The 56384-nt window shown below is 68.0% G+C and carries 48 protein-coding genes (2 of these 48 only partly in view); 20 read left to right on the top strand and 28 right to left on the bottom strand.

The annotated features are described in order from the left end of the window. The 3 genes in view from ASC95_RS31035 to dapC are tightly spaced (at most 2 nt apart) and all read right to left on the bottom strand, a layout consistent with a single transcriptional unit that may run on beyond the window. Positions 1–367, bottom strand: the start of a protein-coding gene (locus ASC95_RS31035; RefSeq protein WP_235538085.1) for a PilT/PilU family type 4a pilus ATPase. The gene continues 803 nt to the left of window position 1, outside the view; only the first 367 of its 1170 coding nucleotides appear in the window; it begins with the start codon at positions 365–367; its stop codon lies off the left edge, out of view. A gap of 2 nt (positions 368–369) precedes the next feature. Then, positions 370–1194: a 2,3,4,5-tetrahydropyridine-2,6-dicarboxylate N-succinyltransferase gene (dapD, locus tag ASC95_RS29130; protein ID WP_057301204.1), complete on the bottom strand. Its 825-nt coding sequence runs from the start codon at positions 1192–1194 to the stop codon at positions 370–372. Continuing rightward, positions 1191–2396: a succinyldiaminopimelate transaminase gene (gene dapC / locus ASC95_RS29125; RefSeq protein WP_057301203.1), complete on the bottom strand. Its 1206-nt coding sequence runs from the start codon at positions 2394–2396 to the stop codon at positions 1191–1193. The genes dapD and dapC overlap by 4 nt, the downstream gene beginning before the upstream one ends. 50 nt (positions 2397–2446) lie before the next feature. Between dapC and ASC95_RS29120 the strand changes: the two genes are divergently transcribed. Then, positions 2447–3226, top strand: coding sequence for an ABC transporter substrate-binding protein (locus ASC95_RS29120; RefSeq protein ID WP_057301202.1), 780 nt, complete (start codon positions 2447–2449; stop codon positions 3224–3226). Here ASC95_RS29120 and queF read toward each other — a convergent pair whose 3' ends face one another. Beyond that, entirely contained in the window at positions 3227–3667 is a 441-nt protein-coding gene (gene queF / locus ASC95_RS29115) for a preQ(1) synthase (RefSeq protein WP_057301237.1), read from the bottom strand. A gap of 158 nt (positions 3668–3825) precedes the next feature. Between queF and smc the strand changes: the two genes are divergently transcribed. The 4 genes from smc to ASC95_RS29095 all read left to right on the top strand — a co-directional run bounded on the left by smc (position 3826) and on the right by ASC95_RS29095 (position 12593). Continuing rightward, complete coding sequence (smc, locus tag ASC95_RS29110) at positions 3826–7341, top strand: chromosome segregation protein SMC (RefSeq protein WP_057301201.1); 3516 nt, start codon at positions 3826–3828, stop codon at positions 7339–7341. After that, positions 7338–8384, top strand: coding sequence for a cell division protein ZipA C-terminal FtsZ-binding domain-containing protein (locus ASC95_RS29105; protein WP_057301200.1), 1047 nt, complete (start codon positions 7338–7340; stop codon positions 8382–8384). The genes smc and ASC95_RS29105 overlap by 4 nt, the downstream gene beginning before the upstream one ends. 165 nt (positions 8385–8549) lie before the next feature. Further along, positions 8550–11264 (top strand): bifunctional diguanylate cyclase/phosphodiesterase, encoded by a 2715-nt coding sequence (locus ASC95_RS29100; RefSeq protein ID WP_162250880.1) that lies wholly within the window; start codon positions 8550–8552, stop codon positions 11262–11264. A gap of 33 nt (positions 11265–11297) precedes the next feature. Next, entirely contained in the window at positions 11298–12593 is a 1296-nt protein-coding gene (locus ASC95_RS29095; RefSeq protein ID WP_057301198.1) for a hemolysin family protein, read from the top strand. On the opposite strand, the gene ASC95_RS29090 is transcribed toward ASC95_RS29095, so the two are convergent. From ASC95_RS29090 to ASC95_RS29080, 3 genes are all read right to left on the bottom strand, one after another. Beyond that, positions 12594–14699, bottom strand: a complete 2106-nt coding sequence (locus tag ASC95_RS29090; RefSeq protein WP_057301197.1) for an alpha-L-arabinofuranosidase — start codon at positions 14697–14699, stop codon at positions 12594–12596. Positions 14700–14863: 164 nt separating this feature from the next. Further along, positions 14864–15382, bottom strand: a complete 519-nt coding sequence (locus ASC95_RS29085) for a hemerythrin domain-containing protein (RefSeq protein ID WP_057301196.1) — start codon at positions 15380–15382, stop codon at positions 14864–14866. Between the two features lie 61 nt (positions 15383–15443). After that, positions 15444–15713, bottom strand: a complete 270-nt coding sequence (locus ASC95_RS29080; RefSeq protein ID WP_057301195.1) for a hypothetical protein — start codon at positions 15711–15713, stop codon at positions 15444–15446. Between the two features lie 131 nt (positions 15714–15844). Between ASC95_RS29080 and ligA the strand changes: the two genes are divergently transcribed. Continuing rightward, positions 15845–17887 (top strand): NAD-dependent DNA ligase LigA, encoded by a 2043-nt coding sequence (gene ligA, locus ASC95_RS29075; protein ID WP_057301194.1) that lies wholly within the window; start codon positions 15845–15847, stop codon positions 17885–17887. 15 nt (positions 17888–17902) lie between these two features. Here the strand turns inward: ligA and ASC95_RS29070 are convergent, their stop codons facing one another. Continuing rightward, positions 17903–18688: a carbonic anhydrase gene (locus ASC95_RS29070; protein WP_082568216.1), complete on the bottom strand. Its 786-nt coding sequence runs from the start codon at positions 18686–18688 to the stop codon at positions 17903–17905. A 208-nt stretch (positions 18689–18896) separates the two neighbouring features. On the opposite strand from ASC95_RS29070, the gene ASC95_RS29065 reads away from it, so the two are divergent. Both ASC95_RS29065 and ASC95_RS29060 read left to right on the top strand, forming a co-directional pair. Then, complete coding sequence (locus tag ASC95_RS29065; protein ID WP_057301193.1) at positions 18897–20033, top strand: epoxide hydrolase family protein; 1137 nt, start codon at positions 18897–18899, stop codon at positions 20031–20033. A 16-nt stretch (positions 20034–20049) separates the two neighbouring features. Beyond that, positions 20050–20733 carry a helix-turn-helix domain-containing protein gene (locus tag ASC95_RS29060; RefSeq protein ID WP_057301192.1) on the top strand — a complete coding sequence of 228 codons (684 nt, stop codon included), beginning with the start codon at positions 20050–20052 and terminating at the stop codon, positions 20731–20733. On the opposite strand, the gene ASC95_RS29055 is transcribed toward ASC95_RS29060, so the two are convergent. Further along, positions 20730–21662: a LysR family transcriptional regulator gene (locus ASC95_RS29055; protein ID WP_057301191.1), complete on the bottom strand. Its 933-nt coding sequence runs from the start codon at positions 21660–21662 to the stop codon at positions 20730–20732. The two genes, ASC95_RS29060 and ASC95_RS29055, sit on opposite strands and share 4 nt — an antisense overlap. Positions 21663–21763: 101 nt before the next feature. On the opposite strand from ASC95_RS29055, the gene ASC95_RS29050 reads away from it, so the two are divergent. The 4 genes from ASC95_RS29050 to ASC95_RS29035 are packed head-to-tail and all read left to right on the top strand — an operon-like array spanning position 21764 to position 26734. Next, entirely contained in the window at positions 21764–22615 is an 852-nt protein-coding gene (locus ASC95_RS29050; RefSeq protein ID WP_057301190.1) for a pirin family protein, read from the top strand. After that, the gene (locus ASC95_RS29045; RefSeq protein WP_057301189.1) at positions 22612–23712 is read left to right on the top strand and encodes an HlyD family secretion protein; all 1101 of its coding nucleotides are present in this window, start codon (positions 22612–22614) and stop codon (positions 23710–23712) included. Before ASC95_RS29050 ends, ASC95_RS29045 begins: the two co-directional genes overlap by 4 nt. A 7-nt stretch (positions 23713–23719) precedes the next feature. Next, entirely contained in the window at positions 23720–25303 is a 1584-nt protein-coding gene (locus ASC95_RS29040; RefSeq protein WP_057301188.1) for a DHA2 family efflux MFS transporter permease subunit, read from the top strand. 18 nt (positions 25304–25321) lie between these two features. Continuing rightward, on the top strand, positions 25322–26734 hold the full coding sequence (locus ASC95_RS29035) for an efflux transporter outer membrane subunit (RefSeq protein WP_057301187.1): 1413 nt from the start codon (positions 25322–25324) through the stop codon (positions 26732–26734). Between the two features lie 6 nt (positions 26735–26740). Here ASC95_RS29035 and ASC95_RS29030 read toward each other — a convergent pair whose 3' ends face one another. The 4 genes from ASC95_RS29030 to ASC95_RS29015 all read right to left on the bottom strand — a co-directional run bounded on the left by ASC95_RS29030 (position 26741) and on the right by ASC95_RS29015 (position 30739). Beyond that, on the bottom strand, positions 26741–27115 hold the full coding sequence (locus ASC95_RS29030; protein WP_057301186.1) for a GFA family protein: 375 nt from the start codon (positions 27113–27115) through the stop codon (positions 26741–26743). A gap of 5 nt (positions 27116–27120) precedes the next feature. Then, the gene (locus tag ASC95_RS29025) at positions 27121–28392 is read right to left on the bottom strand and encodes a 3-deoxy-D-manno-octulosonic acid transferase (protein WP_057301185.1); all 1272 of its coding nucleotides are present in this window, start codon (positions 28390–28392) and stop codon (positions 27121–27123) included. After that, positions 28392–29147 carry a tetratricopeptide repeat protein gene (locus ASC95_RS29020; RefSeq protein ID WP_057301184.1) on the bottom strand — a complete coding sequence of 252 codons (756 nt, stop codon included), beginning with the start codon at positions 29145–29147 and terminating at the stop codon, positions 28392–28394. Before ASC95_RS29020 ends, ASC95_RS29025 begins: the two co-directional genes overlap by 1 nt. A gap of 194 nt (positions 29148–29341) precedes the next feature. After that, the gene (locus ASC95_RS29015) at positions 29342–30739 is read right to left on the bottom strand and encodes a phosphomannomutase/phosphoglucomutase (protein ID WP_057301183.1); all 1398 of its coding nucleotides are present in this window, start codon (positions 30737–30739) and stop codon (positions 29342–29344) included. A gap of 135 nt (positions 30740–30874) precedes the next feature. Between ASC95_RS29015 and ASC95_RS29010 the strand changes: the two genes are divergently transcribed. The 7 genes from ASC95_RS29010 to ASC95_RS28980 all read left to right on the top strand — a co-directional run bounded on the left by ASC95_RS29010 (position 30875) and on the right by ASC95_RS28980 (position 38331). After that, positions 30875–32020 (top strand): sensor histidine kinase, encoded by a 1146-nt coding sequence (locus ASC95_RS29010; protein ID WP_057301182.1) that lies wholly within the window; start codon positions 30875–30877, stop codon positions 32018–32020. Further along, positions 32017–32766, top strand: a complete 750-nt coding sequence (locus ASC95_RS29005; RefSeq protein ID WP_057301181.1) for a LytTR family DNA-binding domain-containing protein — start codon at positions 32017–32019, stop codon at positions 32764–32766. The genes ASC95_RS29010 and ASC95_RS29005 overlap by 4 nt, the downstream gene beginning before the upstream one ends. 30 nt (positions 32767–32796) lie before the next feature. Beyond that, entirely contained in the window at positions 32797–33519 is a 723-nt protein-coding gene (locus ASC95_RS29000; RefSeq protein WP_057301180.1) for an ABC transporter substrate-binding protein, read from the top strand. Positions 33520–33580: 61 nt separating this feature from the next. After that, on the top strand, positions 33581–35023 hold the full coding sequence (locus ASC95_RS28995; protein WP_057301179.1) for an Ada metal-binding domain-containing protein: 1443 nt from the start codon (positions 33581–33583) through the stop codon (positions 35021–35023). Next, positions 35020–35511, top strand: a complete 492-nt coding sequence (locus ASC95_RS28990) for a methylated-DNA--[protein]-cysteine S-methyltransferase (protein ID WP_057301178.1) — start codon at positions 35020–35022, stop codon at positions 35509–35511. Before ASC95_RS28995 ends, ASC95_RS28990 begins: the two co-directional genes overlap by 4 nt. Further along, positions 35508–36389: a DMT family transporter gene (locus tag ASC95_RS28985; protein WP_057301177.1), complete on the top strand. Its 882-nt coding sequence runs from the start codon at positions 35508–35510 to the stop codon at positions 36387–36389. Before ASC95_RS28990 ends, ASC95_RS28985 begins: the two co-directional genes overlap by 4 nt. Before the next feature lie 103 nt (positions 36390–36492). Beyond that, a complete protein-coding gene (locus tag ASC95_RS28980) occupies positions 36493–38331 on the top strand; it encodes a right-handed parallel beta-helix repeat-containing protein (protein WP_057301176.1) in 1839 nt (612 codons plus the stop codon). Between the two features lie 21 nt (positions 38332–38352). Here ASC95_RS28980 and ASC95_RS28975 read toward each other — a convergent pair whose 3' ends face one another. The 15 genes from ASC95_RS28975 to ASC95_RS28905 form a co-directional block, all read right to left on the bottom strand. Beyond that, complete coding sequence (locus ASC95_RS28975) at positions 38353–39084, bottom strand: hypothetical protein (RefSeq protein ID WP_157256566.1); 732 nt, start codon at positions 39082–39084, stop codon at positions 38353–38355. 237 nt (positions 39085–39321) lie between these two features. Then, complete coding sequence (locus ASC95_RS28970; RefSeq protein WP_057301174.1) at positions 39322–41115, bottom strand: pilus (MSHA type) biogenesis protein MshL; 1794 nt, start codon at positions 41113–41115, stop codon at positions 39322–39324. Next, complete coding sequence (locus ASC95_RS28965) at positions 41112–41507, bottom strand: hypothetical protein (protein ID WP_057301173.1); 396 nt, start codon at positions 41505–41507, stop codon at positions 41112–41114. Before ASC95_RS28965 ends, ASC95_RS28970 begins: the two co-directional genes overlap by 4 nt. After that, entirely contained in the window at positions 41504–42223 is a 720-nt protein-coding gene (locus tag ASC95_RS28960; protein WP_057301172.1) for a hypothetical protein, read from the bottom strand. Before ASC95_RS28960 ends, ASC95_RS28965 begins: the two co-directional genes overlap by 4 nt. After that, the gene (locus ASC95_RS28955; RefSeq protein WP_057301171.1) at positions 42220–42897 is read right to left on the bottom strand and encodes a hypothetical protein; all 678 of its coding nucleotides are present in this window, start codon (positions 42895–42897) and stop codon (positions 42220–42222) included. The genes ASC95_RS28960 and ASC95_RS28955 overlap by 4 nt, the downstream gene beginning before the upstream one ends. Further along, positions 42897–43889: a hypothetical protein gene (locus ASC95_RS28950; RefSeq protein WP_057301170.1), complete on the bottom strand. Its 993-nt coding sequence runs from the start codon at positions 43887–43889 to the stop codon at positions 42897–42899. Before ASC95_RS28950 ends, ASC95_RS28955 begins: the two co-directional genes overlap by 1 nt. Continuing rightward, positions 43889–47512 carry a DUF6701 domain-containing protein gene (locus ASC95_RS28945; RefSeq protein ID WP_057301169.1) on the bottom strand — a complete coding sequence of 1208 codons (3624 nt, stop codon included), beginning with the start codon at positions 47510–47512 and terminating at the stop codon, positions 43889–43891. The genes ASC95_RS28950 and ASC95_RS28945 overlap by 1 nt, the downstream gene beginning before the upstream one ends. Further along, the gene (locus ASC95_RS28940; RefSeq protein WP_057301168.1) at positions 47485–47955 is read right to left on the bottom strand and encodes a hypothetical protein; all 471 of its coding nucleotides are present in this window, start codon (positions 47953–47955) and stop codon (positions 47485–47487) included. Before ASC95_RS28940 ends, ASC95_RS28945 begins: the two co-directional genes overlap by 28 nt. Further along, positions 47952–48755 (bottom strand): type II secretion system protein, encoded by an 804-nt coding sequence (locus ASC95_RS28935; protein WP_162250879.1) that lies wholly within the window; start codon positions 48753–48755, stop codon positions 47952–47954. Before ASC95_RS28935 ends, ASC95_RS28940 begins: the two co-directional genes overlap by 4 nt. Then, positions 48745–49314 carry a prepilin-type N-terminal cleavage/methylation domain-containing protein gene (locus ASC95_RS28930; protein ID WP_057301166.1) on the bottom strand — a complete coding sequence of 190 codons (570 nt, stop codon included), beginning with the start codon at positions 49312–49314 and terminating at the stop codon, positions 48745–48747. The genes ASC95_RS28935 and ASC95_RS28930 overlap by 11 nt, the downstream gene beginning before the upstream one ends. A 37-nt stretch (positions 49315–49351) precedes the next feature. Then, on the bottom strand, positions 49352–49876 hold the full coding sequence (locus tag ASC95_RS28925) for a type II secretion system protein (RefSeq protein ID WP_057301165.1): 525 nt from the start codon (positions 49874–49876) through the stop codon (positions 49352–49354). Positions 49877–49880: 4 nt separating this feature from the next. Next, positions 49881–50258 carry a type II secretion system protein gene (locus ASC95_RS28920; RefSeq protein WP_057301164.1) on the bottom strand — a complete coding sequence of 126 codons (378 nt, stop codon included), beginning with the start codon at positions 50256–50258 and terminating at the stop codon, positions 49881–49883. Positions 50259–50409: 151 nt separating this feature from the next. Next, the gene (locus ASC95_RS28915) at positions 50410–51642 is read right to left on the bottom strand and encodes a type II secretion system F family protein (RefSeq protein ID WP_057301163.1); all 1233 of its coding nucleotides are present in this window, start codon (positions 51640–51642) and stop codon (positions 50410–50412) included. Then, on the bottom strand, positions 51639–53375 hold the full coding sequence (locus tag ASC95_RS28910) for a GspE/PulE family protein (protein ID WP_057301162.1): 1737 nt from the start codon (positions 53373–53375) through the stop codon (positions 51639–51641). The genes ASC95_RS28915 and ASC95_RS28910 overlap by 4 nt, the downstream gene beginning before the upstream one ends. A 105-nt stretch (positions 53376–53480) precedes the next feature. Then, the gene (locus ASC95_RS28905) at positions 53481–56012 is read right to left on the bottom strand and encodes a GspE/PulE family protein (RefSeq protein ID WP_082568214.1); all 2532 of its coding nucleotides are present in this window, start codon (positions 56010–56012) and stop codon (positions 53481–53483) included. A 138-nt stretch (positions 56013–56150) separates the two neighbouring features. Here ASC95_RS28905 and pcp point away from each other — a divergent pair, with 138 nt between their 5' ends. Further along, a protein-coding gene (pcp, locus tag ASC95_RS28900) for a pyroglutamyl-peptidase I (protein ID WP_057301161.1) crosses the window boundary here: on the top strand, positions 56151–56384 show its 5' portion. Its footprint extends 420 nt past the window's final position; only the first 234 of its 654 coding nucleotides appear in the window; its start codon is at positions 56151–56153; its stop codon lies beyond the right edge, outside the window.

Genomic DNA, 56384 nt, shown 5'->3' with positions numbered 1-56384 from the left:
TGCCCAACACGCCGGGCAGCTGCAGGCTTTCCAGCGTCGGGATGTCGTGCGGGATGTGGCGGAAAACGCCGGCAATCGAGCCGCGCTGGCGAAAGCCCGACAACCGGAAGCTCCCCACGCCGCGCACCGACACCGCCATGTTGAGCTCGCCGGTGTTGTCCAGCTCGGCCAGCGAGGTCGGGTCGATGACCTCGGCGATGAGCTGGCGCGGCTGGGGCGGCGTCAGCAGCTGGTCCGACAGCTGCACGGTCTGGCCGTTGATCCGGATCAGCACCGGCATGTTGGCTGACAGATAGCAGTCCGAAGCACCCTTGTCGGCCATCAGCCGCAGGATGCGTTCCATGTTGCCGGCGCCGGGGCTGCTCATGATCAGGCCCGCAGAAGTTCGTTGATGCTGGTCTTGGAGCGCGTTTGCGCGTCGACCCGCTTGACGATGATGGCCGCGTACAGCGAGTAGCGGCCGCCGTCCTTGGGCAGCGACCCAGAGATGACGACGGAGCCGGCCGGGATGCGGCCATAGCTGACGGTGTCGGTCGCGCGGTCGTAGATCGGCGTGCTCTGGCCGATGTAGACGCCCATCGAGATGACCGAGTTCTCCTCGACGATGACGCCTTCGACGACCTCGGAGCGGGCGCCGATGAAGCAGTTGTCTTCGATGATGGTCGGGTTGGCCTGCAAGGGCTCCAGCACGCCGCCGATGCCGACGCCGCCGCTCAGGTGCACGTTCTTGCCGATCTGCGCGCAGGAGCCGACGGTGGCCCAGGTGTCGACCATGGCGCCTTCATCCACGTAGGCGCCGATGTTCACGTAGCTGGGCATCAGCACGACATTCTTCGCCTGGAAACTGCCACGGCGCGCGACGGCCGGGGGCACGATGCGCACGCCGCTCGCGCGCAGCTGGTCGTCGTTCCAGCCCGCGTATTTGGTGGGCACCTTGTCGAAGAAGGTCAGCTCCTTGTCGCCCATGATGCGGTTGTCGTTCAGCCGGAAAGACAGCAGCACGGCCTTCTTGACCCACTGGTGCACCGTCCACTGGCCAACGCTCTCGCGGGTGGCTACGCGCAGCCGGCCGGCATCCAGCTCGGCGATGACGTGCTCGACCGCCTGACGCAGCTCGGGCGCGTTGGTGGGGTCCAGCGCCGCTCGGTTGTCCCAGGCGAGGTCGATCAGGCTTTGCAGTTCAGCGGTGTTCATGGGAGAGATTTCGTGAAGGAGACGATGCGGCGGGCGGCTTCGAGGCATTCGGCCTCGTCGGCCACGAGAGCCAGGCGGATGCGCCCGGCGCCGGGGTTGCAGCCATTGGCTTCGCGCGCCAGCAGGCTGCCCGGCAGGACGGCGAGATTGTATTGAGCGAGCAGCGCCTGGGCGAAGCGCACGTCGTTACCGCCTGGAACAGCCGCCCAGAGGTAGAAGCCGGCGTCGGGCAGAGCCACGTCCAGCACGTCTGCCAGCAGCGGCGTGACTTCGGCGAACTTGTGGCGGTAGCGGGCCCGGTTTTCGACCACATGGGCCTCGTCGCCCCAGGCCGCGATGCTGGCGGCCTGCACGATGGGGCTCATCGCGCTGCCGTGATAGGTGCGGTAGAGCAGGAACTTCTTCAGCAGCGCCGCGTCGCCGGCCACGAAGCCCGAGCGCAGGCCCGGCACGTTGGAGCGCTTGGACAGCGAAGTGAAGGCGATCAGGTTGCGGAAGTCGTGCCGGCCTAGTTTGGCCGCAGCCTCCAGGCCACCGAGCGGAGCTTCGTCGCGGAAATAGATCTCCGAATAGCACTCGTCGGACGCAATCACGAAGCCGTGGCGGTCGCTCAGCTCGAACAGGGCTTGCCATTCCGACAGCGGCATCACGGCGCCGCTAGGGTTGCCGGGCGAGCAGACATAAAGCAGCTGCGTTCGGGCCCAGGTGGCCTCATCAATCTGGCGCCAGTCGACGGCGAAGTTCCGGGTCGGGTCGGAATTGGCGTAGGCCACCTCGGCACCGGCCAGCAACGCGGCGCCCTCGTAGATTTGATAGAAGGGATTGGGGCAGACGACCGTGGCGCTGGGGCGGCTCGAGTCGATGACGGTCTGGGCAATGGCAAACAGCGCCTCGCGGGAGCCATTCACCGGCAGGACCTGCGTGGCCGGATCCAGCGTCAAACCGTAGCGGCGCGCGATCCAGCCAGCGATGGCCTCGCGCAGGGCCGGCGTGCCCGCAGTGGCCGGGTAGCCCGCCAGGCTCTTCATCGAGCTGTTGATGGCCTCAGCGATCAGGGCCGGTGCGGCATGGCGCGGTTCGCCGATGCCCAGCGAGATGGGCGCGAGGTCGGGATTGGGCGTGATGCCGGCGGTCAGCTCGCGCAGGCGCTCGAAAGGATAGGGGTGCAGCCGGTCGAGCCGCGGATTGACGGGGAAACTCATGCAGGCATGATAGGGCGCGGCCCGTGATCTGCAGCCTGGGGAGGCATGTGATGAAACGCTGTTGGCTGATCTGCGCGCTGCTCGCTGCAAATGGCGCAGCCCTGGGCCAGACGGCCTGCCAGAAGGTCGTCGTGACGGCCGATCCGGAGTACCCTCCCTATGCCTGGCATGACGGCCAGACGCTGCGCGGCGCCAGCGTCGACGTTGTCCTGGCGGTGCTGCAAGCGATCAAGTTGCCCTATGAACTGCGCTATGTCGGGCCGTTTGTGCGCGTCTTGCAAAACGCGCGTGTCGGCGAGGTGGACATCGTCACCGAACTCAAGCGCAACACCGAGCGCGAGCAATACCTGGCTTTCACCGACACGTCCATCTTCACCAACCCTTCGTCGGTGTTCGTGCGAGCCGGGCAAAACCTGAAGTTCACCAAACGCGAAGACCTGCGCGGGTTGCGCGGTGGCGTCACGCATGGCACGCGCTTCGGTGACGGGCTGGACGAGTACATCGAGGCCAACCTCAGCGTCGAGGCGGGGCCGGGCATCAAGGAGAACTTCCTGAAGCTCGACGCCGGTCGCATCGATTACTTCATCTCGCCGCATTACCCGGCGCTGTCTCATCTGATCACCAGCGGCAACGAGGGCAAATACGTTGCGCTCAAGCCCCATGTGGCCGAGGCGCTGAACTATGTAGGCTGGTCACGCCGCAGCGCCTGCCTGGGGCGGTTGCCGGAGTTCGACGCCATGCTCAAGCGCTATCTGTCGACGCTGAACGCTGGTCGCATCGTCGACGACAACCAGGATGCCTGGCGCCGCAACCCTGTCATGAAACGCTGATCAGCCCAGCATCCCCGACTCGAAGCCATGGGCCGGCAGGTCCACGCGCGGTGCGGGCATCCAGCCCCGCTTGCGGTGCTCGGCCACCACGTTGGTGTAGATGCCGCCGCGCACATACCACTTGGCCGTGATGCGGATGAAACGCGGGTCGGTGACCTTCACGATGTCGTCGAGGATGGTGTTGGTGACCTTCTCGTGGAAGGCGCCTTCGTTGCGGTAGCTCCAGAAGTACATCTTCAGGCTCTTGAGCTCCACGCAGAGTTCGTCCGCAATCATGTCGATCGTGAAGTGGGCGAAGTCGGGCTGGCCGGTCAGCGGGCAGTGGCAGGTGAACTCGGGCACCTGGAACTGGATCACGTAGTCGCGCTCCGGGTTCGGGTTCGGAAAGACCAGGATGTCCTTGCTGGGCTTGGTCGGCGGGTTCTTGGGCACCTCGCGCATCTTGGGCTTCTTCTTGGCGGCGGGGGCGGGGGCGGACTTCTTGGTAGCCATGGTGCTGGGTCAATCTCAGAGGGGGCGAATGCTATCATCCGACCCCGTCGAAGCGCCCCTGAAAGGCGCTTTTCTTTAGCCAAATCAAGGGCTTACGCGCAAGCTACATGCGGCTGAACTCGATCAAGCTGGCCGGCTTCAAATCCTTTGCTGAACCCACGACCTTCCAGTTGCCCGGGCAGCTCGTCGGCGTCGTCGGCCCCAACGGCTGCGGCAAGTCCAACATCATGGACGCGGTGCGCTGGGTGCTGGGCGAGAGCAAGGCCAGCGAGCTGCGTGGCGAGTCCATGCAGGACGTCATCTTCAACGGCAGCGGCAACCGCAAGCCGGCGGGGCGCTCCAGCGTGGAACTGGTGTTCGACAACCAATCGGCCCGCGCCGGCGGCCCGTGGAACCAGTTCACCGAGATCGCCGTCAAGCGCGTGCTGACGCGTGACGGCACGAGCAGCTACTTCATCAACAACCAGCCGGTGCGCCGCCGAGACGTGCAGGACGTGTTCCTGGGCACGGGCCTCGGGCCGCGTGCCTACGCCATCATCGGCCAGGGCACCATCTCGCGCATCATCGAGAGCAAGCCGGAAGAGCTGCGCCTGTTCCTGGAAGAAGCGGCAGGCGTGTCCAAGTACAAGGAACGCCGCCGCGAGACCGAGAACCGGCTCAAGGACACCCGCGAGAACCTGACCCGCGTCGACGACATCCTGCGCGAGCTCAACAGCAACCTCGAGAAACTCGAGCGCCAGGCCGAGGTGGCGGCCAGCTATCGCAGTTTGCAGGACAGCGGCACGCTGAAGCTGCACCAGCTGTGGTTCCTGAAGCTGCGCGATGCCGGCAACGAGGCGACGCGCGTGAAGGCGGCGCATGCCGAGGCGCTGAACGCGCTGGAGTCGCGCACTGCCGAGCTGCGCGCCGTCGAGGCCACGCTGGAAGAAGTTCGCCAGGCCCACTACGCGGCGGGCGACGAGTTGCACGCGTCACAAGGCCGCTACGCCGAGGCCCAGCTCGAAGTGAGCCGGCTGGAGGAGCGCATCCGCTTTGTCGTCGAGAGCCGCAACCGCGCGCAAGCCCGCCTGGCCGAGTTGCACACGCAGGACGGCCAGTGGCGCGAGCGCGTCGAACAGGCCAAGGCGGAGCTGGAAGGCATTGCCGAGCAGATCGCCGGCGCTGACGAACAAAGCGAGATCCTGGCCGCCCAGGCCGAGGAACAGCAGGCCCAGTTGCCGCAGAGCGAGGACGCTGTGCGTGCCGCCCAGGCCCGTGCCAACGAGCAGCGCGCCCTGGTTGCGCAGGTGCAGCAGCAGATCCAGGTGCTGGCCGCCGAGAGCCGCAGCGTGGATGAGCAGGCGAGGGCGCTACGCCAGCGAGAGGACAAGCTGACGGCCGAGTCCCGTGCCCTCGGTGCGCCGGATCACGAGGCGCTTGAAGCCCTTCGCGGGCGCAGTGCCGAGGCCGACGAGGCCCGTGACCTGTCCGATGCGCGCCTGCAGGAACTGGCTGAACAAGTCCCGCAGCTGGAGGAGCAGCGCCGCAACGCACAGCAGGACACCAACGCCCAGCTCGCCCGGCAGTCCGAGCTGACGGCCCGCCTCGAAGCGCTGAAGGCGCTGCAGGAAAAGGTCCAGACCGAAGGCAAGCTCAAGCCCTGGCTGGCCAAGCATGGCCTCGATGGCCTGCAAGGCCTGTGGACCAAGCTGCACATCGCCCAAGGCTGGGAGAACGCGCTGGAAGCCGCGCTGCGCGAGCGCATGGGCGCCCTGAGCGTGGGTCGGCTGGACACGGTGCGCGCCTTCGAAGCCGACTCGCCGCCAGCCCGCCTGGCTTTTTATTCGACGCCGAGTGGCTCCATCGCCAACACGCACGAGACGCTGCCCAAGCTCAGCGAGCTGCTGCGCCTGAACGACGCCGGCCTGTCCGCGCTGCTGAACGACTGGCTCGAAGGCGTCTACACCGCGCCGACACTCGACGAGGCACTGGCTGCCCGCGGCAAGCTGACGCACGGCGAGCTGATCCTGACGCCGGCCGGCCACGCGGTCGGCCAGTTCTCGGTGACCTTCTACGCGCCCGACTCCGAGCAGGCTGGGCTTCTCGCTCGCGCCCAGGAGATCGAGCAGCTGACGACGGCCCAGCGCGCCCAGAACCTGATCGCCGACGAGGCGCGCCTGTCGCTGAGCCGCATCGAGCACCAGTTCAACGATGCCAACGGCCGCCTGACCACGCTGCGCCGCGAGGCCAGCGAGGCGCAGACCCGCGCTCACCAGATCCACGTCGAGCTGCTGCGCCTGTCCCAACAGGCCGAAGCCAGCCAACAACGCCGCAGCGCACTGGACGCCGAGCTGGCCGAGATTGCCGGCCAGCAGGAAGCGCTGCAGGAACGCCGCGCCGTCGGCGAGGCCCGCTTCGAGGAGCTCGACATCCAGCTCGGCGACGCGCAGCAGCGCCATGCCGAACTGGAGGACGGCACCATTGCCGCCGAGCGCAGGCTGGCCGATGCCCGCGAGCAGTTGCGCGCGCTCGAGCGCCGCTCTCAGGAGGCGCGCTTTGCAACCCAGACGCTGGCGGCCCGCCGCGGCGAATTGCAGCGCGGCATCGAGACTGCCGAGGCGCAGATCGCCAGCGTCGCGGCCTCGGCCGCCAGCCTGCAGGGCGAGCTGGACACGCTGAACGACGCCGCGGCGCAAGCCGGACTGCAGGACGCGCTGGCCGTAAAGGTGGAACGCGAGCAGGCCTTGGCCGCCGTGCGTGCGAACTACGACGACCTTTCGCAGCGCCTGCGCAAGGCCGACGAGCAGCGCATGGGTTTCGAGCGCAGCCTGGACCCGCTGCGCGAGGCCATCACCAAGCTGCAGCTCGAGGAGCAGGCCGCCCAGCTCGGCGGCGCGCAATACCGCGAGCAGCTCGAAGCGGCCGCGGTCGACCTGGAAGTGTTGGCCAAGTCCATCGAGGACGGCGCCGTCAAGCTTTACGGCCTGCAGGGCGAGATCGACCGCATCAACCGCGAGATCGCCGCGCTCGGTGCCGTCAACCTCGCCGCACTCGACGAACTGACGGCCGCGCGCGAACGCAAGACCTTCCTCGACTCGCAGTGCGCCGACCTGAACTCGGCCATCAAGACGTTGGAAGACGCCATCCACAAGATCGACCTGGAGACGCGCGACCTGCTGGGCTCGACCTTCAACCAGGTCAATGACCATTTCGGCCGCATGTTCCCCGAGCTGTTTGGCGGCGGCGAGGCGCGCCTGGTCATGACCGGCGACGAGATCCTGGACGCCGGCGTTCAGGTCCTGGCCCAGCCGCCGGGCAAGAAGAACAGCACCATCCACCTGCTGTCGGGCGGCGAGAAGGCGCTGACGGCCATCGCGCTGGTGTTCGCGATCTTCCAGCTCAACCCGGCGCCCTTCTGCCTGCTGGACGAAGTGGACGCGCCGCTGGACGACGCCAACACGGAGCGTTATGCGCGCCTCGTCACCAAGATGAGCGCCGGCACGCAATTCCTCTTCATCTCGCACAACAAGATTGCGATGGAAATGGCTGAACAACTGATTGGCGTGACCATGCAGGAGCAGGGTGTGTCGCGCATCGTCGCAGTCGACATGGACAAGGCGCTGGCGATGGCGGAGGCGGCATGAACGTTTCGTTGACCGAACTTCTGGCCATCACGGGTGGCGTGGTGCTGATCGGCGTCATCGCCCAGGGCGCCTGGGCCGCCCGCAAGGCGGGACCGAAGCGCGCGGTGCCGTCGTTGGAGGAGCCGCATTTCGACGCGCCGCCCGTGACGGCGGAGGCGACTGCCGAGGCCGAGGCGCTGGAAGCGACGCTGCCCGCCGTGGCCCGCCCGCTGCGCCGGCCGTCGGCGCGGATCGACGCGCTGATTGACGCCATCGCGACCATCACCGTCGAGGCTCCCATCTCTGGCGAAATGGCCCTGCAGCACCAGCCCGGCAGTCGCCGCGCCGGCACCAAGCCGCTGCAAATCGAAGGTCTGAATGCCGCAACCGGCGACTGGGAACTGCCCGCGCCCGGCCAGCGCTACAGCGAATTCCAGGCCGGGCTGAAGATGGCCAACCGCAGCGGCGCCCTCAACGAGATCGAGTACTCGGAGTTCGTGCAGAAGATCCAGGCCTTTGCCGACGGCGTGGGCGGCTTCGTGCAGTTCCCAGACATGCTGGACGTCGTCGCCCGCGCCCGCGAGCTGGATCAGTTCGCGGCCAGCCATGACGCCCAGCTTGCCCTGCTGCTGCGTGCCAAGGCCGCGGCCTGGACGCCTGGCTTTGTGCAGCAGGCCGCTGGTCGCCATGGCTTCGTCGCCGGTGCGCTGCCAGGCCGCTTGGTCATGCCGTCGGCAGAAGAGGGCGCGCCGCCGGTGCTAACCCTGCAATTCGACGCCCAGGCCGCCCTGGCCGAGGACCCCGAGGCCTTGTCCTTGCGCGAGCTGACATTGGCTCTTGACGTGCCACAGACGTCGGCCGATCAGGAGCCGTTCGCACTCTGGCAGGAGTCGGCCCGCGCACTGGCCCGCGATCTGGAGGCCGAGGTTTGCGACGACCGTGGCCAGGTGCTGGGCCTGCATGCCTTCGCTGCCATCGATGTCGAGCTGAAGAAGCTGTACGAGGCCCTGGCCGAGCGCGACCTGGCCGCGGGTTCGCCGGCCGCGCGGCGGCTGTTCAGCTGATCGCACTCCGGCGTGATATTGGCCGCGCAAACGCGGCGGTCTGACTGACCGCCGGGCGGGCGAAGCTTCTACAGTCTGTGCGTCCACGGCTCGACAAGCCCGATGCACAGCGGCACCCCTCAGGTTCTTAGGCACCTCCGATTCCCGGCCGACCGGTTCTGGCTGTTGGGATTGCTGTTGTCGCTGTCGCTGTTCGCTGGGCCAAGCCTCGCCGCCCCCACGCTCGCCCAGCAGATCGAAGCCATCGAAGCCAGCCATGGCAGCGAGCCGCCCGAGGTGGTCGCGCGCCTGCGGCCGCTGGAAGCGCAGGCCCGCGCCCTGGGCGGCGACAACCTGCGCGTCTTTCTCGCCGCCTGGGGCTATGCCCACGGCATGATGGACCAGTTCACGGTGGTCGATGCAGCGACGGCCGAGCTCATCGACCTGGGAGAACGCGAAGGCAATGCCGCGGCCATGGCTTCGGCGTTGGCGCTGCGCGCGACCGTCCTGCAACTGTCCGGTCGCCTGAGCGTCGCCTATGACTGGGTGAACGCGTCGCTGCCCTGGGTGGAAAAGACCCAGGACGAGCCCTTGCGCTACTGGGTGTTCATGACGGCGGGCAATCTGAGCCTGGCGACGGGGCATTTGCAGGAAGGCCTGCGCAGTTACGCGGCGGCGAGCCGGTCGGCGCAGGCCCAGTCCAACCCGCGGCGCGGGGCGCAGGCCCATATGGCGCTGGCGCCCATACGCCTGGTCCTGCACGACATCGACGGTGCCCGTGCTGATGCGCAGCAGGCCTTTCGCCTGGCCGAGTCCGCGGGCAGCCTGCCGTTGCAACTGGCGGCCAAGTTGATCGAGTCATTGGCCGAGGAAGAGGCCGGCCGTGGCCCGGCACGTGATCAGGCCCGCGAGCAGGCTCGTCGATTGGCCGCCCAGATCGAGCCCACGCTGGCCGCCAGCGCTGCCGCCGTGAATCCGGCCTCGGGTAGCGCGACCTGGTTCAACACCCAGGCGGAGGTCGTGCAGGAGCTGGCCGACCTGCACCTGAGCGCACGCAACTTTGTAGCGGCCCAGCGCTACGCCGAGACCGCGCTTAAGCTCGCCCGGCAGGAAGGCGACGACGACGCCGTGGCCGTGGCCACGATCAGTTCGGGGCTGGCGCGACTCGGCTTGCGCCAGAAGGCCCCCGGCGACCAGTTGGTGAACGAGGGCCTGGCGTCATTGGAGAAGCAGGGCCGCAAGGTGCGCTTGCTGGAGCAGTTGAACCGGTATGCCGGCCTGCTGGACGCCCTGGGCGATGCGGCGGGCGCGCTGCGCCAATCGCGCAAGGCACTGGGGCTGGAGGCCGAGCTGGTGCGCAACGACCGCGTCAGCACGGTGCTGGAGTTGCAGCGCCGCTCCAGCTTCGAGCAGAACCAGCGCGCCCTGGAGAGCCTCAAGCATGACAACGAGCTGCAGGCCAGCCAGTTGGAGCGCCACCGCAGCGAAAGGCGGCTGACCCTCGGCCTGGCCCTGGCCCTGCTCATCGTCGTGCTGCTGACGGTTGCCCTGTACCGCCGCGCCCGCAAGGCCAACCGCACGCTGCAGGCCCACAACGCCGAGCTGGCTTACGTCGGTCTGCATGACCGCGTGACCGGCCTGCCCAACCGGCGCGCGCTGGAGCGCCGGGCCCGGGAGCTCGGCAATGAGAGCTTCATTGGCTTGGGGATAGCCATCAATCGCTTCAGCCGCATCATGGGCAGCCTGGGCCATGCCGCCGGTGACGACTTGCTGTGCCAGGTGGCCGGTCGGCTGAAGTCCGTCGTGGAGGCCGCTGGTGGCCGGCTCTACCGGATGGATGGGCTTTCCTTCGGCGCCATCGTGCCCGCCCTGGGCGACGACGCCGCCCTGCGTGGCCTGCTGGACCGGTTGCTGCTGGTGATGCAGCCGGTCTTCGAGGTGCAGCGCCAGCAGCTCGCCGTGACGTTGAGCATCGGTGCCGCGGAATACCCACGGCACGGCGCGCAGACCTCCGACGTCGCCAAGGCCATCCAGCTCGCCATGCGGCAGGCGCAGGGCCAGCCGGGCAACAGCGCCGTGGTCTTCACGCAAGGCCTGCTGGCCGACCAACAGGACCGGCTGCAACTGGAGGCGCGCCTGTCGCAGGCCCTGGAGCGCGGCGAGCTCGAACTCTTCTACCAGGCCCAGTGCGATCTGCGCACGCGCCGCCTGTCGGGCTTCGAGGCCCTGCTGCGCTGGCGCAGCCCCGACGGCCTGATCCCACCGGACCGCTTCATTCCGCTGGCCGAGGAATCCGGCCTCATCGTGCCCATCGGCCGCTGGGTGCTGCAGCAGGCCTGCCGACAGGCCAAGGTCTGGCATGACAGTGGCCTGGGCCGGCCCCTAATGGCCATCAACATCTCGCCGCGGCAGTTCCAGCATCCCGAGTTCATGGCCACGGTGCGCGAGGCGCTGGAGAGTGCCGGTATCGACCCGCACTTCATCGAGCTGGAGATCACCGAGGGCGCCATGATGGACGACGCGGAGTCCACCATCGCCAAGATGGCCGAGCTGCGCGCACTGGGCCTGCACCTGGCCATCGATGACTTCGGCACCGGCTATTCGAGCCTGGCCTATCTGAAGCGCTTCCCCATCAACCGCCTGAAGATCGACCGCGCCTTCGTGCGCGACCTCGGCCAGGATGAGGGCGGTGCGGCCATCGTGCAGGCCATGATCCAGCTGTCGCACAGCCTGGGCATGACGGTGGTAGCGGAGGGCGTCGAGGACGCCGCTCAGGAGGCCTGCCTGCGCGGCTGGCAATGCGATGTGATGCAGGGGTTTGGCTATGCGCGCCCGGTGCCGGTGGCGGACGCGACGGCCTTCCTGCAGAAGTGCCACGGCGAGGCTGGCGTCGCGGCATAAACTGACTGTCCGTTCTGATCCCGGACCCGGCGTTTGACCACCAGCCTCCTGCTGATTGCCCTCCTCATCGCCGCCAGCGCCTTCTTCTCGATGGCCGAGCTGTCACTGGCGGCCTCGCGGCGGCTGAACCTGCAGCAGCGTGCCGACTCCGGCGACGCCCGCGCGGCGAAGGTGCTGGCGGTGCAGGAGCATCCGGGCGACTACTTCACCGTCGTGCAGATCGGCGTCAACACCGTCGCCATCCTCGCCGGCATTGTTGGCGAGGGTGCGTTCACGCCGCATTTCGAAGCCGCACTTCGTCTCGTCGTTTCACCCGAGTTGGCCGCGACATTGGGTTTTGCCGCCTCCTTCATCAGCATCACGTCGCTGTTCATCGTGCTGGCCGACCTGGTGCCCAAGCGCCTGTCGATGAACGAGCCCGAGCGCGTCGCCATGACGCTGGTGGGCCCCATGCTGGCCCTGTCTCGCGCGCTGAAACCGCTGTCCTGGTTGTTCAGCGGCATCACCGAGGGCCTGATCCGCGTGCTGGGCCTGCCGGCCAAACGCGACGAGACCATCAGCTACCGCGACATCCTGGCGCTGACCGAGGCGGGCTACCAGGCCGGCGTCGTCGCCGACGAAGAGCAGCAGGTCATCGCCAATGTGTTCGAGCTGGACACCCGCACCGTCGAGACGGTGATGACCGAGCGCGAACGCATCGTCTTCTTCTCGCGCGACGACGATGACGTGCTGATCCGCAACCGCATTGCCGACACACCCCACTCGACCTATGTCGTCTGCGACGGTGACGTCGATCAGGTCGTCGGCTATGTGGACGCCACCGACCTCTTCCAGCGCGTGCTGCGCGACGAGAAGCTGTCGCTGCGCGAGGACGGCGGCGTGCTCGTCAAGAAGGTGCTCATCGTGCCGGACCGGCTGACGCTGTCGGAGATGCTGACGCAGTTCCGCGAGGCGCATGAGGACTTCGCCGTCGTCGTCAACGAGTACAGCCGCGTGGTGGGTGTCATCACGCTCAACGACGTGATGAATACGGTGATGGGCAGCCTGGTCGCGCCGCACGACGAGGAGCAGATCGTGCGCCGCGAGGACGGTTCCTTCCTGGCCGATGGCATCACGCCCATCCCCGATGTCGAGCGGTCGCTGGGCATCGAGGGCTGGCCGCATGCCGGCACCTACGACACGTTGGCCGGCTTCCTGATGGTCATGCTGCGCCGCATTCCGCGGCGCACCGATGTCGTCGAGTGGGAAGGCTGGCGCTTCGAGGTCGTGGACGTGGACAGCTACCGGGTCGACCAGGTCATGATCACCGCGGCATCGCGGGCCTCGTAGTCACATCTTCCGCGGGAAGTGCAGGATCTGCACGCTGGCTGGCGCGATGTCGATGCGCCGGGCGCGGGCGTCGAAGCGGGTCTCCTGAATGACGACGTCGGGCGGGGCGCCGGCAACGTTGGTGGCGGCGAGGTCCTTGCCCACCAGCGTCCAGCACCTGCCCACTGATCCGGCGTCAAAGCCGTTGAAGGTGAGTTCGAGGCTTTGCGCCACCTCGGTCGGGTTCACGACCGCGACGGTCAGCACGGTCTCATCCGCCGTCAGCGCGGCCATCACGTCCAGCGGGTAGGTGGCGCTGCCGGTGTTGACGCGCGGCTGGTCGCCGCCGGCCGGGTATTGCGGCGCGGGCTGGGGCGAGTTGCCGCCGACGGCCACGGGAATGCGGCCAAAGCGCTGGTTGTAGAGCTGGAACACACGTCCCCGGGCGCTGATGGCGGAGGCGGTCGGGCTCACATTCATCCACGCGGTGGCCATGGTGTAGCCGGCCATGTCGATGAAGTCGGTGTGCTTGAAGAACTCGTGGAAGGCAATCGCGATGGGCAGCGTGCCCTTCATGCTGTCGCGGAAGCTGTAGGCCCATTCGTCGAAGAACACCTTGACACGGCCATCGGCCAGTTCCGGGAAGAGCTTCTTGTAGTCCTCCCAGGCGTCCACCATCGTGGCGATGCGGTTGGCGGGTTGCCGGGCCCATTCGACGGGCGACTGCTTCACGTCGAACAGCTTGCCGCTCTTCAGGTCGAAGCGCTTGTTCTCCGGTGGGTAGGCATGCGTAGCCAGCGCGTCGAACCTGCCCTTGCAGAACTTCAGCATGCCGTAGGCCCAGTCGCGCTCCGAGCCCACCTGCACCTGCGGCTGGCCCGCCACGAAGATGCCCTGGCCGGTCGTCATCTCGTCGACAAAGCCACCGGGCGCGACGATGTAGATCCACGGATCCACCTTGCGCATCGCGTCGGCGAACAGGTTGTGCTTGATGACGTACTGGTCCCGCGACATGTGGCCGAACTGCCAGTGGCCATACATTTCATTGCCGATGTTCCAGTACCTGACCTTGTAGGGCTGCACGCGGCCGTTGGCGGCGCGTTTGGCGCCCCAGAAGGTGTTGGCGGCGCCGTTGACGTACTCGACGATCTCGGCGCCGGAGCGCGGCTCACCGAAGCCCGTGTTGACGCACCAGTAGGGCTCGCACTGGATGAGCTCGCACATCTGCAGCAGTTCGTCGAGCCCGGCGTCGTTGGGCTGGAGCGCCTTCCAGACGGGGTCGAAGACGGGCGGGCGCTTGTCGGGGTCGCCGATGGTGTCCTTCCAGTCATAGGCGGAGATGAAGTTGCCGCCGGGCATTCGCAGGATCTTGCAATCCATCTCCTTCATCAGCGCGATGGTGTCCGCCCGGAAGCCCTTGATGTTGTCGGCCGGCATCAGCGAGACGGCGCCGATGCGCAGCGTGCCGGCGCCTGTCGCGGTGACGGAGAAGCGCGCTTCGGCCGTGTCGCTCACGGCGGTGAACTTGAAGTGCACCGTCGACCAGTCCCTGCCGGCCCTGACCTTGACCGTCTGTGCGCCTTGGGCGCCCTCGTCGAGGTGGATCGCGACCTCGGTATCCTGCGTCGCCTTCAGCACGATGCGGCCGGTGTAGGCCTTGCGGCCGACGACCGCGACGTGGGACTGCACGATGCCGCGTGGCGTCGTCGGGGCCAGTTCGATGGCAGGGCTGTGGGCGCCGACATAGGCGTCGGTGATGTCCAGTGCGATGTGGGCGACCGGCCCGACGGCCGTCCACTTGTGGATGTAGGCCATCGACGCGCGGAAGTCCGCCGGGTCCGGCCTGGGCTCTTCGGCCGCCAGCATGCCGTAGTAGAACTTCCGGTCGTGCAGCATCTCGGCCCACATCGTGTGGTTGATGATGTTGGCGCCGTGTTCCAGGAAGCCGCCGTAGATGAAGGGATTGATGGGCTTGGACCGCTGGTGGGTGTCCACCGTGCCCTGGATGGTGGTCGCGCGCGCAGCGCCGGTCTGCGCGGCGGCGCTCCAGGCGCCGGCGAGGCCGGCCGTGGCGAACAGCGCATCGCGCCTGGTGAGGGTGGCCGGCAGGTTCACTGGAGGTTTCATGAGAAGCGGAATGCATCGATCCGCGATGCGCCTCGTGGGATCGAAGGGTCTTTCGGATCGGCGCTGGGGCGCGATGCTAGCAACGGCCTTGCCACATTGGTAGCGCAATCACGCCGATTTAACCAAGTGAAGTGTCCCTCGACGAGGCGACACCGCCGTGAGCGCTACCGGCTGCGCCTCGCCGCCATCTCCTGTCCCATGGCGGCGCAGTCCGCAGCATCCGCGCGCTGCCGGGCCACGACGAACGCCTGTTCATCCTCGACGGCAAGATGGTCGGCATAGAGGTCGACGTAGCGTTGCAGCACTGTCGCGTCCAACGCAGCATCGCCGCCGTTCGCCCACGCGGCGAGTCCGACGCGGAGCTGGCTCCACAGCCGCGTCATCTCGGCATGGTCAGCCTGCAGCCGGTCAGCCAACCGGGACTGCCCGGCATCCCGCAGCCGCGGCAGCACATGGCGCTCCTCGTCCTCGTGGTGGGCCGGGCCGGCGATGTCGAAATAGCGCAGCACGTCGCGCGCCGCATCGCTGGCCTGGGCGTCCACGCCGTGCTGGGCGACATGGGCATGCAGTCGCTGCAGCAGATCCAAGCTGCAGCGCACCCGGTCATGGCAGGCGGCCAGCATCTCGAAGGGCTCGTCGAAGCCGGCCGCAGGACCGGCATGCAGCACCACGCGTGAACTCATAGGCCGGATTGTCCCGCCGCGAAGGAGCGCCATGCCGTTGCACCCGGTTCGCCTGAACGAGCTATTTCCATAGCTTGCGAACGACGAACGCTGCGGCGATGCCCAATGGGACCGACAGGAGGAATAAGCGCTCCCACTGCTCGAACGCTTCAAAGTCCGCCTTTGCGCGCGGCTGGCCGGACTTGTCGCAATATTCCTGCGTGCCGCATGGCTTGTAAGGCGCCATCGGGAAGTTGGCAAAACCATAGACAAAGAGAGCGGCATACCAGGCGACAAGCAGGACGCAAAGCCCCAGCAGCAGTCTTTTCACCTTCGGTCGTCTGTCCAGCATGGAGCTTCTCCTTGCGTGCTTATGGAGGCGATGCTCACAGTAGATCGCGTCGGGCCAGCCAAGACAACTCGGTAATGCGGTGGCTGACGGCCCGACGCTGAGACTGCACTGGCTGACGAGACAATGGCTGCATGACCGCCTCACCCGCCCAGCGCGCCGCCGAGCTGCGCGCCCAGCTGAACCACCACGCCCACCAGTACTACGTGCTCGACGCGCCCGAGCTGCCGGACGCCGAGTACGACAAGCTCTTCGCCGAACTGCAAACCATCGAGGCCGCCCACCCCGAATTGCAGACGCCGGACTCGCCCACGCAACGTGTCATCGGCGCCGTTCTGCCCGGCCTGACGCCGGTGCGCCATGTCGTGCCCATGCTGTCGATCACGACCGAGACCGACACGACCGAGGGCGGCGCCATTGCCTTCGACGCCCGCGTGCGCCGCGAGCTGGGGCTGAAGGAGGGCGACCCACCGGTCGATTACAACGCCGAGCTGAAGTTCGACGGCCTGGCCATCAACCTGCGCTACGAGGACGGGGTGCTGGTGCAGGCCGCCACGCGCGGCGACGGCGAAACGGGCGAGGACGTCACGCACAACGTGCGCACCATCGGCCAGATCCCGCTGCGCTTGAAGGGTGCTGATGCAGACCTGCCGCCAGTGCTGGAGGTGCGCGGCGAGGTCTATATGCGCCGCGACGCCTTCGAAGCGCTGAACGAGCGTCAGCGCGCCAAGGGCGACAAGACCTTCGTCAACCCACGCAACACGGCCGCCGGCGCCATCCGCCAGCTCGACTCGCGCCAGGCGCGCGACAAGCCGCTGAGTTTCTACGCCTATGGCATCGGCGACGTGCAGGGCTGGGCGCTGCCAGCCACGCAGTCGGGCCTGCTGGATGCGCTGGCCAAGTTCGGCGTGCCCGTGAACAAGCTGCGCACGGTTGCGGCCGGTACGGCTGGCCTGGTCGAATTCCACCAGCGTGTGGCGGCTGCGCGTGACGACCTGCCCTTCGACATCGACGGTGTCGTCTACAAGGTCAACTCTCGCGAGCTGCAGCTCAAGCTCGGCTTCAAGACCCGCGAGCCGCGCTGGGCCGTGGCCCACAAATACCCGGCCCAGGAGCAGGTGACGACGCTGCTGGCCATCGACGTGCAGGTGGGCCGCACCGGCAAGCTGACGCCGGTGGCGCGGTTGGACCCGGTATTCGTCGGAGGCACGACCGTCAGCAACGCGACGCTGCACAACGTCTTCGAGATGCGCCGCAAGGGCGTGCGCGTCGGCGACAAGGTCATCATCCGCCGCGCCGGCGACGTGATCCCCGAGGTCGTCGGCCGCGTGCCGGGTGAGCGCGCCAGCTATGTGCCCAACTTCCATATGCCGCGCGCCTGCCCGGTGTGCAAGAGCGAGGTCGTGCGCGAACGCGGCGGCATGGACCACCGCTGCTCGGGCGGCGTCTTCTGCCCCGCCCAGCGAAAGCAGGCCATGCTTCACTTCGCCGGCCGCCGCGCGATGGACATCGAGGGCCTGGGCGACAAGCTGGTCGAGCAGCTCATCGACGCCGGCATCGTGCAGAGCCTGCCAGGCCTCTACAAGCTCGGTATCGCCAAGCTGGCCGCGCTGGACCGCATGGCCGAGAAGAGCGCGCAGAACATCGTCGATGCGCTGGAAAAGAGCAAGACGCCCACGTTGGCGCGCTTCCTGTTTTCGCTCGGCATCCGCCAGGTCGGCGAGACGACGGCCAAGGAGCTGGCGCGCCACTTCGGCACGCTGGACAAGCTGATGAACGCGAGCGTCGAGCAGTTGCTGGAAGTGCCCGATGTCGGCCCCATCGTCGCGGCCAGCATTCACACCTTCTTTGCGCAGCCGCACAACCGCGAGGTCGTCGAGCAACTGCTGGCGGCCGGCGTGCAGCCGAAGGAAAGCGCCGGCGAGGCCGACGACCGCCCGCGGCCGCTGCTGGGCAAGACGCTGGTGCTCACGGGCACGCTGCCGACGCTCTCGCGCGACGAGGCCCAGGCCTTGATCGAGGAGGCGGGCGGCAAGGTCAGCGGCTCGGTGTCAAAGAAGACGACCTACGTCATCGCCGGCGAGGAGGCGGGCAGCAAGCTGGAGAAGGCCCGCAGCCTCGGCGTCCCCGTGCTCGACGAGGCTGGCCTGCGGGCCTTGTTGGAGACGGGCGCCTGAGCGGCGCCCGCCGACTCACTGGCTGACCTGGATGACCCGGCCGTTGAGCGGCTGCACGGGTCGGGCGTTCATTGCATAGACGTGGCCAAAGCGGGCGATCTGCTCGGCCGAAACCTGCACCGGCGTCTTCAGCACGAACCAGCTCACACCTTCGCTGCAGGGCGGCGTCGTCAGCGAGCCGGTGAAGCTGTAGTAGGCGCGGTTGTCGGGCAGCAGGGCGTTCAGGTCAATGCCAATGCCGGCGACGCTGGCCTCCTGCTCCTTGGCCTTGGGCAGGTTGTCGAACACGGCCTGGATCAGCGGCAGCCTGGCGCCCTTGTCCATCAACACCGCCACGACGGCCAGCTTGCCGTCCTCGCTCTTGTGAACGAGATGAGCCACGAGCGGATAGGCTTTGCCGTTCACCCTTTCCTCGCTGGGCTTGTGGAAGTGGAACTGCAGCAACTCGTAGCGCTTGTCGCCGACGGTGATCGAGCTGCCCGGCGCGATGTTGACCTGCACGGTGTGGCCGTTGTCGATGATCTTCAGCGGCGCGGGCTTGTAGTCGAAGCTGATCGCGGGCAGAGCAGCCGACTGGACGTCGGTGGTGCGGATGTCGATGGGCGACTGGGTCTGCCCCATCGCGCAGGTGCCGAACTTCTCGTCGACGCTGGCCCATTTGGCCGGCCCGGTCACGCCGCTGTAGGTCCAATGGGCCGGGTGCTTGCCCGGATGTGCGGCTGCCGTTTCGGCGCAGAAGCCGGCGGCCGGCAGCAAGGCAGCCGTGAGCGCGATGGCGTTGAGCTGGGAAATCCTTTTCATGTGCGGCTCCTCGGGTCTTGGAAGTACGCCGCCACGCGGAAGGCGGCACCGGTCATTGTGTGACGGGAGCCGTCGCTGTGGCGACAGTTTTGTGGGACCCGCAGCCCGGGTTCACGGCGCCAATCGGGTTGTGGCGGGTTTTTACAAGACCCAAAACCGACCGCTGCGGACACTGGGTTCCATCGATTCACCCCACCTGGAGCCCACCATGACCGCTGCCATCCGCCCATTCCGCATCGACATCCCGCAAGCCGCCATCGACGACCTCGAGCAGCGCCTGCGCCAGACCCGCTGGCCGCATGCCGTCGCCGCGGATTGGAGTCACGGCCAGCCAGTCGCCTTCATCCGCGAGCTGGCCGAGCAGTGGCTGAACGGCTTCGACTGGCGCCAGCAGGAAGCCGCTCTGAACCGCCACCCGCAGTTCACCACCGAGATCGACGGCCAGACCATTCACTTCCTGCACGTGCGCTCGCCCGAGCCGCATGCGCTGCCGCTGATCCTCACCCACGGCTGGCCGGGCACGGTGGCCGAATTCCTCGATGTCATCGGGCCGCTGAGCGACCCGCGCGCCCACGGTCTCGATCCCGCAACCGCCTTCCACCTCGTCATCCCGTCGCTGCCCGGCTTCGCGTTCTCGTCACCGCTGGCCGGGCCCGGCTGGGACGCAGCCTGTACCGCCGCCGCCTGGGACAGGCTGATGAAGCGCCTCGGCTACGAGCGCTACGGCGCGCAGGGTGGCGATGTTGGAGCCCTGGTCACGCGCGAGCTGGGCATCCTGAACCCGCAAGGCCTGGTGGGTGTGCACCTGCAACAGGTCTTCGCCTTCCCGAGCGGCGCACCGGGCGAGATGGAGAAGCTTTCGCCCTTCGAGCAGGCCGGCCTGGCCGGCCTGGCGCGCTTCCAGAAATACAACGGCTATGCCGAGATCCAGTCCAAGCGGCCGGCCACGCTGGGTTTCGGGCTGGTCGATTCGCCCGTCGCGCAACTGGCGTGGAACGCCGAACTCTTCTTCGGCTTCGAAGGCGAAGCCGCCGGCAGCATGGACCGCGAGCGCTTCCTGACGCATGTGTCGCTGTACTGGTTCACGGCCACCGGCGGCCAGGCGGCGGAGTCTTACCTCGAGAACGCCAAGACGGGCGCCGGCTACCGCGAGCTGCCCAACGCAGCGCCGACGGCCGTGGCGTCCTTCCCCAACGACTTCCGCTCCGTGCGCGCCTTCGCCGAGCGTTCGCACAGCAATATCGTGCAGTGGACGGAGATGCCTGAGGGCGGCCACTTCGCCGCGACAGACGCGCCTCAGTTGCTGATCGATGACATCCGCAGCTTCTTTGCCCAAGTGAGCTGATGGCTACGATGGGCGGATGCCCGCCGACATTCGCCGCGAGACGCGCGAGGCCGACACCCCGTCGGCCGCGCGCTTCATCGCTCGCATCGAGCAGGTCGAGTACACCGCCGCGGCGGCGGAGGTGGCGCGGCCGGACGGCACCTGGGACCTGGTGTTCAGCCAGGGCCGCAACGGCCTGATGGTGCTGCAGACCGGCCAGACCGACCGCGTCGTGCAACTGCCCGGCGAGGCCGGTGACCGCTACTTCAACATCGCTTTCCGGCCCGAGGTCTATATGCCGCGCCGGCCCGGCGCCACCATGACCAACCTGGGTCACGTCCACGCGCTGGCCGGCCAGAAAGGCTGCCTCATCGACGGCGAGAAGTTGGAGCTGCCGAACTTCGGGAATGCCGAGCAGTTCGTCATGGCGCTGGCGAGCCGGGGTTTGATCGAGGTGGACCGCCTCGTGCTGCGCGCCGGGCAGGCCGGCTGGCAGGGCGTGGACGACCGCAGCCTGCAGCGCCACAGCGCGCACGTGACCGGGCTCAGCCCCAAGAAGCTGCAACAGATCATCCGGGCCGATGCCGCGGCCACGCAGTTGCAGCAGGGGCTGCGGCCGGCGGACGTGGCGGCCGAGCTAGGCTATAGCGACCAAGCCCATCTGACGAATTCGCTGCGCCGCATCCTGGACGTGACGCCCAGCCAGCTCAAGCCGGGCTAGCTTTTTCGGCGAGGCACCGCGTCGGGCCCGAGTACCCCCTTCACATGGCCCCACTCGGGCACGGTCTCGAACAGGTGGTCGATGAAGGCCCGGGTCTTGGCCGGCATCAGGCGGCGGCTGGCCGTCAGCAACGTCACCGGCAAGGGCTCGTAGCTCCATTCGGGCAGCACCGGCACCAGTGTGCCGGCTGCGATGTCCGACGCCACCATACCGAACGGGAAGCTGCCAATGCCGCCGCCGGCGCGCGTCAACGACAGCACCAAGCCGATGGAGTTGGCCTCCAGCGGCCCCTTCAACTGCACCTCGGCCGTCTGCTTGCCGTTGAGCAGCGTGCGGTACATGCCCTTGGCCTGACTGAGCACGACGAAGTCATGCTCGGCCAGATCAGCCGGCGTCTGCGGTGCCGGCCGGGCCTGCAGGTAGACGGGACTGGCGTACAGGCCGCGCTCCAGCAGCATGTACTGCCGGGCGATCAGATCTGGCTCGTCCACGGGGCCCATGCGTACGGCGACGTCATAGGGTTCGTTGAAGAGGTCGACGCGGCGCGGCGTGGTGTCGACCTCCAGCTCCACCTTGGGGTAGCGACGCACGAAGCGCGCAAAGCTCTCCGCCAGCACCAGCATCGCAAACTCGGCGGGCACGGACACGCGCAGCCGCCCCGCGGGCGTGGCGTCGCGCGAGGCCAGCCAATCGCGCGTCTCGGTGATGTCCTCGTCGTGCCGCGCGGCGCGCTCGGCGAGCTGCTCACCCAGCTCGGTCAGCGTCATGCGGCTGGCACCGGGCACGAAGAGGCGGGCGCCGACCGAGGTCTCCAGCGCCGTGAGGCGTCGGCTCAGCGTGGCCTTTGGCAGGTCTAACTGGCGGGCCGCTTCGGAGAGCGACCCGGCCTTGTGGACCTGGGCGAGCAAGAGCAGGTCGTCGATCTTCATGGCGTCGTTTATCTCTTTTTATTTCGTTTCGTTTCCGGAACGGTGAGTTTGAGTTTTGTGGCTATTCGCCATAAATGGAACTCTCTACAGTCGCGGCCATCATGTCAACCGCCCGTCTTCTCCAGCCCCAAAGGCACCGCATCGGCGCCGGCTTCCAGGCCGAGGGTTGGCGCGAGCCGTTGGCGTTGCTGGACCCTTTCATCATGGTCGACCACTTCCGCATGAGCGAGCCGGTGTTTGCGCCGCACCCGCATGCCGGCTTCTCGGCGGTGACCTACCTCTTCGACGATTCGGCCAGCGGCATGGTCAGCCGCGACTCCCTGGGCGGCGAGCACGAAATCCTGCCCGGTGGCCTGCACTGGACGCTGGCCGGCCGGGGCGTCATGCACGACGAATTCCCCGTCGAGGCGGGCCGCGAAGCGCATGGCCTGCAGATCTTCGTCAACCTGCCCGCCGAGCAGAAGCTGCGCGCGCCGACCGTCATGCGGCTTGCTGCGGAGCAGATGCCACGCCGCGTGGGCGAGGGCTGGCGCGCCACCCAGGTCTTTGGCGCGGACACCGGGCTCACTCTGCCTTGGTCAACCTCGCTGGTGCTGGTCGACATCGACGCCGGCGCCGGCTTCGATCTCGTGCTGCCGGAGGGCGAGCAGGGATTTGCCATCGTCATCCAGGGTGGCGGCCACACCGGCGAATTGCCGCTGACCACCGGCCGTGCCCTGAGCGTGTCTGTCGGTGGCACGGCACGCATCGTCGCCGACGAGGCCCTGCGCCTGGCCTGCTTCTGCGGCCGGCCGCTTCATGAACCCGTCGTGCGCCACGGCCCCTTCGTCATGAGCGACGAAGGTCAGGTCGTGGCCGCGCTGCAGCGATTCCAGTCGGGCGGCATGGGCCGCCTGAGCCCCCGATCCATTTCAAGAACAAACCCAAGCAACAACAAGGAAACCCTGTCATGAATGCACCGCAAGACAACGCCGTTGCCCCGAAGCCTGCCGAGAACGCCAAGAAGAGCGGCCCGCCCGTGCCTCTGCTCATCGTCGGCGCGATCCTGCTGATCGGCGGCATCGGCCTGGGCGGCCGCATGTGGTGGCGCGCCCAGCATCTCGTCGAGACCGACAACGCCTTCGTCGCAGGTCGCCTGCACCCAGTGGCCACCCGCGTGGCCGGCGTCGTCACCGAGATGCGCATGCAGGACAACGCGGTCGTCAAGGCCGGCGACCTGCTGCTGCGCCTGGACCCGGCCGATGCGGCCGTGCAGATCGAGCGGCTGAAGGCCCAGGTCGCCCAGGCCGATGCGGCAATAGCGACCACGGCCGCGCAGATCGCCCAGGCCAAGGCCCAGGCGGCCGTGACCAACTCCCAGGTCGCCCAGGCCGAGGCCGTGCTGGCCCGCACCGAGCTGGAGGCCAAGCGCAGCCAGGCCCTGTTCGGCGCCGAACTGCGCGCCACCAGCAAGCAAGAGCTTGACGCGGCGCTGGCCGCCCGCGACGTGGCCCGCGCCGACCTGGCCGCACGCAAGGCCGGCGCCTCGGCCGCCAAGGAAGCCGTCGTGGCCGCCGAGAGTGCCCGCCAATCGGCCAACGCGCAGAAGGGCGCCACGCAGGCCCAGTTGAAGGACGCGCAGAACCAACTCGGCTATGTGGAATTACGCGCCGCCAGCGACGGCCGCATCGGCAAGCGCACGGTCGAAGTCGGCCAGCGCGTGCAGCCCGGCCAGCAGCTCGCGGCCATCGTCGAGCCCGAGGTCTGGATCACCGCCAACTTCAAGGAAACCCAGCTCGCCCGCATGAAGCCGGGCCAGAAGGTGCACGTCAAGGTCGACGCCTTCCCGGGCAAGGAGCTGGAAGCCCATGTCGACAGCTTTGCCCCGGCCTCGGGCGCCAGCTTCGCGCTGCTGCCGCCGGACAACGCGACCGGCAACTTCACCAAGATCGTCCAGCGCGTGCCGGTCAAGGTGGTGTTTGAGCCGGAGAGCCTGAAGAGCCTGGGCGAGGCGGCGACGCGCATCGTGCCGGGGCTGTCGGTGCAGGTGGAAGTTGAGATCGCAGAGTAAGTTCGCCATGGGCAACGAAAACTACCTCCCCCCGCCGCCCGGCGAAAAGGTCAGCGGCCGCACCTGGCTGGCCGTGCTGGCCAGCCTGCTGGGCGCCTTCATGGCGGTGCTGGACATCGCCATCACCAACTCCTCGCTGCGCGACATCCTCGGCGCACTGTCAGCCACGCAGGAAGAGGGCTCCTGGATCTCCAGCGCCTACCTCGTCGCCGAGATCGTTGTCATCCCGCTGGCGGGCTTCCTGTCGATGGTGTTCTCGACGCGGCGATACCTGGTCATCAACGTCGCGCTGTTCCTGATCTTCAGCACGCTGTGCGGCATGGCCTGGAGCCTGGAGTCCATGATCGTCTTCCGCGCGGCCCAGGGCTTCACGGGCGGCGTCATGATCCCGATGGCGATGACGCTGGTCACGCGCAAGCTGCCGCTCAAAAAGCGGCCCATCGGCCTGGCCCTGTTCGGCATGACGGCCACGCTCGCGCCGACGCTGGGCCCCACGGTGGGCGGCTACCTGACCGAGCTCTACGGCTGGCCCAGCATCTTCTACATCAACTGGGTGCCCGGCGTGTTGCTGATGCTGGGCGTGAGCATCGGCCTGGACAAGGAGCCGATGAACTTGAAGCTGCTGCGCGAGGTGGATTGGTGGGGCGTCGTCTTCATGGCCGTGGGCCTGGGCTCTCTGACCGCGATGCTGGAAGAGGGCAATGCCAAGGACTGGTTCCAGAGCCGTTTCATCATCGCGGCCGCCGTGCTGGCGGTGGGCGGCATCTACGGCTGGGCCTGGCGCGGGCTGACGCGCAAGAACACCTTCATCGACCTGCACATCCTCGGCCGCCCGAGCTTCCTGATCGCCGGTGTCATTGCGTTTGCCACCGGCATGGGCCTCTACGGCTCGGCCTTCATCCTGCCGCTGTACCTGGGCCAGATCGCCAGCTACACGCCGATGCAGATCGGCATCGTCATCATGTGGATGGGCCTGCCGCAGCTCTTCATCATGCCGTTCGCGGCCAAGCTGTCCACCAAGCTGGACAACCGCGTGATGATGAGCGTGGGCCTGGCGCTGTTCGCGACGTCGTGCTTCATGAACACCCACATGAGCGCCGACACGGCCGGGCCCGAGCTGTTGTTCGCGCAGATCGTCCGCGCCCTGGGCCAGCCGCTGATCATGATCACGCTGACCAACTTCGCGGTGAACGGCGTCCCGCCCAACCTGCTGCCGAGCGCCTCGGGCATGTTCAACATGATGCGCAACCTCGGCGGCTCTGTCGGCATCGCCACGCTGGCCACGCTGCTGACGAACCGCGAGCACCTGCACAGCGCCCGCGTCGGCGAGTCCATCAGCCTCTACGACCCCGCCACGCAGGCGCGCTTGGACACGCTGGCGCAGAACTTCGCGAGCAAGGGCTTCGATCTCGCCACGGCGCAGGACATGGCGATGAAAGCCCTGGACAACGTCGTTCGCCGCGACAGCTTCGTCATGGCCTACAACGACGCCTTCCTGATCCTTGGCATCGCGCTGATCAGCTGCGTGCTCATTGTCTGGATGAGCAAGAAGGTGCTCGGTGGCGCCGGCGCCGCCGAAGCGGCCCACTAATTCGAAAGAGAGATCACCATGATCCAACTCAAGACCGTTCTCACCCTCGTCGCCACTGCGGCCCTCGCTGCCTGCACGACGCTGGGCCCCAACTACCAGGCCCCCGCCGCCAACGCACCCACGGCCTACCGAGCCGCAGCCCCCGTGGCGGGCGCCGAGCTGCAGCGTGACTGGTGGCTGATGTTCGGCGACGCCCAGCTCAACGCCCTCGAAGCCCAGGCCCTGCAGGCCAGCCCGACGCTGGCCGCCGCGGCCGCGCGGGTCGAGCGGGCACGCGCGGTGTTCGGCGCGACCAAGGCGGACGAGCTGCCCCGCGTCGATGTCGGCGGCAGCGTCACCAACCTGCGCACGTCCGCCAAGTCTGTGACGACGCCGGTGCTCGGCGGCCAGGCCATCACCTTCGACGGCACGCAGACCGGCATCCAGGCGTCCATCGGCTGGGAGCTGGACCTGTGGGGCCGCGTGAAGCGCCAGGCCGAGGCGTCTCAGGCACAGCTGGATGCGTCCACCCTGGACGCCGCCGCCGCGCGCGTCGCGCTGACCGCTGACGTCGCCGCCGCATACTGGCAGTGGCGCGCGCTGGCCGACGAGGCCGCAGCCCTGCAACGCCTGCGCGACAGCCGTGCCAACGCCTTCAAGGTCGCGCAGACCCGTTTCGATGCCGGCTCATCGACGACGCAGGACCTGGAGCGCGTGCGCGCCGAACTGGCCTCGGCCGACGCCGACGTGGCCGACCTGCCGCGCCGCCAGGCCCTGGTGGCCAACCAGATCGCCGCGCTGACCGGCCAGGCCGCCGCCGAGCTCAAGCTGCAGGCAACCTATTCGCTGCCCGCGCCGCCGCAGATCCGCGCCGGCCTGCCTTCGGAACTGCTGCAACGCCGCCCGGACCTGGCCCAGAGCCTGGCCCAGCTGCATGCCGCGACGGCCCAGGTCGGCATCGCCGAAGCCGCCTTCTACCCGTCCATCCGCCTGACCGGCAGCTTCGGCTACCAGAGCAAGGAGCTGGGCGACCTGATCTCCGCGCCGGCGCGCCTGTACAACATCGGCCCCAGCATCTCACTGCCGATCTTCGAAGGTGGCCGCAACAAGGCCAACCTGGCCGGCGCCAAGGCCTCGGTCGACGAATCGCTCGCCGCCTTCCGCGGCCGCATGTTGCAGGCCCTGCGCGAGGTGGACGACGCGCTGGCCGAACTGCAGGGGCGCACGACGGTGGTGGAAGCCCAGAACCGCACGCTGGCTTCCTCGGGCCAGGCGCTGAGCGTGGCCAGGAGCCGGTATGACAAGGGCGCCGTCAGCTACCTCGATGTGACCGAGGCCGAGCGCACGCCGCTGGCCACCGAGCGCGCGCTCGCCCAGCTGCGCGGCACGCAGTGGGCGGCCACGGCCCAACTCGTCAAGGCCTTGGGCGGGGGCTGGATCTCGGGCGGTTGAACACGTTCAAGGCCTGTTCTCGTCGAACTGCTCGGCGCCCGGGACGGCCTGAAGCCAGGGCTCGCGCCGCTTGACCCAGAGCTCGTAGCTCGGCACGAGCGGCGTTGGGGCTTGAGACAGGATGCCGAGCTTGATCTCGGCTTCCCGGTCGTCGAGGGAGAACAACCGCGCTCCGCAACGAGGGCAGAAGCGCTGGCCTCGGAACTCGGCGGTGTCGCCTTGATGCTCGAACTGGCCGGCGGGCCAGACGGCATAGAAGGTGAAGGCCGAGCCGCTTTCCTTGCGGCAGTCCATGCAATGGCAGATGCCGATGCGCAGCGGTTCGCCGCGTGCCGCCAACTTCACCTGGCCACAAAGGCATTGGCCCGAATACATCGTCATGGTCGTCAGGACCTGATTGAAAACAGGGCGGCCGCCATGCGGGCAGCGGCACCCTGGTGCGCGCGCGAGAAGGCGTGCGCCTGTGCCGCCATGGCCTGCCGTGACGCCGCGTCACTGCAAAGCAGCAGGCCTTGGGCGATGGCGTCAGGCATATCGACACAGCGCCGGGCCGCGCCTGCCGCAATGGCCAGTTCTGCCGCCTCAGCGAAATTGAAGGTGTGCGGCCCGGCCAGCACCGGGCAGCCACAGGCCGCGGCCTCGATGAGGTTCTGGCCGCCCAAGGGTTCGAAGCTGCCACCGAGCAGGGCGACGGTGGCCAGGCCGTAGTACAGCGGCATCTCGCGCATGGAGTCGCCCAGCCAGACGTCGGCGGTGAGGGTCTGCGGCGGAGGCTCGTCGGCCCACTGGCTGCGGCGTGCCAGCGTCAGGCCGGTCGCTGCAATGAGCGCCGCAATCTCGTCGAAACGCTGGGGGTGGCGGGGCACGATGACCAGCAGCGGGCGAGAGGAGGGCCGTTGAACCCACTCGTCGAGCAGCGCTTTTTCCTCGCCCTCGCGACTCACAGCCAGCATCAGCACGGGCCGTCCGAGGCGTTGCGCCCAGGCCTGGCCGCGAGCAATCAGGGCCGGGTCCATGGCGATGTCGTACTTCAGGTTGCCGGCCACCTCGACACGGGCCATGCCCATCGCGCGGATGCGTTCGGCGTCCGCCTCAGTCTGGGCCAGGGCCAGCGTCATGCGGCGCGCCGCCGGACGCATCAGTGCCGCCAGGCGCCGGCCCTGGCGCAGGCTCTTCTCCGACAGGCGTGCGTTGGCCAGCACCATGGGCACCCCGGCTTTTTCAGCTTCGCGCTGCAACGTCGGCCAGACCTCGGTCTCCATCAGCACACCAACCCTGGGCTGCCAATGGCGCAAGAAACGGCGCACCGCGCCTGGCGTGTCATAGGGCAGCCAGGCCTGGGCATCGCCGTCCTGGAGCAGGGCTTGGCCGGCCTCCCGGCCGGTCGCCGTCGAATGGGTCAGCAGCAGGCGAAGGCCGGGCTCACGCTCGCGCAGGGCCGTGATGAGAGCGCTGGCGGCGCGAGTCTCACCCAGAGACACGGCATGGATCCACAGCCGGCCAGGTTCGGCCGAGCCAGGGTAGAAACCAAGGCGTTCGCTGAGGGCGTGCCGGTACAGCGCCTCCTTGGCGCCACGCCGCCACAACCGCAGCAGATAAAAGGGCGTCAGCAGCCGCAGCGCGGTTGCATACAGGGCCAGCGCGAGGCCCTCAGGCATCAACCACCTTTGCGTGCCAGTTCGTGCGCGGCCTTGAGCCGCCGCATGACCGGATCATTCAACTCACGGCTGACGGGATTCCAGAGCTGGACCTGGCGATCGATCTCGGTCTGCAGGCGGGCAGCCGTCGCGGCGTCGCCGGTGGCCAGGGCCCAGATCGAATACTCGGCACTGGCCTCGAAGCTGCCAAAGCGGCGCACCGCAGCCTCGAAGCTCTCGCGGGCCTCGGCCTGCCGGCCGGTGCCGGCGAAGCAGCGTGCAAGCAGCAGCAGGACCTGGTCGGGACGGAAGTCAGGCCGGTCGGCTTTCAGCACCTGCAGATGGCTCAGCGCCGCGTCGAAGCGCTGGCACTCCACGTAGGCACGCACGGCGCCGAAGCGCAGGTCAGGGTCGCTGGCAAAAGGGCCTTTCAACGCGCCCTCGTACAGTTCTGCCGCCTCCTTGGCCTCGCCCGCGTTCAGCAGGGCTTCGGCCAGCCGCATCTGGTTCTGTGCCGAGGGCGATACGTCGTAGACGATGCGAGCCTCGCGCACGTCGCGCCCCGGATCCAGCGCCCGCGCCGCGGCCGACACGGCCTTTCGCGCGCCGTGGTCCAGCCGCGAGTTGGGCAGATAGATGGCGAAGAAGTAGACCGCGCTCCCAAGCAGCGGGAAGGCGAACAGGATGAAGAGCCAGTACAGCTGCTGGCCGCTGCGCACGACATGGACCGCGCAGAACAGCGCGATCAGGATGTGCAGGCCTCCGATCAATGGCATGACGATCTCCCTGGGTTGAATGAAAGGCGGCTCTCTGGCCGCTCAGCCGATATTCGTAAACCCAACGCATTCAGCGGGCCGAGCGCTGGGCCGCTCCCGAGCCGGCCCGGCATGGCGATGTGCTGGCGGCTCGATGCCGCAAGCATCGCCGTCCCCGCGGGGGACCGGCCAAGGTATTCCTTGGACGAGGGGCATCAATGCCCGGCAGCGAAGGTCGCGTCCGGCTTGATGCGCTTGAGCTGTGCCAGCACGTCGTGCTGGATGCGATCCAAGGCTTCCTGCGTGTGCCCCTCAAAGCGCAACACCAGCACGGGCGTCGTGTTGGACGGGCGGATCAGGCCGAAGCCGTCCGCGTACTCGATGCGCAGGCCGTCGATGGTGATGAGCTCGGTCGCGCCGGGGAAGTCGGCCAGCGTCGTCTGCGCCTTCAACGTCTTGACGACCTCATGGTGCTCGCCTTCGGCGCAGGGCACATTGATCTCGGGCGTGTTGAAGCTGTTGGGCAGGGCCTGCAGCAAGGCGCTCGGATCCTGGCTGCGTGACAGGATCTCCAGCATGCGGCCGGCCGTGTACATCGCGTCGTCGAAGCCATACCAGCGCTCGGCAAAGAAGATGTGGCCCGACAGCTCGCCGGCCAGCGGCGCACCGGTTTCCTTCAGCTTGGCCTTGGCCAGGGAGTGGCCGGTCATCCACATCAGCGGCTTGCCGCCGTGCTCGCGGATCCACGGCGCCAGGCGCTGGGTGCACTTGACGTCGAAGATGATCTCGGCGCCGGGCTGGCGCTTGAGGATGTCGGCCGCGATCAGCATGATCTGGCGGTCCGGCATGATCATCTCGCCGTCCTTGGTGACGATGCCGAGGCGGTCGCCGTCGCCGTCGAAGGCAAGGCCGAGCTCGGCGTCGCAGGCGTGCACGACGCGCTTGAGGTCTTCCAGGTTCTCGGGGCGCGAGGGATCGGGATGGTGATTGGGGAAGTCGCCGTCCACCTTGGAGAAGATGTCGATGACCTCGCAGCCCAGCGCGCGCAGGATGGCGGGTGCCGAGGCGCCGGGGATGCCGTTGCCGCTGTCGACGACGACCTTCATCGGCCGGGCCAGCTTGCAGTCCTTGACGATGCGGGCCGAATATTCGGCGCCGACGTCCATCTTGCCGACGCGACCTTTGCCGCTGGCGTAGTCCTCGGCCTCGATGCGCTGGCGCAGGCCCTGGATCTGCTCGCCGTACACGGCGGCGCCTTTGAGCACCATCTTGAAGCCGTTGTAGTCCTTGGGGTTGTGGCTGCCCGTGACCATGATGCCGGAGTTGCAGCCGTGCTTGATGCGCGTGGCGGCGACGTAATAGAGCATGGGCGTCGTCACAGCGCCGATGTCGACGACGTCCAGGCCGGTGCTTGCCAGGCCGCGGATCAGCGCGGCGACCAGGCCTGGGCCCGACAGGCGGCCGTCACGGCCGACGGCGACGGCTTTCTCGCCCAGCGCCTTGGCCTCGGTGCCGAAGGCGCGGCCCAGGGCTTCAGCGAGTGCCTCGTCCAAGGTCTTGCCGACGACGCCGCGGATGTCATAGGCCTTGAAGATGGTTGCGTTGACCTGCATGAACTGCCTCAGAAGGTGGGGTTTTGAATCGCGGCGGATTGTAGGCACGGCCCATGGCTGCATTTCATCGCGCCGGCTGTCGATCCGTCGCCCGTTGAAGGGGCAGGCCGCGAGGGCTTCCTACACTCGCGGCCCATGACATTCATGCAGGAATTAGGCCAGGCACTGCGGCACCAGCGCGTCCTGATGAAACACCGGCCGGACCGGCTGCGCTTCAGGGTGCTGCTCTACGCGATCTGGACGCTGGGTTTCGGCAGCGTCTTTTCCGTCATGGCCGGGCTTCAGCAGGACAACCTGGGTTCACGGGCCTGGTGGCAGGGCGTGATGCCCGGCAACATGCTCGTGAGCCTGTGCGTGTCGATCTGCTTTTTCGCCGTCTTCCGCGCCTTTGAGCGGCTGGCGCCGCAGCGCTGGCTGGACACCATCACGGGCTGGCGCGACTGGCGTTCGGGCCTGTTTTTCTCGGCTTCGTCCATCGCTTGCGCACTGCTGGGCGTCGTCATCGGCATGTGGCTGGTCGACTGGATCTGGGCGGGCAACGGCAACACGCTGCGCCTGCTGGGCAGCTTCGGCTTCTGGCGCCAGTTCCTGCTGATCTCGGTGTTCATCTCCGTCGTGTCGAGCTTTCGCTACCGCGCGCGGTGGAAGCAGGAGGCCTTGCAGGCCCGCGTCACCGAGGCCCAGCTCAAGCTGCTGCAGGGCCAGATCGAGCCCCACTTCCTGTTCAACACGCTGGCGAATGTGCAGAGCCTGATCGACTTCGACCCTGAACGGGCCAAATTGATGCTGGAGCGCTTCACCGACTACCTGCGCGCCAGCCTCGGGCAGTTGCGCGGCGACGTGACGACGCTGGCACAGGAGTTCGCGATGCTGGAGGCCTACCTCGGCCTGATGCAATTGCGCATGGGCGAGCGGTTGAAGGTGGCGCTGTCCCTGCCTGCCGATCTGGCCGGCGTTGAAGTGCCGCCGCTGCTGGCCCAGCCGCTTGTCGAGAACGCCATCCATCACGGCCTGGAGCCCAAGATTGCCGGCGGCACCGTCGAAGTCAGCGCCCGGGGTGTCGATGGCCGACTGTGGATCGAGGTCGCCGATGATGGCCAGGGGCTGGATGCGCAGAGACCCGGATTTCAACGCCGTGGCGGCAGCGGTGTCGCCGTCGACAACATCCGCGAGCGCCTGAAGGCACGCTTCGGCCCCTCCGCCAGCCTCGAACTGCTGCCGCGCGACGGTGGCGGCACGCTGGCCCGCATCCAGATTCCCCTTCCTGCCAACATCCCATGACGACAGCCCTGATCGCCGACGACGAACCCCATCTGGCCCAATACCTCAAGACCCAGCTCGCCCAAGTCTGGCCCGAGTTGCAGATCGTCAAGATCGCTGCCAACGGCGTCGAGGCCGCCCAGGCCATCGCCGAGCTCGAACCCGACCTGGCATTCCTGGACATCCAGATGCCCGGCCTGACCGGCCTGGAGGTGGCACAGGGCATTGAGGGTGCAACGCGCGTCGTTTTCGTGACGGCTTATGACCAGTACGCCGTCGAAGCCTTCGAGGCCCGTGCCGTCGACTACCTGCTCAAGCCGCTGAAGGTAGAGCGCCTGGCTACCTGTGTGACGCGCCTGCGCCGGGAGGCGCCAGCGCCGGCTGGCGACGATGCGCTGGCCGAGACGCTCAAGCGCCTGCTGCCCGCCGCCGCCGCATCGGCACGGCTGCGCTACATCCGCGCCGCCCAAGGGGAGCTGATGCACCAGATTCCCGTCGACGAGGTGCTGTTCTTCCATGCCGACGACAAGTACACGGTCGTGCAGACAGCCACTGCCGAACACCTGATCCGCACCCCCATCTTCGAGCTCAGTGGCCAGCTGGACCCCGACCGCTTCTGGCAGGTGCACCGCTCCACCATCATCAACCTCGACCATCTCGCCGGCACGCGCCGCGACGAGCAGAGCCGGCTGTTCGTGCGCATCCGCGGCCAGGCCCGCGAGCTGCCCGTCAGCCGCGCCTACGTTCATCTGTTCAAGGCGATGTAGAACGGCCTTCACCCGGCTTAGAGTCGGGGCATGCTGTTGTCCCGCCGCTGCCTGCTGTTCGCCCCGGCTGCAATGCTGGGCAGGGCCCAGGCCGCGCCGCCATTGGAGTGGGTGGCCGGCAATCTGCCGCCGTTTGCGTGGGAGGCGGCCGATGGCCCGCGCGGCTTCGCCCACGAACTGGCCGTGGCCATGGCCCAGCGGCTGGGCAGGCCGGCGGTCGTGAGCTACGTCCCCTGGGCACGCGCGGTGCGCACGGTCGAGCAGGGTCAGCACTACGGCATCTTTCCGCTGGCGCGAACGCCGGACCGGGAGGCTCGCTTCCAATGGCTGGTGCCGCTGATGACGGTGCGCTACGGCCTCTACACCCTCGCGACCGAGTCGCGCCTGGAGCTCGACCAGCTGCGGGAGCTGCGCGTCGGCGTGCTGCGCGGCTCGCCCATTGCCGCCAATCTGCGGGCAGCGCGCTTCAGGACCATCGTCGAAGCGAAAGACTACCGCGACCTGTTGCGCCTCCTGCGCGAGCAGGCGCTGGATGCCGTCTATGCCGGCACGCCCATGCTCGAGGCCGCAATGGATGAGTATGGCCAGACCCGCATGCTCTTCGTGTTGCAAATGACGCTCGGCGAGGCCACGCTCTATATGGCCGCGTCGCTCGGGCTCGATGCCGCCGAGGCACGGCGCTGGGTCACCGCCTACCGCCAGCTCGAAGAAGACGGCACCGTCGCCCGCATCCGCCGTCGCTACCTCCAGTAAGCTCTGGGGGCATGTCCGAAAACTGCCAGGATCTGGCAGTGGCGGGTCCTAGACTGGCTGCATGTTGTCCGAGACCCTCCCACCCGACGCCGCCTACGCCGTTCTGCAATCGCATGACGCGCGCTTTGACGGGCGGCTCTACGTCGGCGTCACGTCCACGGGCATCTACTGCCGCCCCGTCTGCAGGGTGCGCCTGCCGCGGCGCGAGAACTGCCGCTTCTTCACGACGGCCGCCCAGGCCGAGGCGGAACGCTTTCGACCCTGCATGAAATGCCGGCCCGAGCTGGCGCCTCGCGCTTTGCCGTGGACGACGATGGATGCCTCGCGCACGCTGGCCCAGCAGGCCGCCGCCTGGCTGGACGCCTGCGACGACGCCGAGGCCAGCCTCGAGGACCTGGCCGGCCACCTCGGCATCACGAGTCGGCACCTGCGCCGCATCTTCCAGGCCGAGCACGGCGTGTCGCCGCTGCAGTATCTGCAGACGCGCCGCCTGCTGCTGGCCAAGGCATTGCTGACCGACAGCACCTTGCCCGTCCAGGAGGTCGCCTACGCGGCCGGCTTTGCCAGCCTGCGCCGCTTCAACGCGGCCTTCATCGAGCACTACCGGCTGCAGCCGACGGCGCTACGGCGCGAAGGCGGCGCGGCCGGGCCGGCGTCGAGGCTGCGTCTGGGCTACAGGCAGCCCTATGACGTCGCCGGCGTCCTGGCCTTTCTCGCGCCGCGCGCCATCGCGAGCGTGGAGGTCGTGCAAGGGCAGGGCGTCACACGCAGCGTGGCGCTGACCCACGCCGGCCAGCGCCATGCGGGCTGGCTGCGCGTGAGCTTCGACAAGGCGGGCGAGGTCGGTGTCGAGCTGTCGCCGACGCTCTGGCCGGCCGTCGGGTCCCTGCTGCCGCTGCTGCGCCGCTGGCTGGACCTGGACGCCGACCCCGAGGCCATCGCGGCCGCGCTCGGCGACGGCGCCGTGCCGGGCCAACGCCTGCCAGGCTGCGTCGACCGTTTTGAATTGACCGTGCGAGCGGTGCTCGGCCAGCAGGTCACGGTTGCGGCGGCACGCACGCTGGCGGGCCGTTTCGTCGAGCGCTTTGGCGAGGCCTTGCCCGACGCGCCCGAAGGCTGCGGCCGGCTGTTCCCGACGCCCGAGCGCATCGCCGCCGCCACGCGTGACGACATCGCGTCTCTGGGCATCATCGGCCGCCGCGCCGACAGCCTCATCGCGCTGGCGCAAGCATGGCCGACGCTGGCCTTTGCCCGCCGCGAGGGCACGCCCGAGGCCGCGGCTGAAGAACTGACCGCCATCCCCGGCATCGGGCCCTGGACCGCCGGCTACATGCTGATGCGCGGCTGGAGCTGGCCCGACGCGTTTCCACCGGGCGACGTTGTCCTGCGCAAGGCTCTGAGCCGCGAAGGCCCGCTGCTGTCACCCAAGGCCTACCTCGCCGCCGCGGAGCACTATCGGCCGTTCCGCAGCTACGCCGTCCTTCATTTGTGGAGAAATTCATGAACCAACATCACATCCTGCAGCGCCGCATCGCAACGCCCCTTGGGCCTCTGACGGCCGCACGCAGCGCCGCGGGCCTGTCGGGCCTTTGGTTTGACGGGCAGAAGCACCATCCCGGCACGCTCGACGTGCCCGAGGACGACGGCAGCGACGCCGTCCTGTCGGCCGCCGAAGCGGCGCTGACGGCCTATTTCAGCGGCAAGTCTTTCGACCTACCGCCGCTGGACCCGGCCGGCACGGCCTTTCAGCGCGAGGTCTGGCAGGCGCTGCTGGCCATCGCGCCGGGGCAGCCCTCGACCTATGGCGCACTGGCCGAGCGGCTGGGGCGCGCCAGTGCGGCGCGGGCGCTGGGCGCCGCAGTAGGCCGCAACCCGATCTCCGTTCTCGTGCCCTGCCATCGCGTCGTCGGCGCCGATGGCTCGCTGACTGGCTATGCCGGCGGGCTGGAGCGCAAGCAGGCCCTGTTGAGCCTGGAGGGCGCGACCGCATGAAGGCTTTCGACATCGGCGAGCTGGTACTGCTCGCCGCGCTCTGGGGCGCCTCCTTCCTGTTCATGCGCCTCGGGGCCCATGAGTTCGGGCCGATCGCGCTGGCGGCCGTGCGCGTCGGCCTGGCCAGCGCCATGCTGATCCCGCTGCTGGCAGCGCGCGGCAAGCTGGCTGACCTGCGCAAGCACTGGAAGGGCTTGCTGCTCGTCGGCGCGCTCAACAGCGCCATCCCGTTTGCGCTGTTCTCCTTCGCGGCCCTGTCCATCACGGCCGGCCTGTCCAGCATCGTCAACGCGACGACGCCGCTGTGGACGGCCGTCGTCGCCTTCGTCTGGCTGCGTCAGGGGCTGACGTCCTGGCGCGTGCTGGGCCTCGTCATCGGCTTTGCGGGCGTGGCCTTCCTGGCCTGGGACAAGGCGAGCTTCAAGCCTGGAGCCGACCACAGCGGTCTGCTCGCCGTGCTGGCCTGTGCTGGCGCCACCTTCTGCTACGGCGTTGCCGCCAACGCGACCAAGCGCTATCTCGCCGGTGTGTCGCCACTGGCCGTGGCCACCGGCAGCCAGTTCGCCGCCGCACTGCTGCTGGCCTTGCCGGCAGCCTGGTTGTGGCCGGCGCAGATGCCCGGCACCGTCGCCTGGAGCAGCGCATTCGGCCTGGCCGCCCTGTGCACGGCCCTGGCCTACATCCTGTACTTCCGACTGATGAGCCGTGTGGGTCCGACGAATGCGGTATCGGTGACCTTCCTGATCCCGCTGTTTGCCATCCTGTGGGGAGCGCTCTTCCTGAGCGAGGCCATCACGGCGCAGATGGTCGTCGGCGGAGCCATCGTGCTGGTGGGCATTGCCCTGGCACTGGGGCTGGTCGGCCCCCGGCCACGCTGACAGGCCAGCGCGTTTTCCGGACGCGTTGGCGGCCGGTGCAAACAGTGGTAGCGTGCGCGACTCATGTTTGGTAGCGCTACCTTTTGGCGCTGGAGACCGCACGATGTCCTTGTTCCCCTCGCGCCGCTCGATTGGCGCTCTCGGCCTGCTGGCCGTACAACTCCTGGCGCCGGCCGTGATCGCCCAGCCCTCGGGCGGTCCCTACGGCCCGGTGCCACAGCGCTACGCGGTGCCCGTGGCGGCCCACGTCTATTTTGTGGCGCCCGACGGCAAGGCCGAGGCTGGCGGCAAGTCGGTCAACGAGCCGACCTCCATCGAAGCCGCGGTCGCGCGCGTCGTCACCGGCGACGCCATCGTCATGCGTGGCGGCACCTACCGCACCGGCGGCCTGCAGCTCAACCAGGGCATCACCATCCAGCCCTATCTGGACGAAGTGCCGGTGCTCAAGGGCACGCGCGTCGCCACCGAATGGCAGAGCCTGGGCAACAGCGTCTGGCGCACCCGGTGGGCCACGCTCTTCCCGGCGCAGCCGCTGGGCTGGTGGCAGCGTGATCGCGAAGGCATGAAGACGCCGCTGCACCGCTTCAACAACGACATGGTCTTCATCGACGGCGAACCGCTGCAGTCAGCGGGCTGGGAAGGTGAAGTCGGCGCCCGGACCTATTACATCGACTACGCCAAGGGCCATGTCTACATCGGCACCGACCCGGCCGGCCACCTGGTGGAGATCACCGCGCACGACATCGCCTTGCATCGCCCCTCGCGCCCAGTGCATGGCAAAGCATCCGACCGCAAGGGCCCGACACTGCGCGGCATCACCTTCACGCAATACGCCTACCGGGCGATCGACATCGAGGGCAAGAAACCGTCGACGCTGGTGTCCGAGGAGCCGACCGACGACCCCGTCGGCCCGTCACCCGAAAGCCAGCACGGCAAGGAGGTCGTGGGCACGCTGCTGGAGAACGTCACCATCAGCCATTGCTCGCGCGTGGCCGGCTATTTCCGCGGCGACGGGCTCGTCATCCGCAACTCCCTCATCAGCGACACCGGCACCGAAGGCATCTACGTCATCGGTTCGTCGGACGTGCTGCTGGAGCGCAACCTCATCCGGCGCAACAACGTCGAGCGACTGACCGGCTACTACCCGTCGGCGGTGAAGATCTTCAACCAGTCGCACCGCGTCGTCGTGCGCGACAACCTCGTCATCGAGCAGCCTTACTCCAACGGCGTCTGGTACGACGTGGGCAACCACGACGGCGTGTTCGTCAACAACCACGTCGAGGGCACGATGGCGGGCCTGTTCTTCGAGATCTCGAAAGGCGTCACGGTGGCCGGCAATGTGTTCGTGAACAACCAGCAAGGCATCCGCATCCTGAACAGCGCGGGCGCCAAGGTGCACCACAACACGTTCTTCAATTCGCAGGTGCTGATTGACCGCAACGAGCGCAGCGCCCAGGGCGACCACTTCGGCTGGCATCCGCAGACGGGGCCGGATGTGAACGAACGCGTCGGCCATGTGTTCGAAGGCAATCTGCTGGTTGCTGATGCCGGCGTGAAGGGGCCGCTGCTGCGCGTCGAACAGGCGGCGGTCACCTGCGGCAAGGTCACGCAGACCATGATGAGCCGCGTCGACGGCAACGTCTATCTGCGCGGCGGCAGTAGCCAACCGCTGATCAGCTGGGCGCCGCTGCCGGGAGCGGCTTGCCAGACCACTTTCGCCAGTCTCGACGCCCTCCGCCAAGCGGTGCCGGGTGTGGAAGCCAACGGCAAGGCGCTGTTTCCCTACGAAGGGGCGGTCTTCCGCAGCCCGGAACTGCGCCGCTTTGAACTCGCTCGTGTGCCGGAGGGCGTGCAGCCGGTGCCCGTACCCGGGGAGATACGCAAGCTGCTCGGTTGGGAGGCGACACATTTGCCGGGCGCGCTGCCGGCCAGCCCGCGCTGAGGGCACCCCGGCTCGAGCCTCCTAGTGGCGCTTGCGCCAGGCTTCAACCACACGCTCCGTCAGCGCATCGACCTCTCGCTGTTCGTCGACGCTCAGCACCGGCGGCGCCCAGCGACCCTGGCGCATCATCCTCTCGACGTTCTCCATCGAGTCGCGGCTTTCCTTGGTCGCCGCCGGGCCGGACATCTCAGTCAGGATGCGCAGCCACGCTTCCTTGTAGGCCTGCCGCTGCATCGCCGTCTCGCCCAGCGCGCCGAATGAATGGATGTAGGTCGACAACGCCTCCAGGTCGCCGTCCTCGGCGGTCTGCCGCACCTCGCGCTGCAGCTTGCCGAGCAGTTCCGGTGCGGCGACGGCCTGGTTGGCATGGGCGTTGAGCCACAGCAGGTACGCCAGCGCCATGCCAGGGAGCTCTCCCTCGTAGGCTCGCTTGAGAAACTCGCCCCTGCGCGCCAGGGTGGCCGTGTCGAGGAACTGGCAGCGTCGCTGCAAGTCCTGCTTCTCCTTGATCCATTGGTCCATGTTGGAGCCCGGGCTCTTCTCGAACACCTGCCGCAGCGGGCCGCCCTGGTCGCGCACGCTGTACGCGAATTCGATGGCCTGGGTCGCATGCTCGCATCGCTCGAGCACTTCGGCTGCCCTGCGCGCCTGCGCCGGCGTCGCGCCCTCTTCCAGCGCAAGCTGCACCGTGCGCAGTTCATCGGGTGTCGATGAGGCCGGCGTGCGCAGGGGCGGGGGAAGCGCAGCCGGCATGACCGCGCTCGCCGGCTGGGTAGCGGCATCGGCCTTCGCGTCAATGACCGGCCGTAGCAACGGTCCCTGGAGCGTTGCCGAGGGCGGGGCTGGCAGGGGCGGCGGCAGTGCGGTGGGCGCCTCGGCCGATCGGCTCAGCAGCCAGCTGCCTGCTACTAGCGCCAGTGCGACGGCTGCGACCGTCCAAGCCGTACGAATGGGGACGGATGCGGACCCCGCCACTTTTCCAGCTACCGCTTACTTCTGCGGCGCCGCCGCCGTCCCGTCCACCCGGATCACCCGGCGCGTACGGCCTTCGGTGTCGTCCAGCGACTCGCTGACGAGCCGGTTGTGCTGCTCCCAGTCCTCGGCGCTGCGGATGATGCTGGGCTTGATGAGGACGACGAGTTCCCGCTTGCGGCCGTTGTTGGCGCGGTTGCCGAACAGCATGGACGTCAGCGGGTTGCTGTCGGCACCCGGCACGCCGGAGCCGCGGCGAGTGGCTTCCATCTGCATCAGGCCGCCGATGGCAACGATGTGCCCGTCCGGGATGCGCACGACGGTGTCGCTCTCGTTGACGCTGGCGCTGGCCAGCGGCAGGCGGAAGTTGCCGACCGAGCCGAGGTCGACCTGCTTGATCTTCTCGGTCACGTTGGAGACCGAGGGGTGGATGTGCAGGGTGATCATGTCGGCCGCGTCGATCTGCGGCGTCACGTCCAGCGCGATGCCGCTGAAGAAGGGCGTCAGCGTCAGCGTCGGGATCTGGTTGGTGGTGCCGTTCGTGCCGTTGGTGCCGGTATTGGTGCCGCTGTTGCTGCCGCTGATGCCGGTGATGAAGTAGTCGTCGGTGCCGACCTTCAGAACGGCCTTCTGGTTGTTCAGCGTCGCGATGCGCGGGCTGGACAGGATCTGCGTGTCGCCATGGCTTTCGACGAAGGCCAGCAGCGCCTGGAAGCCGCCGCGCGCCAGCGCCAGGCCGAGGGTGCCGCCGCCAGCCGAGGGCAGGGGGATGAGGTCGGGCCAGGCCGGGCTTTGCGTGCCGCTGGACAGGGTGGGCAGCCCGCGCGTGTTGCTGACCAGCGGGTTGATGATGCTGCTGACGCCGCTCGGGATGGAAGGGTTGACGCTGGTCTGGCCGATGGCGCCGCGGTCGCCGATGCGCGACCAGTCGATGCCACTCTGGTAGCCCTCGCGCAGCTCGACCTCGACGATCTTGGCCTCCAGCATGACCTGGCGTTCGACGGCAATGCGAGTCGCCTTCAGCCAGGCCTCGACGTGGCGCAGCTCTTCCGGCATGGCGCGCACGGCGACCGTGCCGGTCTGCGGGCTGGTGATGACGGCGCGGCCCTCGCCGCTGCCGACCAGGGCCTTCAGCGCGCTGTTGGTCTCGCCCCAGAAGTCGCTTGAGACCTTGGTGCTGAGCTGGCTGCTCTCCTGCTGCTGCACCGTGGTCGTGCTGCCGCCGGTGGCGCTGCCGGTGTTGCCGCTTGCACCGGTGGCGCCGTTCTGGCTGCTGGCCGGCGCGGCGCCCGAGCTGACGCGAACCTCGCTGCGGCCGCTGCGCTGGTGGGCCAGGGCGTTGATCGTGAAGACGCGGGTCTGCAGCGTGGGCGGAAAGACGGTGATGCGGCGGCCGTCAATGGAATAGTCGAAGCCGTAGACGTCGCGGATGGCGTCCAGCGATTCGCGCACCGTGACGCCCTTGAGCGTGACCGACAGCTGGCCCGACACGCTGGGATGCACGAGCATGCTGTAGCGCGTGTCGCTGACCAGGGACAGGAAGACATCGCGGGCCGGCGCGCCATTGACGATGAGGTCGAAGCGCGGCTCGGGCGGCAGCGCGGGGGCGGGCGGCGGTACGGGCGTCGCCACCACGACCGGTGCGGGCACGCCAGAGGCAGCGGGGGCGGCGCGCTGGGCCTGCAATTCCTCGCGCAGGGCCTGGCTGGGCTGGGCGACGCGCAACGGCTTGTCGGCACAACCTGACATTCCTGCTGCCAGCAGCGCGGCGGCTGAGCTGGCCAGCAGGAATCGATGGACGGGGGCCTTCATGGCTTCTCCTTGGATTTCTTGACGCCGGACGCCGCCATGGCCGCCTGCGGGGGCGGGCGCTTCTCGACGCCGCCGTACAGCGGCTCGCGCCGGACCTGGCCGGCCTCACGCAGCCAGACGGCCTGTTCGGTGATGCGCTCGATGCGTGCGCCTTCGATCTGTTCGCCCACGCCATAGCGGCGGCCGCGCTGTACGACATAGGCACGGCCTCCCGCAAAGACGACCTGGCGGATGGCGTTGTCGGCCGGCTCGATGCCAGACGCGGCTGGTGCGGCCGAGGCCGCCATGGCGCTGCGCAGCGCGGGTGGCCAGGCCGTAGGGTCGCGCGTGGGTTCGTCGGCGGCCTGGGCCAGCGGCGCAGCGAACAGCAGGGCGATGAATGCCGCTCTCATGGCTGCACCTTCAGCAGATAGATCCGGGCCAGCAAGCGCGGCACCTCGTTCGGGCCGCTGCTGCTCAGGCGCATTTCGCCCCAGCGCAACGCCGGCAGTTCACGTTCCAGAGCCTGAACATAGCGCTGGGTGTCGCGGTAGCTGCCTTGCAACTGCAGCTCGACACCCTGCCAGCTCATCCCCGGCATGCTCGGCAGCGCGGCGTTGCCAGCTGCCGATGCCGATGCCGATGCCGACGGCAGGCTGACGGGCGTGTCGTCCAGCAGCGTCAGTCGTTCCAGTACCAGACCGGGCTGCTGGGCCAGCACACGCTGCAGCAGGGCCGACAGCCCTTCGGCGGGGTTGACGGCGCTGGCCTGGCGCAATTCGCTGTCCAGGCGCTGGCGCTCGTTGCGGGCGCTTTCGAGCTGGACTTGCAATTGCTCGGCCGGCGTGCCGCCGCTGCCGCTGGCGCTGATGAACTGCTCGCGCAGCTTGCTGATCTCGGCGGCCTGCTGCGCCTGAGCGTTGCTGCGCAGCTTGGCGCGGGCGGACTGCGGCGCGAGCACGAAGGAGTCGAACAGCAGGGCCAGTACGGCCACGATGCTGAGGAACAGGATGGCGCGCTCACGCAGGCTGAGCGCATCAATGCGCTTGGCCTGGCGTTCCCAGCGCTGCAGCAAGGGCGCGAGGCGGCGCCGCAGCAGCGCGAGATCGATCGTCGTCTGCGCCTTCATCGTGCGCCTCCGGTTGCGGCGCTGGCCGCATGGGCTGGCGCGCTGACCACGCGAAAGGCCCAGACCGGCAGGCCGGTGCTGACGAGCGGGCTGTCACGCGACAGCAGCGGGTTGCCGCCCGTCTCGGTGCCAGGTGCTCCCAGGCGCTCGACGCGCAGGGCCGACAGCTGTTGACCGGCCAAGAGCGGATGGACCGCGAGCCTGGCCAGCCAGGGCCTCAGCATGGCGGTGTCCAGTGTGCCGCCGACGAGCTCGACCCGGCCCGGCGCGTAGCGCAGCTCGCTGAGCCAGGCCGGTTCGGGCAAGGTGCGCGCGATCAGTGCGAGAAGGTCGGAATGGCGCTGCCCGGCTGCGTCGGCGCCCAGTACCTGCAGTAGGGCACGGCGGTCAGCGTTGCCGGCCGCCAGCGGCAGCAGTTGCTGCTGCACCGTGGCGGCATCCAGTGGCGCGGGCAGGTTGGCGCGGGCCACCGTCAGTTGCTGGCGCTCCGTCGCGTATTGCGCGAGGACGGCCTGATGCTGGGCTTCGGCGCTGCGGTCACGCTGTTGCAGCCACAGCGCCGCGGCCAGACCCGCCAGGCACAGCAGGCCCGTGGCCTGAACCAGTGTCAGCGCCGAGAAATAGCGCTTGGGTGCCAGCAGGATGGGCGTGAGCAGGTTGATTTGCTGGGCCATCAGAGCTTTCTTGTCTCCGTGCGCAGGGCGGCGCCCAGCAGCGGCAGGCAGGCGCCCAGGGCCTCTGCTGAGTCGCCCTCGGGGAGCGGGGCATCAGGCGCGAAGGCGGCCAGCGGATTCAGGGCTACCGTGCGCTGACCAAGTTCCCGCTGGATCAGCGTCGCGACCTCCGCGCCATGCTCGGCCGTGATGACGTACAGCCGCGCCAGCGGCAACTCAGGCCAACTGCGCTCCCAGACGTCGATGGAGCGTTGCAGCTCGACGACCAGGGGTGACTCCTGCGTGGTGCTGGCATCGAAGGTGCCGCCAGGCTGGTATTCGAAGCCCAGCGGCAGTTCGGCGGCGCCGGCATCGGCCTGCTCGCCACGCGCACGGGCCAGCAGGCCAGGGTCGCCTTCGAGGCGGCGCGTGTAGAAGAGCTCGTCGCCGGCGCTGACGACCAGCAGGCAGTGGCGTTCGTCGATATGGACAGCGGCGCAGGCGCGCGCGGCCAGATCGTCGGCACGGGCCTGGGCGGCGAGCAGGTTGCGCAGGGCCGTCTCCCAGACGTCGACGATGGTGATGTTGCCGCTGATGGCCGCAGCACCGTTCGTCAGCGCCTTGATGGCGCTGTTGCGGGCTGCAACGACAAAGAGCTGGCGCTGCGCGCGCTCCACGTCGCCGCCGACGTGCATGACATCCAGCGTCAGTTCGGCGACGTCGACGTCCACCATCTCCTTGATCTGCCAGCGCGCCGCGGCCTTCAGCTCCTCCGGTGGCACATTGGGGGTATCCACCTTGAGGATCTGGTAGTCGGCCGGGTCCAGCAGCGCGATGGCGTCGCCTGAGGTGACGGGTTTTGCCTCGCTCATCAGGCCCCAGCGCAGCAGCCGGGCCGGCTGGTCCTGGTCATGTCCGGGCGGGCCGTCGGTGAGCACGAAGGCATGCTGTTCGCCAACGCGGCGCAGCAGCAGGCGCTGGCCGTTGCGGCGGGTGGACCAAGGCCAGCGCATCAATAGTTCTCCCGCTGGTAGACGACGCCGTCGCTGCCGCGGTACAGGCCCCAGGTGGCGCGGGCGCTGGGGTCGCTGGTGGCGGCCGCACCGCACCAGGCGCCGCGCAGCGATGCGAGGTTGGCGCCGGTGGTGGCGGGCACCGCGGCGGCGACCCAGCCGCCACCCGTCTTCAGGCAGGACGCGTCGGTGGGCGTGGAGCCCAGGGCCACAGCCACGTCCATGCTGCCCAGGCGGCCACCGCCCGGGGCGGCCAGTGTGATGTAAGTTGGTTGCAGCGGGTTGACGACGACAGCGGTGTTGGGGACGTTGGGGTACATGACCGCATCCTGAGCGGTGAGGGTCTTGCGGAAGTTGCCGAAGCTCAGGTTGGCGGCGGTGATGCGGGTGCAGGAATCCAAGGCGTTGGTCACGAAGGCCGTGCCGTTCCAGGATTGGGCGGTCAGCGGCAGTTTCAGCGTGCGGTTGGCGGCGCTGAGCGCATTTTGTAGGCGCAGGCGGCCATAGCGCAGGGGGATTTGCCCGACCACGGGCAAGAGCACCGAGGCACGGTCATTGCCCGCCACCGCGTCGGTGTCAAGGTCGAAGGCGGCCATGCCGACACCGTCCAGGTCGGTGGGCGCGATGCCGAACTTTGTGTTGTCGAAAGGTCCGTCGGGTGCGGCCGAGCGCAGGGCTGCGGCGGTCAAGGTCACGACGGCGGCTCCGGCGGCTGGATCGCCCACGGCCGGCCAAGCGCCGGCGACGGCCGCAACGGTCAGCCGCCCGGCCGGAAAGCGCGTCGTGACACCTCCTGTCGTGTCGACGCCAGCGAGATTGAAATTGGTGGCCGCGATATCGAGCTTGCTATAAATGTTGCCGGCGTAATTGCGCGTCAAACCGCCTTGTGCATTGACGGCGCTGAGCGTGAAACCGAGGCTGAAGTTTTCGTTCAGATAGGTGAAGGCGGACGCTGGCGCACACGCCAGCGTGGCGCGGTGGGTGATGACACCGGGCGTCACGGTGAAGCCCGCTGGGATGAAACGGCCGATCGTTTCGCTGGCTGCACTAGCGGTCGCGTCGCCAGCGCCAAGGTAGTCGCCACCCGCCACCGTTCCCTTGAGTGACATCAGGCCGACCTCACGGTAATCGAGGTTGGTGACGTTGGCGACCCCGTTCGTGAAGGACGTGCCGGCCACGGTGTTGTTGTCGAGAGTGCCCAGGAAGCCGCCGGCCGGCGCAACGAGCGTGGGGGTCAGCAGTACGCCCGCCGGCACTGCCTCCTTGCCGAAGTTGGGCGTGGCCACGAGATTGGAAGTTAGGGCCGTGATGCGCGCACTGAAGGGCGTGCCTGCTCTGACGAAGATGCCCGGTGATGCCGCGGAACCATTGTTCGCGACGCCGGCAGGCGTCGTGATTTGCGTAACGGAAAAGCCGGCCGGTTTGGTGACGAAGGCCTGGCTGCTGCCGTTGATCAGGTCGCTGCCGCTGCCAACGCTGGCTGTGAAGTTGAAATGCAGCAACGTCTTGCCGACGTCGGCGAATGTGAGCTTGAAGGGCGCGTTGCCGTTGTTGTCGAAGGCCATGGCCACCGGCGTGTAGCTCAGCGTGGCGCCGTTGTTGTTGCGCTGGATCACCGTGCTGGCCTTGGCGGCGAACGTGCCAGGCGTGAAGCTGGCGATGGTCATCAGATTGCTGCCGCTGCAAGTGGTGGGGTCGCTGCACTGGTAGGCCCAGTTGACGTTGTTGCTGCCCGTCAGGGCGGCCTCGCAGGCTTGCGTGCTGGTGCCGCTCTTGACGGCACGCAGGTAGTAGAAGGCACCGGTCTGCGTGCCGGCCGTGTGGGCTGGCAACGCTTTCTCCGCGCCGCTGACGGCGTCTGAGACGATAAAGCCGGCACGCTTGAAATTGGTCGTGCAGCTGTTGGCCGCCGCGCAGCTGACGCCGTCCGGGCAACAGCGCCGTAGGGTGGAGGCGGTGGTCGATTCGGAACCCAGCGTGACGGTGACGTCGGTGTCATCGGCACCGCCGGCCAGGCTCAACGTGGCAGTCGCCAAGCCGTTGTTGAAGGTGACGGTGCCGGGGCTCAGCGTGCCTGCCGATGTTGTCAGCACTGCGGTGCCGTTGATCGACGTTTCGACGCTGCAGGAACTGGCATTCGTGGAGCAGGCCTTGACGGTCACGGTGGTGGGCAGGCAGGTCAGGCTGTTCTTCGGCAGCGACAGTTCGTAGTGGTCCAGCGGCGGCAGGCAGACGCGCGAGATCGCCGCCATGTCAGCGGTCAGCTCCAGCGCGCTGATCTCATAGTTGTAGACCCGCATTTCGTCGATGAGGCCGTTGGCCGACCTCAGCGTGCCATTGGTGGGCGCAGTGCTGCTGCGGTTGTCGCCGACAAAGAGGGTGCCGATGCTGTTGTCCAGGCTGCCGCTGGTCGTCGCCGTCGTGGCGCCGATCTGAACGCCGTTGAGATAGATGCGCAGCGTGCTCTGGTTGGTGCCGGCAGCCAGGTTCCAGGTGACGCCGATGTGCTTCCACGTGCTCGCGGCGACGGACTGCACCGGCGTGGCAGTCGACACCACGAGCCCGTTGCTGTCGGTGATGGTCAGGCGCAGGGAGCCGTCGCTTTGGCGCACGAGGAAAAAGGGCTTGCTCGTCGACGTCGTCGCGTCCAGCAGCATGGCCGCCGAGTTGTTCCAGGCCGTGCTGGCGTCGTACCAGAAGGTCACGGCGCCCTTGTCGCCGATGCCGGAGTTGACGTCGAGCAGCGTGTCCACTGCGTGGCTGGCGCTCGTCGTGTCGGTCGGGATGCTGAGCGAGCGGCAGACTTTGGCCGTGGCCGATGTGGCCGCGTTGCCGACGCGCACCCCGTTGTTGCTGTTGCCGCTGCTGTCCGCGACCTCGCCGACGCGGCCGCTGTAGTTCCATTCGTCGAAGCGGTACTCGGCGCGGCGCGTCGGCGTGCCGTTGGGCACGAACCAGCGGATGGCGCTGCCGTTGGCGTTGTAGCCGCTGTTGTAGGAGTACTGGGTGGTGTCGCTGCTGCTGACCTGCACGCCGATGGTGGCGTTGGAGCCGCTCGCATTGGCGTTGCCGTACTGGTACTTGAACTCGCCGTTCTCAAACAGGATGATCTGGAAGGTGTAGGGCGTGCTGGTGTTGTACTGATAGACACCGTTCCAGGACACGACGACATAACGGTTGGGCGCCGTGCCCTTCTGTTCCCAGGTCACGCCGCCGCTGCCGGCGCGGCTGGGGTCGAGGTCGGTCCAGTAGGCCAGGATGACGTTGGTCGTGGCCGCCGCAGCGCAGCCACTCTGCGTGTCGGCCGTGCTGGCCGGCAAGGCGGTGTTGGTGTAGGTGCGAAAGAACCCGGTGTCGGTGCCGAACTGCAGGCCGCCATTGGTCAGCACGCGCACCGCGGTGTAGGCCGTGCCGGCGAAGGTGAACTTGAAGCCGCCGGTGAAGGTGATGGTGGCCTTGTCGTCGTCGCCTGGGTAGCTGGTACAGCTGCGGTCCCAAGCGAGGGTGTTGGCGGCCGTCTCCCACGCATAGCTGTCGCTGCGAAAGGTGTAGCTGGACGCGGCCTGCGCAAAGCCGCACAGCAGGGCCAGGGCGATCAGCAGGAGACAGCGGGCGGTGTGCATGTCTTGTACGACAAGGTACGGCTGAGCTGGCGCTCGGCATAGGTGGGTTCGGTGGTACTGCCGTTGGGGCAGGCGCCGCCGCTCGCGATGTTGCAGGCGGTGGCCTGCACGACGTAGAAGGCCAGCTGCTGCTCGCCGTCGACCACCGTGCCGGCGGCCGGATTGCGCGCGCAGCTGACGGTGACGGTGAAGTCGGACAGCTGGTCGGGCAAGGCGATGCTCTTGGTGGCGAAGCAGGCCGGCTGGGCGGCGCCGCGCAGGACCTGGTAGCTACCCCAATCCAGCCCGGCCAGGGCGGCCTGGTAGGCCTTGGTTGAGGCCAGTTCGCCGGCCGAGCCCAGCTGCTGACGCTGGCTCAGCGAGGCCAGCGCCACGCCCAGCGCGGCCAGCACCACGAGGATGAAGAGCATGGACATCATCGTGAAGCCGCGCTGCGTTCTCATGGCAGGTTGTCCACGTGGACGGTGTGGTACAGGGACACCGTCTCGCCGTAGCGGGTCAGCGAGATTTGCAGCGAGGCGAGGGCGTAGCGGGCCGTCGCCGCGCCGGTGCTGTAGCTGAAGCTGCAGGCGGTGACGTTGCGGGCCAGCACGGCGGCGGTGCCTGCCGGCGGGTCGGCCTGGCTGGCTGTCGCGGCATAGCCGCTGTAGCGGGTGAGGGTGCCGGCGGCGATATTGCAGGTGTAGCTGACGGGTGGCTCGATGGCATAGACGCGATACGGCGGCGACTGCAGCGCATTGGACAGCGCTGCACCTGCGACGCCGATGTTGACGGCATTGCCCGCGGCGTTGCCGGAGACGCGCACGTTGTCGCCGGCGTAGGCGTCGGCGTCCGGCGTGTCGGCGCCGAGGTTGTACCAGGCCAGCTTCTGGCTGGCATGGCTGATCGCGAGCGGCGGCCCGACGATGGAGAAGTTGGAGATGGGCGCGACGCCGAACTGCAAGGCAGCGGCGCCGGCGGTGGCGTAACGCGCCGCTCCGCTGACGGGGATGAGCTCCAGGCTGTTGCCCTTCACGCGCACGCTGTTGGGCAGGGCGCCGGACAGGTCGCGTGAGATGCGGCGCAGCGCGGTGTCGGCCTGTTCGCCGAGCTGGGCGCGGTCGTTGCTGGCGAAGTAGGCATCCGTCGCCGGCACGATGAAGACCGAGACAATGGTGATGACGATACCGGTGAGGACGATGGTCATCACCGCCTCGATCAGCGTGAAGCCTCGCTGGCGCGAACGAGTGCGTTCAGTTCGCATCATTCGGGGCAAAGCGGGTGCGCCAGCCTTGCAAGGTCAGCGTGCTGCTGTCGGGCGCAGTGACGGTGACGGTGATCTTCAACGCCTCGCCAGCCACGACGTTATCCAGGGCGGCCGAGGTGACGGCGATCGAGGCGCTGTAGCCGCTGAGGCCCGCGATGGCGGTGTTGGTCACGTCGCGAATACCAACCATCGAGAAGCCGGCGTAATCGTTGACGTTGTCGAACGGGGTGGTGCCGTAGCGGGTCTCGCCTGGCTCGGAAACGCCACTCTCGACGAGCGTTGCGCACCCGGTTGGCGACACCGTGGCCGACGTGGCCGTCGCGACATTGGCGTCGTCGGGATCGCACCAGGTGAAGTTCATCAGCTCCACCTCGCGCAGCAGCGACTCGGCGATGGCCAGCTGCTGGCGGCGGATCATGGGATCGGCGCTCGCCGTCGTGGCCGTGACGAAAACCTTCAGCAGTGCGGCCAGCGCGATGCTGACAACGACGATGAAGAGCAGGAGTTCGATCAGGCTCAGGCCGCACTGGCGCGGCCGACGGGGCAGGGCCGGCATGCGCGGGATGCTAGCCGAGCGCCTCATGGGTCAAGCCTCAAGGAGTCGCGTAGATCAGGCCCGTATCCGCCTCGATGCGGAAGGCCTGGCTGTAGTTGCTGGAGGCAACCGTGACGGTCAGCGCGCCACCCGTGTTGGTCGTGGTCGCACCGCTGTTGCCGCTGTTGAAGGTCACTGTGCCGCTGGAGGAGATGCAAGGGCTCTCGGTCGCAGGGCAGGGCAGCGTTGCGATGGTGGTGCCGCTGCCATTGCCATAGGCCCAGCTCACGCCGGTGCTGCTGATGGTCTCGACGATGGGGCGGCGCTGCTGCAGGGCCAGCCGGAGCATGGCCTGGTGGCGGCCCTGGAAGTCATCGCCAAAAGAACGCAGCCGCCACAGCGTCGTGTCCACCACCTTGGGAAGGGCGAACACCGCCAGGGCGGCTGTGATCACGATGACGAGGATGAGCTCGATCAGCGTGAAACCGCGGCAGTCGCCGCGGTTCGCTAAACCGGTACTCCGGTTCGGGAAGCCGGCTTGCCGGCGCGTCAAACCCGCGTCGGCGCGCGGGGCGTGCGTCATGGAATCAGAGGATGCCGGTGACGGTGAAGGTGGCCGTCTTGTTCGTGTGACCGGTCAGCACGCAGGTGCTCACGGTGATGTTGGCGGCAGCGGTGCTGTCCGTCGTGACCGAGAACCCGGTGGGCAGCGGGCTCTGCAGCATCGCGACGACGTCGGAGCACTTGGTCACGGCCACGCCGTTGTTGATGTTGGCCTTGCGACCGGCGTAGTTGATGGCGGAGGCCGAGCTCAGCGCGCCGGCAAAACCGTTGACTGCCGCCTGCTTGGCGTCGTCATCGACGGCGACGAACTTGGGCAGGGCGACGGCCGACAGCACGCCGAGGATGACGATGACCATCACCAGTTCGATCAGGGTGAAGCCAGCTTGCACAGACTTGTTCATGGGGTGTCTCCTGCGCTCTGGGCGCTGTGGTCCGGGGGTGGCGGGACTATCGGGCAGCGACCCAGCGATGAGAAGTGAATAGCGCACGAGTTTTATGACGGGTCCACATCGGCCTGCAAACCGTTGCAGGCTTCACGCCCTGACCGTCGCTTCAGCGGCCCATGGCCGCCTGTCCCAGGTTCCACAGTGGCAGGAAGACACCCAGGGCCAGCACCAGCACCATGCCGCCGATGATGCTCAGCAGGATGGGTTCGATGGCGGCGGACAGACCCTTGATGGCGAAATCGGTCTCGCGCTCGTACATCTGCGCGATCTCGGTCATCAGGGTGTCCAGCTCGCCCGTCTCCTCACCCACCGCAATCATTTGCAGCACGATGGGCGTGAAGACGCCGGTGCCGGTGGCGCAGCGCGAGATGCTTTCGCCGCGCTCGACGCCGTCGCGCATCTGCTCGATGCGGGCGCCGATGTAGGCGTTGTCCACGGTCTGCGCGACCACTGTCAGCGCCTGGCTGATGGGCACGCCCGAGCTGCTGGCCAGCGCGAAGCTGCGCGCGAAGCGGGCCAGCGTGGCCTTGAGCACGATGTTGCCGGCGATGGGCAGGCGCAGCTTGAAGCGGTCCCAGCTGTAGCGGCCACCGGGCGTTGCGATCCAGTTGCGCCAGGCTAGGGCCGCGCCGATGCCGGCGGCCACGACCAGGGGCCACCACTTCACCGTCCAGCCCGAGAAGCCGAGCAGGATGCGCGTCATCAGCGGCAGCTCGGTCTTGAAGTGAGAGAAGACGTCGGCGAACTTCGGTAGAACGAAGACGTTGATGACGATCAGCGCAACGGCCATCGCGACGATCACCATGATGGGATAGCGCAGCGCCTGCTTGATGCGGGCACGGATGTCGAGCTCGAACTCCAGGTGCTCGGCCAGGCGCTGGAAGACCTCGGTCAGCTTGCCCGTCAATTCACCGACGCGCGTCATGGCCACATAGAAGCTGCTGAACACGGCCGGATGGCGCGCAAAGGCGGTGCCCAGTTCGCGGCCCTGGTCCAGGCTGGCGCGCACGTCCTGGAGCAGGGCAATGATGCCCGGATGGCTGGTGGACGCCTCCAACCCGGCCAGTGCGCGCAGGATGGGCACGCCGGCCTTCTGCAGGGTGTACATCTGGCGCGTCAGTACCAGGGCATCCTCCTGCGTGATGGGCTTGGCGAGCAGGGCCTCAAGCCAGTTGCCGCCGCCGGCCACGCTGACGGCCTCTGTAGTGGCTTCGATGCTGACGGGCACGACGCCGCCGGCCATCAGCTGGGCAGCCACAGCGTCGCTGTTGATGGCATCGACGATGCCCTCAACCAGCTCACCGCGGCCGTTGCGGCCCTTGAAGGAAAAGTTGCTCATTCAGCATCCACGCTGATGCGCACCGCCTCGGCCAGTGAGGTCTTGCTTTCGCGCACCATCGCCAGGCTGCGGTCGGCCAGCGTCTTGCCGCGCAGCGACTTGCGGGCGGCCGTCAGGAAGGCGCCGGCATCGCTGTTCTGGATGGCCAGGGCCATGTCGGGGTCCATCTCCAGCATCTCGTAGATACCGCGCCGGCCCTGGTAGCCGGTGCCGTTGCATTCGGCGCAGCCGCGGCCGGCGACGCTCTTCACCGGGCCGGGCGCCTCGCCGTTCATCGTCAGCACCTCGTTGATCCAGGCCTGTTCCTGCGGAGTGGCCAGGTGCGGTTCGGCGCAATGCTTGCACACGCCCCGCAGCAGACGCTGGGCCAGCACGGCCTGCAACGAGGTGGCCACCATGAAGGGCGGCGCGCCCATGTCGAGCAGGCGAAAGGGCGTGGAGACCGTGTCCTTGGTGTGCAGCGTGGACAGCAGCAGGTGGCCGGTGATGGCGGCGCGCAGGCCGATCTCGGCAGTTTCGGCGTCGCGCATTTCGCCCACCAGGATCACGTCGGGGTCCTGGCGCAGCGCGGCGCGCAGCACCTTGGCGAAGTCCAGTTCGATCTTGTCGTTGACCTGCACCTGGGTCAGCCCCGGTAGGCGGTATTCGATGGGGTCTTCGGCGGTGATGATCTTGAGCTTCTCCGAGTCCAGCTCGGCGAGCGCGGCATAGAGCGTCGAGGTCTTGCCGGAACCGGTCGGGCCGGTGACGAGCAGCATGCCGGAGTCGCGCCCGAGCAGCTCGCGAAAGCGCTTGAGCATGTCGTCGGGCATGCCGATGTCGCCCAGGCGGCGCAGGGCCGAGCCCTGGCCGAGCAGGCGCATGACGACGGATTCGCCGTACTGACTGGGCATGGTGGACAGGCGCACGTCCAGCGTGCGGTCGGAGAGGCGCAGCGTGAAGCGGCCGTCCTGCGGCAGGCGCTTCTCGGAGATGTCGAGGCCCGCCATCAGCTTCAGGCGCTGGGCGAGGGCCGGCGCGATGCGCTTGTCGGCCTGCGTGAGCGTCTGCATCAGGCCGTCGACGCGGTTGCGGATCAGCAGCTCGCCTTCCTGCGGCTCAATGTGCACGTCGGAGGCGCCGGCGCGGGTGGCGTCCTCGAACACCGACTGCAGCAGCCGCACCACCGGCGCGCCTTCCTGGCCGACGCTGGCCTGCAGGGCGCCGAAGTCGACGGCGTCACCGATGTCCTTCTCCAGCGCCTTGGCCAGGCCGGAGATCTCGTCGCTGCGGCGGTAATGCTTGTCGAAGACGGCCGGCAGCTGGCTTTCCGCCACCACGGCCATGGCCAGGCGGCGCTTCAGGATCTTGGCCAGCTCGTCGAAACCGAACAGGTCCAGCGGGTCGGCCATGGCGACCAGCAGGGTGTCCCCGCGCTCCTCCAGCACCAGCGCGCGAAAGCGCCGCGCCGGCGTCTCGGGCAGCAGGCGCACCAGGTCGGTCTTGAGCGGGAAGGTCTTGAGGTTGACGAAGGGCGCGCGCAGCTGGCGGGCCAGCACATGGGCCAGGGCCTCCTCGGTGATGAGGTTGGCCTCGATGAGGATGCGACCCAGCTTCTTGCCGGTGGCCCGCTGCAGTTCCAGCGCCTGGCCGAGCTGCTCGGCCGAGATCAGCTGCTGCTCGACGAGGACGTCGCCGAGACGCAGTTTGGGGCGAGGGGCGGCAGCAGCAGCGGTGTCGATTGTTTCGGCCATGTCGGGTCAGAAGAGAAACGCAACCACTGAGGCACAGAGGCACGGAGAAGCAGCCCATGACTTCATCTCTGTGTCTCCGTGCCTCTGTGATTGCATTGAATGGGCTTAGGCGTTGCTGGTCGCGTGAACCTCGGCGAGGGTCGTGATGCCCTGCAAGACCTTGATGATGCCGTCCTGGCGCAGCGAACGCATGCCCTCGGCGAGGCCGGCGTGATGTAGTTCCTCGGCGCGGGCCCCGGTCTGGATCATGCGGCGTATGTCCTTGGACACAGTCAGCAGCTCATGCAGGCCTGCTCGCCCCTTGTAACCACTGCCGCCGCAGGCCGTGCAGCCCGCGCTGTGGTGTTTCATCAGCCGGCCGCCCTGGCCGTAGGACTTGATCCAGTCGGACATCAGCGCGAGCTTGCTGGGCCGTCCCTCGGCGGGGAAGACGTGCAGATAGTCGTCCAGCAGTTCCTGCAGCTCGGTCTCCAGCATGGGTTCGCTGGTGCGGCAGCTGGGGCAGCTGCGCCGTACCAGCCGCTGGGCCAGCACGGCGAGCAGCGAGTCGGCGAAGTTGAAGGGGTCCATGCCCATGTCCAGCAGCCGCGTGATGGTCTCGGGCGCGCTGTTGGTGTGCAGGGTGGACAGCACCAGGTGGCCGGTCAGCGAGGCCTCGACGGCGATCTCGGCGGTTTCCTGGTCACGGATTTCGCCGACCATGATGACGTCCGGGTCGGCGCGCAGGAAGGCGCGCAGGGCCTTGGCGAATGTCCAGTCGATCTTGGCGTTCACCTGCACCTGGCGCAGGCCGGCCTGCGTGATTTCGATGGGATCCTCTGCGGTCCAGATCTTGCGCTCGGCGGTGTTGATGTGGCTGAGCGCCGAATGCAGCGTCGTCGTCTTGCCGGAGCCGGTCGGGCCGACGCAGAGCACCAGGCCATACGGACGGGAGACGGCGGTTTGCAGGGCGGCGAGGTTGGCGGGTGACAGGCCGATGCGGTCCAGCGGCATGGGCCTGCTACTGGCCAGCAGGCGCATGACGACGTCTTCCAGGCCGTTGTTGGTCGGGATGGTCGCCACTCGCAGTTCCAGCCGGTGCTGGGACGAGTACTTGGCGAAATTGATCTTGCCGTCCTGGGGCTTGCGGCGCTCGGAGATGTCGAGGTCGCACATGATCTTGATGCGCGCGATCATCGCGTTGCGGTAGGTAGGGGGCAGCTCCAGGTAAGGCTGCAGCACGCCGTCGCGGCGGAAACGGATCTTGAGCTTTTCCTTGCCCGGGTAGGTCTCGATGTGGATGTCGGACACGCCCTGGTTGTGCGCCTCGATGATCATCGAGTTGATCAGGCGCACGAGCGAGTTGTCGCTCTGCTCGATGGGCGACTCCTCCTCCCTGGCGCTGCGCTCGCTGCTGTCGCGCTCCAGGCTCTCGATGAGCTTGTTGGAGTTGTCCAGCGTGAAGTCGGGCTGGAAGTCGGGCAGGGGGTCGACGGCGCTGCCGCGCGGCAGGGCCTCGCCGCCATAGCGGTCGAAAGCCAGCGGAATGGCGAACTGCAGGGTGCCGAGCTTGGTCAGCGTGGGTACGACCTTGAGCTGGGTGATGAATTCGACCTCTTCGATGGCGTCACGCCGCGTCGGGTCTTCCATGGCCACGACCAGGCGGCCGTCGCGCAGCAGCAGGGGCAGCACCTCAAGGCGCTTGGCCACTGCGTGCGGCAGCTTGCGCACGGCGTCGGGCTCGATGGCGAAGTTCTCGACGTCGACGACCGGATAGCCCATCTTGCGCGCCAGTGCCGACTGCAACTGCGCGCGGTTGATGACGCCCTTGCGCACCAGCAGCTCGCCCAGCGGCACGGAACGGTCATCACGCTGCTGAACCAGTGCCACCTCGAGCTGCTCGGCCGTGACCAGCTCCAGCGCCAGCAGCGCCTCGCCGATGCGCACCATGGGCATGCGCGCCTGCTGCTCGATGGCCTGCAGCAGTTGCTCGGCCGTGACGATCTGCTGGTTGACGAGGATGTCGCCGACGCGGCGCTGGCGCAGGTCGTTCTGCTCGACAGCGGCGGCGTTGAGCTGCTCGGGCGTGACGAGTTTGTCCTTCAGCAGCAGGTCGCCCAGGCGCTCGCCGATCTCGAAATTCGCCAGTACCTCGCGGGGCACGAAGACGCGGCGCACGGAGTCGTCGTCCTCGGCCAGTGGCGGGAAGAGAAACAGGCCCAGGTTGTCGTGGTGATGGCCGATGGTCACGCCCTTGAGCTCATCGCCGCCAGTGAAGACGACGCGGAACTCGGTGCGCGGGCGCTGGTCGACGCTGAGCGGGGAGTTCAAGTCGCCGGCATCGCGCGGCGGCACCTCCAGCGTACGCAGCAGCTTGATGGCGCGGAACTGGCTGAACTTCAGCGGCATGCTGTTGCGCGCTGGCGGCACATTGATCTGCACGATGCGGTCGCTGGCATCGAGCTGCAACAGCTGGCCCGTGCTGCGGCTGTTGTTCAGCCCCAGGATCTCGCAGGCCTCATGCCCGCGCTGGACCTGCGGCTGGGGGTAGGCGGCATAGGGCGGGCTGGGCCAGAGGAAACCGGAGGCCGGGCCTGCCGCAGCGGGTGAGTCGGCATCGCCATGGGGCCAGGGCAGGGGCTGTGACGGGTCGGTCATGGGCTGGGGCAGCGGGTGTGCCGATGATTATGGAGGGCTGCGGCGCTTGCGCTGGCCCCGAAAAACGCCATGCTGACGCCGTAGACCGGCGGGCCGCCGGCGCCGCCCGGCTTCGACATGAAACGACACAATGGAGCCATGAACATCCTGCTCACGGGTTTCGAGCCCTTTGGCGGCGAGGCCATCAATCCGTCCTGGGAGGTGGCCCGATCGCTGCATGGCCAGATCATTGCCGGCGCGACGGTGCAGGCACGTTGCCTGCCGACGACCTTTGGCGGTGCTCCCAAAGCCTTGGCTGAAGCGCTGTCCGTGCACAAGCCCGGACTCGTCATCGCACTGGGCCTGGCCAGCGGCCGGGCCGAGATTTCCATT

Origin of the sequence: Pelomonas sp. Root1217 (assembly GCF_001425705.1) — a bacterium.
GTDB lineage: Bacteria > Pseudomonadota > Gammaproteobacteria > Burkholderiales > Burkholderiaceae_C > Pelomonas.
Note: the sequence above shows the minus strand (reverse complement) of the source record. Positions and strands in the feature narration are given on the sequence as shown.

What these genes read in the sequence shown, in the direction of transcription:
- ASC95_RS29065 (WP_057301193.1), top strand. Translation starts at nt 18,897, where the DNA reads ATGACCGCTGCCATCCGCCCATTCCGCATCGACATCCCGCAAGCCGCC.
- ASC95_RS28955 (WP_057301171.1), bottom strand. Translation starts at nt 42,897, where the DNA reads ATGGCCCAGCAAATCAACCTGCTCACGCCCATCCTGCTGGCACCCAAG.
- ASC95_RS29025 (WP_057301185.1), bottom strand. Translation starts at nt 28,392, where the DNA reads ATGCCTGAGGGCCTCGCGCTGGCCCTGTATGCAACCGCGCTGCGGCTG.
- ligA (WP_057301194.1), top strand. Translation starts at nt 15,845, where the DNA reads ATGACCGCCTCACCCGCCCAGCGCGCCGCCGAGCTGCGCGCCCAGCTG.
- ASC95_RS28975 (WP_157256566.1), bottom strand. Translation starts at nt 39,084, where the DNA reads ATGCCGGCTGCGCTTCCCCCGCCCCTGCGCACGCCGGCCTCATCGACA.
- queF (WP_057301237.1), bottom strand. Translation starts at nt 3,667, where the DNA reads ATGCGCGAGGTGCCCAAGAACCCGCCGACCAAGCCCAGCAAGGACATC.
- ASC95_RS29045 (WP_057301189.1), top strand. Translation starts at nt 22,612, where the DNA reads ATGAATGCACCGCAAGACAACGCCGTTGCCCCGAAGCCTGCCGAGAAC.
- ASC95_RS29105 (WP_057301200.1), top strand. Translation starts at nt 7,338, where the DNA reads ATGAACGTTTCGTTGACCGAACTTCTGGCCATCACGGGTGGCGTGGTG.
- ASC95_RS28920 (WP_057301164.1), bottom strand. Translation starts at nt 50,258, where the DNA reads ATGAACAAGTCTGTGCAAGCTGGCTTCACCCTGATCGAACTGGTGATG.
- ASC95_RS28925 (WP_057301165.1), bottom strand. Translation starts at nt 49,876, where the DNA reads ATGACGCACGCCCCGCGCGCCGACGCGGGTTTGACGCGCCGGCAAGCC.
- ASC95_RS28980 (WP_057301176.1), top strand. Translation starts at nt 36,493, where the DNA reads ATGTCCTTGTTCCCCTCGCGCCGCTCGATTGGCGCTCTCGGCCTGCTG.
- ASC95_RS28960 (WP_057301172.1), bottom strand. Translation starts at nt 42,223, where the DNA reads ATGAAGGCGCAGACGACGATCGATCTCGCGCTGCTGCGGCGCCGCCTC.
- ASC95_RS29060 (WP_057301192.1), top strand. Translation starts at nt 20,050, where the DNA reads ATGCCCGCCGACATTCGCCGCGAGACGCGCGAGGCCGACACCCCGTCG.
- ASC95_RS28985 (WP_057301177.1), top strand. Translation starts at nt 35,508, where the DNA reads ATGAAGGCTTTCGACATCGGCGAGCTGGTACTGCTCGCCGCGCTCTGG.
- ASC95_RS28940 (WP_057301168.1), bottom strand. Translation starts at nt 47,955, where the DNA reads ATGAGAACGCAGCGCGGCTTCACGATGATGTCCATGCTCTTCATCCTC.
- ASC95_RS29020 (WP_057301184.1), bottom strand. Translation starts at nt 29,147, where the DNA reads ATGCCATTGATCGGAGGCCTGCACATCCTGATCGCGCTGTTCTGCGCG.
- ASC95_RS28930 (WP_057301166.1), bottom strand. Translation starts at nt 49,314, where the DNA reads ATGCCGGCCCTGCCCCGTCGGCCGCGCCAGTGCGGCCTGAGCCTGATC.
- ASC95_RS29120 (WP_057301202.1), top strand. Translation starts at nt 2,447, where the DNA reads ATGAAACGCTGTTGGCTGATCTGCGCGCTGCTCGCTGCAAATGGCGCA.
- ASC95_RS28990 (WP_057301178.1), top strand. Translation starts at nt 35,020, where the DNA reads ATGAACCAACATCACATCCTGCAGCGCCGCATCGCAACGCCCCTTGGG.
- ASC95_RS28965 (WP_057301173.1), bottom strand. Translation starts at nt 41,507, where the DNA reads ATGAGAGCGGCATTCATCGCCCTGCTGTTCGCTGCGCCGCTGGCCCAG.
- ASC95_RS29080 (WP_057301195.1), bottom strand. Translation starts at nt 15,713, where the DNA reads ATGCTGGACAGACGACCGAAGGTGAAAAGACTGCTGCTGGGGCTTTGC.
- ASC95_RS28995 (WP_057301179.1), top strand. Translation starts at nt 33,581, where the DNA reads ATGTTGTCCGAGACCCTCCCACCCGACGCCGCCTACGCCGTTCTGCAA.
- ASC95_RS29035 (WP_057301187.1), top strand. Translation starts at nt 25,322, where the DNA reads ATGATCCAACTCAAGACCGTTCTCACCCTCGTCGCCACTGCGGCCCTC.
- ASC95_RS28905 (WP_082568214.1), bottom strand. Translation starts at nt 56,012, where the DNA reads ATGACCGACCCGTCACAGCCCCTGCCCTGGCCCCATGGCGATGCCGAC.
- ASC95_RS29030 (WP_057301186.1), bottom strand. Translation starts at nt 27,115, where the DNA reads ATGACGATGTATTCGGGCCAATGCCTTTGTGGCCAGGTGAAGTTGGCG.
- ASC95_RS29040 (WP_057301188.1), top strand. Translation starts at nt 23,720, where the DNA reads ATGGGCAACGAAAACTACCTCCCCCCGCCGCCCGGCGAAAAGGTCAGC.
- ASC95_RS29050 (WP_057301190.1), top strand. Translation starts at nt 21,764, where the DNA reads ATGTCAACCGCCCGTCTTCTCCAGCCCCAAAGGCACCGCATCGGCGCC.
- ASC95_RS28910 (WP_057301162.1), bottom strand. Translation starts at nt 53,375, where the DNA reads ATGGCCGAAACAATCGACACCGCTGCTGCTGCCGCCCCTCGCCCCAAA.
- ASC95_RS29070 (WP_082568216.1), bottom strand. Translation starts at nt 18,688, where the DNA reads ATGAAAAGGATTTCCCAGCTCAACGCCATCGCGCTCACGGCTGCCTTG.
- ASC95_RS28945 (WP_057301169.1), bottom strand. Translation starts at nt 47,512, where the DNA reads ATGCACACCGCCCGCTGTCTCCTGCTGATCGCCCTGGCCCTGCTGTGC.
- ASC95_RS29085 (WP_057301196.1), bottom strand. Translation starts at nt 15,382, where the DNA reads ATGAGTTCACGCGTGGTGCTGCATGCCGGTCCTGCGGCCGGCTTCGAC.
- ASC95_RS28935 (WP_162250879.1), bottom strand. Translation starts at nt 48,755, where the DNA reads ATGCGAACTGAACGCACTCGTTCGCGCCAGCGAGGCTTCACGCTGATC.
- dapC (WP_057301203.1), bottom strand. Translation starts at nt 2,396, where the DNA reads ATGAGTTTCCCCGTCAATCCGCGGCTCGACCGGCTGCACCCCTATCCT.
- ASC95_RS28950 (WP_057301170.1), bottom strand. Translation starts at nt 43,889, where the DNA reads ATGCGCTGGCCTTGGTCCACCCGCCGCAACGGCCAGCGCCTGCTGCTG.
- ASC95_RS29010 (WP_057301182.1), top strand. Translation starts at nt 30,875, where the DNA reads ATGACATTCATGCAGGAATTAGGCCAGGCACTGCGGCACCAGCGCGTC.
- smc (WP_057301201.1), top strand. Translation starts at nt 3,826, where the DNA reads ATGCGGCTGAACTCGATCAAGCTGGCCGGCTTCAAATCCTTTGCTGAA.
- ASC95_RS28970 (WP_057301174.1), bottom strand. Translation starts at nt 41,115, where the DNA reads ATGAAGGCCCCCGTCCATCGATTCCTGCTGGCCAGCTCAGCCGCCGCG.
- ASC95_RS29000 (WP_057301180.1), top strand. Translation starts at nt 32,797, where the DNA reads ATGCTGTTGTCCCGCCGCTGCCTGCTGTTCGCCCCGGCTGCAATGCTG.
- ASC95_RS29055 (WP_057301191.1), bottom strand. Translation starts at nt 21,662, where the DNA reads ATGAAGATCGACGACCTGCTCTTGCTCGCCCAGGTCCACAAGGCCGGG.
- ASC95_RS29090 (WP_057301197.1), bottom strand. Translation starts at nt 14,699, where the DNA reads ATGAAACCTCCAGTGAACCTGCCGGCCACCCTCACCAGGCGCGATGCG.
- dapD (WP_057301204.1), bottom strand. Translation starts at nt 1,194, where the DNA reads ATGAACACCGCTGAACTGCAAAGCCTGATCGACCTCGCCTGGGACAAC.
- ASC95_RS28915 (WP_057301163.1), bottom strand. Translation starts at nt 51,642, where the DNA reads ATGAGCAACTTTTCCTTCAAGGGCCGCAACGGCCGCGGTGAGCTGGTT.
- ASC95_RS29015 (WP_057301183.1), bottom strand. Translation starts at nt 30,739, where the DNA reads ATGCAGGTCAACGCAACCATCTTCAAGGCCTATGACATCCGCGGCGTC.
- ASC95_RS29005 (WP_057301181.1), top strand. Translation starts at nt 32,017, where the DNA reads ATGACGACAGCCCTGATCGCCGACGACGAACCCCATCTGGCCCAATAC.